The 57,671-nt window shown below is 42.7% G+C and carries 44 protein-coding genes (2 of these 44 running past the window's edge); 14 read left to right on the forward strand and 30 right to left on the reverse strand.

Annotated elements, in window-relative coordinates; translation table 11 throughout:
• From ACVBDY_RS02785 to ACVBDY_RS02800, 4 genes are all read right to left on the reverse strand, one after another.
• Positions 1–229, reverse strand: partial view of an HlyD family secretion protein gene (locus tag ACVBDY_RS02785; RefSeq protein WP_447173943.1) — the beginning only. It extends 1,130 nt beyond the left edge of the window; the window shows 229 of its 1,359 coding nt (coding positions 1–229); it begins with the start codon at positions 227–229; the stop codon falls past the left edge of the window.
• A gap of 5 nt (positions 230–234) precedes the next feature.
• Positions 235–1,890, reverse strand: coding sequence for a peptidase domain-containing ABC transporter (locus ACVBDY_RS02790; RefSeq protein ID WP_447173944.1), 1,656 nt, complete (start codon positions 1,888–1,890; stop codon positions 235–237).
• Entirely contained in the window at positions 1,887–2,561 is a 675-nt protein-coding gene (locus ACVBDY_RS02795; protein ID WP_447173945.1) for a TetR/AcrR family transcriptional regulator, read from the reverse strand. The genes ACVBDY_RS02790 and ACVBDY_RS02795 overlap by 4 nt, the downstream gene beginning before the upstream one ends.
• A 490-nt stretch (positions 2,562–3,051) precedes the next feature.
• Complete coding sequence (locus ACVBDY_RS02800) at positions 3,052–4,032, reverse strand: 2-hydroxyacid dehydrogenase (protein WP_447173946.1); 981 nt, start codon at positions 4,030–4,032, stop codon at positions 3,052–3,054.
• Between the two features lie 488 nt (positions 4,033–4,520).
• Between ACVBDY_RS02800 and ACVBDY_RS02805 the strand changes: the two genes are divergently transcribed.
• A complete protein-coding gene (locus ACVBDY_RS02805; RefSeq protein WP_447173947.1) occupies positions 4,521–5,117 on the forward strand; it encodes a 5'-methylthioadenosine/S-adenosylhomocysteine nucleosidase family protein in 597 nt (198 codons plus the stop codon).
• A 103-nt stretch (positions 5,118–5,220) separates the two neighbouring features.
• Here the strand turns inward: ACVBDY_RS02805 and ACVBDY_RS02810 are convergent, their stop codons facing one another.
• On the reverse strand, positions 5,221–6,492 hold the full coding sequence (locus ACVBDY_RS02810; RefSeq protein ID WP_447173948.1) for an alginate export family protein: 1,272 nt from the start codon (positions 6,490–6,492) through the stop codon (positions 5,221–5,223).
• A gap of 125 nt (positions 6,493–6,617) precedes the next feature.
• On the opposite strand from ACVBDY_RS02810, the gene ACVBDY_RS02815 reads away from it, so the two are divergent.
• Both ACVBDY_RS02815 and cobA read left to right on the forward strand, forming a co-directional pair.
• Positions 6,618–6,959, forward strand: a complete 342-nt coding sequence (locus ACVBDY_RS02815) for a hypothetical protein (RefSeq protein WP_447173949.1) — start codon at positions 6,618–6,620, stop codon at positions 6,957–6,959.
• A gap of 40 nt (positions 6,960–6,999) precedes the next feature.
• Positions 7,000–7,827 carry a uroporphyrinogen-III C-methyltransferase gene (gene cobA, locus ACVBDY_RS02820; protein ID WP_447173950.1) on the forward strand — a complete coding sequence of 276 codons (828 nt, stop codon included), beginning with the start codon at positions 7,000–7,002 and terminating at the stop codon, positions 7,825–7,827.
• A 16-nt stretch (positions 7,828–7,843) separates the two neighbouring features.
• On the opposite strand, the gene ACVBDY_RS02825 is transcribed toward cobA, so the two are convergent.
• The 8 genes from ACVBDY_RS02825 to ACVBDY_RS02860 all read right to left on the reverse strand — a co-directional run bounded on the left by ACVBDY_RS02825 (position 7,844) and on the right by ACVBDY_RS02860 (position 21,211).
• Positions 7,844–9,295 (reverse strand): rubredoxin, encoded by a 1,452-nt coding sequence (locus tag ACVBDY_RS02825; RefSeq protein ID WP_447173951.1) that lies wholly within the window; start codon positions 9,293–9,295, stop codon positions 7,844–7,846.
• Positions 9,292–12,813, reverse strand: coding sequence for a molybdopterin-dependent oxidoreductase (locus ACVBDY_RS02830; protein ID WP_447173952.1), 3,522 nt, complete (start codon positions 12,811–12,813; stop codon positions 9,292–9,294). Before ACVBDY_RS02830 ends, ACVBDY_RS02825 begins: the two co-directional genes overlap by 4 nt.
• Positions 12,814–12,939: 126 nt before the next feature.
• On the reverse strand, positions 12,940–14,358 hold the full coding sequence (locus tag ACVBDY_RS02835) for an MFS transporter (protein WP_447173953.1): 1,419 nt from the start codon (positions 14,356–14,358) through the stop codon (positions 12,940–12,942).
• A gap of 170 nt (positions 14,359–14,528) precedes the next feature.
• Positions 14,529–15,197 (reverse strand): response regulator transcription factor, encoded by a 669-nt coding sequence (locus ACVBDY_RS02840; RefSeq protein ID WP_447173954.1) that lies wholly within the window; start codon positions 15,195–15,197, stop codon positions 14,529–14,531.
• 43 nt (positions 15,198–15,240) lie between these two features.
• Entirely contained in the window at positions 15,241–17,061 is a 1,821-nt protein-coding gene (locus tag ACVBDY_RS02845) for an ATP-binding protein (RefSeq protein WP_447173955.1), read from the reverse strand.
• Between the two features lie 69 nt (positions 17,062–17,130).
• Positions 17,131–17,508, reverse strand: a complete 378-nt coding sequence (gene nirD / locus ACVBDY_RS02850) for a nitrite reductase small subunit NirD (RefSeq protein ID WP_447173956.1) — start codon at positions 17,506–17,508, stop codon at positions 17,131–17,133.
• A gap of 9 nt (positions 17,509–17,517) precedes the next feature.
• Complete coding sequence (nirB, locus tag ACVBDY_RS02855; protein WP_447173957.1) at positions 17,518–20,025, reverse strand: nitrite reductase large subunit NirB; 2,508 nt, start codon at positions 20,023–20,025, stop codon at positions 17,518–17,520.
• A 574-nt stretch (positions 20,026–20,599) separates the two neighbouring features.
• Positions 20,600–21,211: a class I SAM-dependent methyltransferase gene (locus ACVBDY_RS02860; RefSeq protein WP_447173958.1), complete on the reverse strand. Its 612-nt coding sequence runs from the start codon at positions 21,209–21,211 to the stop codon at positions 20,600–20,602.
• 1,143 nt (positions 21,212–22,354) lie between these two features.
• Here ACVBDY_RS02860 and ACVBDY_RS02865 point away from each other — a divergent pair.
• From ACVBDY_RS02865 to ACVBDY_RS02875, 3 genes are all read left to right on the forward strand, one after another.
• Positions 22,355–23,521, forward strand: a complete 1,167-nt coding sequence (locus ACVBDY_RS02865; RefSeq protein WP_447173959.1) for a DEAD/DEAH box helicase — start codon at positions 22,355–22,357, stop codon at positions 23,519–23,521.
• A gap of 18 nt (positions 23,522–23,539) precedes the next feature.
• The gene (locus ACVBDY_RS02870) at positions 23,540–23,734 is read left to right on the forward strand and encodes a cold-shock protein (protein WP_447173960.1); all 195 of its coding nucleotides are present in this window, start codon (positions 23,540–23,542) and stop codon (positions 23,732–23,734) included.
• 280 nt (positions 23,735–24,014) lie between these two features.
• Positions 24,015–25,532: an acyl-CoA dehydrogenase family protein gene (locus ACVBDY_RS02875; RefSeq protein WP_447173961.1), complete on the forward strand. Its 1,518-nt coding sequence runs from the start codon at positions 24,015–24,017 to the stop codon at positions 25,530–25,532.
• A 331-nt stretch (positions 25,533–25,863) separates the two neighbouring features.
• Here the strand turns inward: ACVBDY_RS02875 and arsB are convergent, their stop codons facing one another.
• From arsB to ACVBDY_RS02915, 8 genes are all read right to left on the reverse strand, one after another.
• Positions 25,864–26,916, reverse strand: coding sequence for an ACR3 family arsenite efflux transporter (gene arsB, locus ACVBDY_RS02880; RefSeq protein WP_447173962.1), 1,053 nt, complete (start codon positions 26,914–26,916; stop codon positions 25,864–25,866).
• Between the two features lie 3 nt (positions 26,917–26,919).
• Positions 26,920–27,549: an arsenate-mycothiol transferase ArsC gene (locus tag ACVBDY_RS02885; RefSeq protein WP_447173963.1), complete on the reverse strand. Its 630-nt coding sequence runs from the start codon at positions 27,547–27,549 to the stop codon at positions 26,920–26,922.
• Positions 27,550–27,565: 16 nt separating this feature from the next.
• Complete coding sequence (locus tag ACVBDY_RS02890; protein WP_447173964.1) at positions 27,566–28,030, reverse strand: DUF6428 family protein; 465 nt, start codon at positions 28,028–28,030, stop codon at positions 27,566–27,568.
• A 50-nt stretch (positions 28,031–28,080) separates the two neighbouring features.
• Positions 28,081–28,413, reverse strand: a complete 333-nt coding sequence (locus tag ACVBDY_RS02895) for an ArsR/SmtB family transcription factor (RefSeq protein ID WP_447173965.1) — start codon at positions 28,411–28,413, stop codon at positions 28,081–28,083.
• Positions 28,414–28,560: 147 nt separating this feature from the next.
• Complete coding sequence (locus ACVBDY_RS02900) at positions 28,561–29,226, reverse strand: basic secretory protein-like protein (RefSeq protein ID WP_447173966.1); 666 nt, start codon at positions 29,224–29,226, stop codon at positions 28,561–28,563.
• 89 nt (positions 29,227–29,315) lie between these two features.
• On the reverse strand, positions 29,316–31,658 hold the full coding sequence (locus ACVBDY_RS02905) for a GH92 family glycosyl hydrolase (protein WP_447173967.1): 2,343 nt from the start codon (positions 31,656–31,658) through the stop codon (positions 29,316–29,318).
• A 32-nt stretch (positions 31,659–31,690) separates the two neighbouring features.
• Positions 31,691–33,145 carry a RagB/SusD family nutrient uptake outer membrane protein gene (locus ACVBDY_RS02910; RefSeq protein ID WP_447173968.1) on the reverse strand — a complete coding sequence of 485 codons (1,455 nt, stop codon included), beginning with the start codon at positions 33,143–33,145 and terminating at the stop codon, positions 31,691–31,693.
• Positions 33,146–33,315: 170 nt separating this feature from the next.
• Positions 33,316–36,459: a SusC/RagA family TonB-linked outer membrane protein gene (locus ACVBDY_RS02915; RefSeq protein WP_447173969.1), complete on the reverse strand. Its 3,144-nt coding sequence runs from the start codon at positions 36,457–36,459 to the stop codon at positions 33,316–33,318.
• Between the two features lie 259 nt (positions 36,460–36,718).
• Between ACVBDY_RS02915 and ACVBDY_RS02920 the strand changes: the two genes are divergently transcribed.
• The gene (locus tag ACVBDY_RS02920) at positions 36,719–37,765 is read left to right on the forward strand and encodes a LacI family DNA-binding transcriptional regulator (RefSeq protein WP_447173970.1); all 1,047 of its coding nucleotides are present in this window, start codon (positions 36,719–36,721) and stop codon (positions 37,763–37,765) included.
• Positions 37,766–37,865: 100 nt separating this feature from the next.
• Here ACVBDY_RS02920 and ggt read toward each other — a convergent pair whose 3' ends face one another.
• The 7 genes from ggt to ACVBDY_RS02955 all read right to left on the reverse strand — a co-directional run bounded on the left by ggt (position 37,866) and on the right by ACVBDY_RS02955 (position 48,816).
• On the reverse strand, positions 37,866–39,560 hold the full coding sequence (gene ggt, locus ACVBDY_RS02925) for a gamma-glutamyltransferase (protein WP_447173971.1): 1,695 nt from the start codon (positions 39,558–39,560) through the stop codon (positions 37,866–37,868).
• Positions 39,561–39,818: 258 nt separating this feature from the next.
• Positions 39,819–41,234 carry a hypothetical protein gene (locus tag ACVBDY_RS02930; protein WP_447173972.1) on the reverse strand — a complete coding sequence of 472 codons (1,416 nt, stop codon included), beginning with the start codon at positions 41,232–41,234 and terminating at the stop codon, positions 39,819–39,821.
• 400 nt (positions 41,235–41,634) lie between these two features.
• Entirely contained in the window at positions 41,635–42,504 is an 870-nt protein-coding gene (locus ACVBDY_RS02935; protein ID WP_447173973.1) for an AraC family transcriptional regulator, read from the reverse strand.
• Positions 42,505–42,666: 162 nt separating this feature from the next.
• Complete coding sequence (locus tag ACVBDY_RS02940; RefSeq protein WP_447173974.1) at positions 42,667–43,914, reverse strand: alginate lyase family protein; 1,248 nt, start codon at positions 43,912–43,914, stop codon at positions 42,667–42,669.
• The gene (locus ACVBDY_RS02945; protein ID WP_447173975.1) at positions 43,911–46,415 is read right to left on the reverse strand and encodes a glycoside hydrolase family 2 TIM barrel-domain containing protein; all 2,505 of its coding nucleotides are present in this window, start codon (positions 46,413–46,415) and stop codon (positions 43,911–43,913) included. Before ACVBDY_RS02945 ends, ACVBDY_RS02940 begins: the two co-directional genes overlap by 4 nt.
• An 880-nt stretch (positions 46,416–47,295) precedes the next feature.
• Entirely contained in the window at positions 47,296–47,499 is a 204-nt protein-coding gene (locus ACVBDY_RS02950; RefSeq protein WP_447173976.1) for a hypothetical protein, read from the reverse strand.
• Between the two features lie 882 nt (positions 47,500–48,381).
• Positions 48,382–48,816, reverse strand: coding sequence for a DoxX family protein (locus ACVBDY_RS02955; protein ID WP_447173977.1), 435 nt, complete (start codon positions 48,814–48,816; stop codon positions 48,382–48,384).
• A 393-nt stretch (positions 48,817–49,209) separates the two neighbouring features.
• On the opposite strand from ACVBDY_RS02955, the gene ACVBDY_RS02960 reads away from it, so the two are divergent.
• The 7 genes from ACVBDY_RS02960 to ACVBDY_RS02990 all read left to right on the forward strand — a co-directional run bounded on the left by ACVBDY_RS02960 (position 49,210) and on the right by ACVBDY_RS02990 (position 54,237).
• Positions 49,210–49,617, forward strand: a complete 408-nt coding sequence (locus tag ACVBDY_RS02960; protein WP_447173978.1) for a DoxX family protein — start codon at positions 49,210–49,212, stop codon at positions 49,615–49,617.
• A 29-nt stretch (positions 49,618–49,646) separates the two neighbouring features.
• Entirely contained in the window at positions 49,647–50,636 is a 990-nt protein-coding gene (locus tag ACVBDY_RS02965; protein WP_447173979.1) for a heme-binding domain-containing protein, read from the forward strand.
• Positions 50,633–51,100, forward strand: coding sequence for a hypothetical protein (locus ACVBDY_RS02970; RefSeq protein ID WP_447173980.1), 468 nt, complete (start codon positions 50,633–50,635; stop codon positions 51,098–51,100). The genes ACVBDY_RS02965 and ACVBDY_RS02970 overlap by 4 nt, the downstream gene beginning before the upstream one ends.
• A 44-nt stretch (positions 51,101–51,144) precedes the next feature.
• Entirely contained in the window at positions 51,145–51,573 is a 429-nt protein-coding gene (locus ACVBDY_RS02975; protein WP_447173981.1) for an organic hydroperoxide resistance protein, read from the forward strand.
• A gap of 28 nt (positions 51,574–51,601) precedes the next feature.
• Entirely contained in the window at positions 51,602–52,372 is a 771-nt protein-coding gene (locus tag ACVBDY_RS02980) for an alpha/beta hydrolase (protein ID WP_447173982.1), read from the forward strand.
• Between the two features lie 97 nt (positions 52,373–52,469).
• Complete coding sequence (locus ACVBDY_RS02985; protein ID WP_447173983.1) at positions 52,470–53,492, forward strand: sensor histidine kinase; 1,023 nt, start codon at positions 52,470–52,472, stop codon at positions 53,490–53,492.
• Complete coding sequence (locus tag ACVBDY_RS02990) at positions 53,473–54,237, forward strand: LytR/AlgR family response regulator transcription factor (protein ID WP_447173984.1); 765 nt, start codon at positions 53,473–53,475, stop codon at positions 54,235–54,237. Before ACVBDY_RS02985 ends, ACVBDY_RS02990 begins: the two co-directional genes overlap by 20 nt.
• Positions 54,238–54,906: 669 nt before the next feature.
• On the opposite strand, the gene ACVBDY_RS02995 is transcribed toward ACVBDY_RS02990, so the two are convergent.
• Together ACVBDY_RS02995 and ACVBDY_RS03000 are read right to left on the reverse strand one after the other, a co-directional pair.
• A complete protein-coding gene (locus ACVBDY_RS02995) occupies positions 54,907–56,043 on the reverse strand; it encodes a glycoside hydrolase family 5 protein (RefSeq protein ID WP_447173985.1) in 1,137 nt (378 codons plus the stop codon).
• A 29-nt stretch (positions 56,044–56,072) separates the two neighbouring features.
• On the reverse strand, positions 56,073–57,671 hold the 3' portion of the coding sequence (locus ACVBDY_RS03000; protein ID WP_447173986.1) for a glycoside hydrolase family 2 protein. The gene runs 225 nt beyond the window's last position; only the last 1,599 of its 1,824 coding nucleotides appear in the window; the start codon falls outside the window, past its right edge; the stop codon is at positions 56,073–56,075.

Here is a 57,671-nt window from a genome sequence, read left to right on the forward strand (position 1 = left end):
TCGCATGTACCGTTTGTGGACGCTGCTCCGGTCTAAGCGTAGTAACATACCCCGATCCCTTGATGTTCTGTGTCCAGGGCAGAAACAATACGAGCAGAATAACTATAGCCACACCCCAAACCACTTTTCTTATGACCCTGTAGTGTCTATTGTCCGCAAATATCTTCGCAGAAGTATATTTGGACATATCCACGAACTTGTCGATACGATTATCAGAGATATTCAACATGCCTATTATGTTTTTAACGTTCCTTCGGTCAGAAAGAATCTTTTGTTACACTTCTGTTTCCAATACTCGTTCTTAGAGATAATTACCACCGTCCAGGTCTTATCTTCTGTGGTCAGGTAATCTATGATTTCTTTTGCGGATGGTTCATCTACCTTCTCTAGAGGTTCCTCCAAAAAGAGTATTTTAGGGTCAGAAATAATACACCTGGCCAGCAATATTTTTTGAATTATGGAAGAGCTCAGCTGCTTCCCTTCGGAGTGAACTACGGTGTCCAGTCCGTTCGGAAGGGATTTTATATATGTGGTGAGTTGCATACTTTCAATAACCTTGTGTATCTCCTGAATGGATATTCCCGGGTTTTTACAGGTAATATTCTCCAGTATAGTCCCTTCAAAAACATTGTCATTAATGGTTATGGTACCTATACTGGAACGATAATCGTCTATAGCATACTTACTGTAATTGGTGTTATTTATAAAAATGGTTCCGCCGGTGGGTTCTATAACCCGGCTCAACAGGCGTATCAGTGTAGTTTTACCCGCCCCGTTGGCCCCGTCAATAAGGATACGGTCTCCCTGGTTTATGGTCAGGGAAACATTTTTCAGTATAAAATTATCGGAATTCGGAAATTTATAGGAGAGCTTATCGGTTTCGATACACATGGTATCGGAATCCAGAAGATAACTGCCATTCTCAGAACCGGAGCCAGTCTCCAAATCCATGTCTACCACCGTACCTATTTTCTCCAGGGAGGTAAGCACATCGTAAAACAGTTCAATACCGGAAAAAAGTTTTTCTACTGCTGTAATAATCGTTAAAATAATGATCTCTGCCGCAACGAACTGCCCGATGTTCATTTGCTGATTGAGGACCAGTATCCCCCCGATAATCAGTAGTCCGGCTGTTATAAGCACTTTGAACCCGGTTAGCTGGATAAATTGTTTTCTAAGCACCCCAAAATGGTTCTCCCTTTGATTTAAATAACTGTTAACCAGCCTGTCATTTTTATGCAGGGCAAAATCAAACAGCTTATTGCTTTTAAAACTCAGATGGTTCCGTGCAATTTCCTGTAACCAATGCGCTACCTTATATTTATAATTGGATTCTTCCAGGCTTGTGGAAAGTCCGGGATAGAAATTAAGTCTGAAGATCAGGTATAAAAGGATTACCAGTAAAATCCCAAAGAAAATAAAAAAAGGATGGTAAAGCGATAACAGCACAATCCCAAAAAGTATCTGCAGCGCCGCCCCGGAAATATCCAGCAACAATTTGGAGAATCCCTTTTGTACTGTAAGCGTATCGAAAAAACGGTTTGCCAACTCAGGAGGGGAATAAGGGTATAGCTTGTTAAATTTGATTTTAGGAAAACGGTATGCGAACTCAAAAGAAGATCGCACAAATATCTTCTGCTGAAGGTTTTCCGTAATCCTGTACTGCATGATCCGGAAAACACCTACCATAGCTACTCCTACAACTACTATAATCACCAATACTACCCATGAAGTACTCACTTTACCTGCCTGGAGAAAATTTACGATAGACTGGATACCCAGCGGAAGGGATAAACTTATAATCCCCGCCAGGATAGAATACAGGATAATCTGGTAAATGTCCTTTTTATCGATACGCAACATATTGCGAAATCGCTGAATTGGTGTCATAACAATATTTTGTTTATGTTTTCTATATAAAACGTGGTTATATCATTTTCTCTCTTGCAAAAATCCGTGATCGTCGTAAAGTGATCTTTCAGATAATGCTGGTGCAGCGCCCCTTCTACAATAGAAGAAGCAAGGCTTTTTATGTATAGGTATTCCGGATTCACATCTGCAATCAATACTGCGAGCCTGTTGATAACACTTTTGTAAACCAGGAAAAAGCCCTGCCGGTTTTCTTCATCCACTTCCTTGGTCAGGAATGTCTTGGTAAACTCGGCTATAATTATCCTGTTCAATACCGATTCCCGGATAAAAGTCGTCTTGTCATCATCTTCCACTTCTCCCGTTACTTCCCTTATAGCTATATGTAACCGCTTCAGGGGATCTTCGATATTCAGGGTTGCCAAAGCCATACGATACTCCACCCACGACCAATACCAGGAAGACAGGTAAAGCAATAATTTATGCTTACTTTCAAAATAGCGATATACCGAACTCTCATTGGAGCCGATGGATTCTCCTAATTTTTTAAAAGTAAAAGACTCAAAGCCCATTTTATCTATCAACAAAATGCTATGTTCTAAAATCTTCTTGCCCAGTACCGATGTTTCCGGATCTTTGAGATACAATTTCTCATTGATCCGCAACCGGATATTCCCTAAAATACTCTCCATAATTATAATCCGCTAAATTACAACGGAGGCAAAAATAATAGTAATACTATTACATTACGAAAGTTTAACAATTATTTCTGAAAGCATTATAAATACTGTACTTAATCTTGTATTTAAACAATTATTCATCCTTATTTTCCGATGTTGACAATTGGAATTATCTGATTTAGCGGGAATCCGGGAAAAGGTTAATTATCCCGTAATATCTCTATAGAAGGACAAAGCGTTAAAATCTCAGTGATGTGTAAGGCTGACGTTTTTTGAAAAATAAGCGGAAAAAAAGATATTGGCAGGCAGAACTGCTATGCGTCCGGGACCAAACCGTTCTGCTCTGAAAATTGTGAAGGTTTTACAGGCAATACAATTGCTTTTCAGTTATTGTGTAATCGCCGTAACACCGGGAGAACTCAATAACACAGAAGATGAAAAATACCATTACCCGAACCGGTTACAGGAACAAAAAAAAACAGGTCCTCATATTATTTTCGGGTTAAATTTTATCGTAAACTTCTTTATTGACTACCTGGGGCATTTTATCTCCTTTAAACACGGCAATCAGATTCTTTGCCGCCACATTGGTCATGGCCGTTCGCGTTTCTATGGTTGCAGACCCGATATGGGGCAATACACAAACATTCGACATCTGCAATAACGGGTTGTCCGGGAGCATGGGTTCCGGATCGGTTACATCCAGGCCCGCTCCCCATATTTCTTCTTGCTTCAGGGCTTCGATCAGGTCTGTCTCGCGGTGGATCTTTCCCCTTGCAGTGTTGATGAATATGGATGTTTTCTTCATTTTCCGAAAACAATACCCGTCGAAACGGTATTGTGTTTCGGGAGTAAGGTTGGTGTGTACGGAAAGTACATCGCTTTCTCCCAGCAATTCATCAAAATCTACATAGCGGGCGTCCAAAAGCCGTTCGGCTTCCATGTTACGACTTCTGTTATGGTAAATAATACGCATTCCAAAAGCTGCACCGGCCATTCTTGCAAACTCCGTTCCTATCCTGCCGAGTCCGAAAATCCCCAGGGTCTTACCGTTAATCTCTATTCCTAGTTCATTCAGAAAACCGTTGTCTTTCCACTCTCCCCCCTCTACCTGTCGTGCCGCATAAAACGCTTTTCTTGACGTGGCCAGCATCAGGAGAAAAGCAGTGTCAGCAGTTGTTTTGCTCAGTACATCGGGGGTGTTGGACACCGGAATACCATAGTGTGTAGCAGCTTTCAGATCGGCATGGTCATACCCTACACTGGTAAGCGCTATGCCCTTCAGGTGTCGGCAGGATTCCATAAAACGGGCATTCAGATCAGCACTTCCCACGTTAAAGAGCAGGTCTGCTTTCTTACAGGCTTCTGTAAGATCATTTTGTGACATTTTCTTATCCGAATTATTATATATGACCTCCAGCCCCTGTTCTTCCAGGAGCGCGATCACTTTTTTGGGAATTCTGCGGGATACGAACACTTTCATTTTTAACTGTTTCCGGTTTAATAGATTATTCTACCACTTCAAAGTAACAAAAATAACTAAACATTAATAGACTGTTACCGGAAGCGGGCGTGAGCATTTACTTTCCCAGATCATTCCAACATCTCCTGGTTGATCTGCTGCAAGAGGTTTAAACAGTATCAACACAAGTAAAACAGAGATCGTATCAGGGTAAACGCATTATAAGGGAGGAGCAGTAATTAGTAATCCGTAAGCGGTAACAGTGTTACAGTTCGGGGTTGAGGAGTCCCGATATATCGGGATGGAGTTAGGGGTACTATTTTTTTTTATAAGTTGCCAGTTTGCCGGTATTTATAATTCTCACAAACCTAACCTGGAACCTGGAATTTTAAACCTGGAACCATTAAACGTTGCAATTATAGTTTTTTTAATGCGTTTGCCCTGAAGATCGTATAGATATACCGGTCATTTCAGAAAACTGTTTCTTAAATTTGTCCTTTTTCATAAAAATGATGATAACAATAAGCGAAGACAATACATACTCCCTGGAAGATACCCTATTTGTTTTTGCCCTGGAATCTGAGGCGGGGACAGCCTTTAACGGCACCAATAAACTGATTACCGGTATAGGAAAGGTAAATGCCGCCTTTGAGCTTGCCAAAGCCATACATAGGCGAAAACCCAAATTAATTGTCAACCTGGGTTCGGCCGGGAGCAGGCATTTCCGGAAGGGAGAAGTGGTTTGCTGCACTACGTTCGTTCAACGGGACATGGACGTAAGAGGTCTTGGTTACACTTTATACGAAACTCCGCTTTCGGGTATCCCTCCCCTGCTGGTGCACGGATTCGGGCTAAACGGACTCCCGCAAGGTATTTGCGGAACGGGAGACAGTTTTGAAATGAACCACGCCACCGCAGAATACAATGTAGTAGACATGGAAGCTTACCCGTTGGCCCTCATAGCCATGAAAGAGAATATTCCTTTTCTATGCCTGAAGTACATCTCGGACGGTGCCGACGGTTCAGCCGCAGAAGACTGGACGGTACAGGTACATAAAACATCTGAAGTATTCCGTGAAATTTTGCTTCCGGCAGAAAAGCAATAATATAACACACTATTATATTAATAGTTATCTTAGAATTATTCGCGGTTAAACATACTATACTTTCCGTCTCCCGGAAAACTATGGATTCCTGATTCACTGTTGTTTAGTCAGCCATAGAGAACCGTAATAATTTCGGAGTTATTTTCAATTGCACCCATGCCCAGTTATTAGTATTATCGGGGGAAATTCCTCCCTTAACCGTTTGCATACTGTCCGATGGAAACATATGGGAATATCCCACATTCAGGAAGACATTTTTTACAATTTCCTTCCCGAAAACCAGGTCGAATTCGGTTCCCAGGTAATGGCTTTCTCCCAGAGACAAGTCCGCATTGGAAGTGAAATAATGTCCTTTCAAAAGCAATGTGGACCCCGGAAACTTAAAAAGATATTTGGCATAAATATCGTTCAATCCCACATTATCTGCATGGTTGCCTACATAAAAATAATCCATAAACCCGTTGAATTTATGGTTGGTACCGTAAAGCGGAAAAAATGAATGATTATCCGAATTTCCCTGCATATCGGTCCCGCTCAGAATTTCGATCCCGGCGCCCAGGATCCCCGCTGTCATGGCGTATTCCCCGTTGAAGGCAAACTGGTATGCACTTAAATCAATTTCTGGTGAGGCTTTTCCGAACTGGTAATAAAAACTACCGGAAAACTTCCATTTACTCAAAGGATACTGAAAATAGAATCCGGTTGTCTGACGATCGTAAACACCGTCGGCAATGGATCTTTCTTCATCTTCATACTTCTGAAACCCGTTGTTCAAAAACAAAAAGCTCAATTGCAGCTTTTGAAATGTTTTGTGGGCATAGAGGTACTGCATGGTTTTATAGGTATAAAACCCGGTTATATCATAGCGGCTTCCTATAAGCGTTTCTTCTTCCTGGCTGAAGGCCAAACCGACATCCATGCTAAAACCGTCATTTTTATATTTCAATAACAACGCATCGTGGAAACGTCCCTGCATCGCCCAGTCTACTCCCCCGAAGATCCTCTGGTCATCATAAGAAATAACCTGCCTGCCCAGTTTTACCGAAAGTTTGTCCAGGACACCCACTTCCGCCCAGGCCTGGAATAAAGAAAGGGAATTATTGGCATCCGAAGGGTCTAGTTGGCGCGTATCTCCCCAGGTACTGACATCCTGAATACTCAACATCACTTTCAGGTTTTCCGAAAAATATCCCGTGTTCAAGCGGGACCTCTGGATAACAAATGACGCGGGTTTGGCATCGTCCACGAACAGGTTACCGTATCCGTGCCGGTACTCAAACCTGGATCTCATATCCGCATCCAAATGTAAAGTCTGAGCAGTACAAAGCATACTTAACGAAATCATTAAAAAAAAGGTTGATAAAATTCTTTTCATAGCTAAAATTTTATGTCACATCCAAACATACGTAATATTTCTTTAAAATAAGTATTAATACTTATTTTTATTTCAAAAACTACGTGCAATGTATTATATTTGTCCCGTCTCTAACAAATCAAGTGATGATCTCAGTTAACCAGGCCATAAAATTCATTCAAGACCACAGTCCCGCCCCCGTAATCAGGGAATATGCAACGGATGCTGCTCTTGAAAAAATATTGGCAGCTCCCGTACACGCCTCTTTTGACCTGCCACATTTCCGGCAATCTGCTATTGATGGTTATGCAATACGGTGGGGCAGGAAAAACTACGTAGTGAAAGCAGGGAAAAGTCTTGTGCTTTTTAAAACTCCCCTGGTAAGGTCCGGATTTTATCTGTTTTGTGCATCTTTGTGCAATAACCTGTTTTCACTATGTTGTTGCACAGAGACTCACCGAGGTTTCACAGAGGTCCACAAAGAGTAAAATGGAAATAAAAAATACCGGTTGCTGTAAACAAACGATTATGATAAAAAACACCAATAACAACTCCCCTTTTGTAAGTCTTGTGGGCGCAGGCCCAGGAGATCCGGAACTGTTAACTTTAAAAGCAGTTAAAGCATTGGAAACCGCAGATGTGATACTATATGACGCCCTGATAAACAAGGAGATCCTTAAACACGCAAGTACAACCGTTAAGACAATCTTTGTGGGGAAAAGAAGGTCACTGCACGCTTACTCCCAGGACGAAATAAATCAACTGTTGGTTGATGAAGCCCGGAACAACGGTCATGTGGTAAGGCTGAAAGGCGGGGACCCGTTTATTTTCGGGAGAGGTGGTGAAGAAGCGGCTTATTTATCCGAACACGATATCCCTTTCCAGGTCATTCCCGGAATATCGTCTTCAGTTGCCGTTCCCGCTAACATCGGTATCCCGGTAACACATCGTGGAGTTTCGGAAAGTTTTTGGGTAGTTACGGCAACAACCTCCTCCGGAAAACTTTGCGATGATATAAAAATGGCCGCCAAATCGAATGCCACGGTTGTCATACTGATGGGAATGAATAAGCTGGCCGAAATAACCGAATTGTTTAAAGCGGAGAAAAAAGAATATATGCCCGTAGCGGTTATCCGGAACGGAACAAACAATAACCAGGAACATTGTATAGGTACTGTAGAAAATATTCTGAACAAAACGGGAAAGAAAGCATCAACGGCGCCCGGAATCATAGTCATCGGGGAAGTGGTAAAAATGCATCGCCTGCTTTCACAGAACGGTTCTTCACCAGGTGCATGGAACACGGACGATGAGTTCATCTATCAGAACTTAGGATTAGATGCCGTTCCGGCTTAAATGATAAAATAAGGGATTATTGTTTAAACCCGGTAAAGACCTTTTTTCGGAACGCGCCTTTAGGGGCTTCACAGACCGGGCATGTATAGTCTTCCCGGACATCTTCAAAAGGGGTCCCGGGAATTATATCCTGTGTTATATCCCCGTATACCGCATCATAAACGGTCAAACATTCCGGACATTGAAATACTTCTTTACGATGCTCCGTCACTTCCCCGGCTGTCTTTTTATCGTCTTCCTTTTTATTTCCCAATTGCTCGAAATACATCTGGCTCAGTTCCATTAAAAGCCCCGGAAGCGCATCCTGATCGATGTCCTGCACATAAGTGATATACGCTTTGGTGTTGGGATCAAAGTCTTTGGCAAAAAGCAGGTTGAAAGTATCACGAATATCAAACTCGTTAAGCTCCGAAGGCTGTACATTTTTCTCCACTACAATGGAAGTAAAGTAATAATAATGCCTGGTGTGCTCACTGATGGTAAAAGTAAGTCCGTATGTAGAAATGTCATTCTGATCAAAACTGGCTACCAGATAGCGCTTCAGTTTTAATAACTCTTCATTCGCTACGGGTAAATGCCAGTTCAGTTCGAGCATAGAGTGCCTTACGTTTATACCAAACCTTCCCAGTAGTTTTTCCCAACGTAGTTTGGAGCGTTCCGGAATACCTTTAATGATAAAGGATTTCCAGGGTGTAATACAGATTCTCCCTATTTTTAATTCCGAGCTTAGATCGCACATGGCCTTCAGGAACTGCAGATCATAACGGTTGTTTCGCCAGTACAATCCCAGCCAGTATTCCCCGGTGCCGGTACGGTTCATCCCTTCGTAATACGGAAAAGGATAAAAAGGTACCTTCAGAGGTTTGTCTACGGTTTTATTATCCGTTTCAATAGCATCGTTCAAAAGGTCGAAGAGGGTTTCTACATTTTCGGGCTCTTCCAGCAGGAGGTCCTCAATGGCCTCTCCTATTTTGGCAATATCCCAACTGTAGATAAGCGCCGGGTACATCTCCATGATCTCCCAGTCGGGCAGCCTGATGTATAAGTACCAGTAATCTTCCCTTTCGGAAGCTATAAAATTAAGGTGCCCCGTAAACAGGGGAACAAGCCGCTGCTTTGGTTCGGTAATATTAATTTTAAGTTTCGGAAAGTACCGGATCTGTTCCAGGATATACAAATACCGGTCGCCGGTAATCCAGGAAGTAGTCGGAAAAATATCCGTGGTCATATAGGAGCAAACTACATTTTCTGTCCGGAACCCTGAAACGGAATCCATGAGGTTAAAATCTTCAAAAGCGAGCCTTTTATTCCATTCGTTTTCGCTGTATTCCGGAAAAAGGATATCCTGCCTGGACCCGAAGGAAATACTTTTCAGGCCGGACAACTCTGCATATTCCACTATTTTTTTTAATTCGGCAGGCGATAACACCCCTCCTTTAATCAATAATCTGGGTATCTGCTTTCTCATACCAGTGCTTTTGAATTATGCAAAAGTTCTCTTACTTCCGATTTACAGCTTCCACACCCCAGGCCGGCCCCGGTTTGGTTGCACAGCTCCGTAAAATCCCTGCACCCCCCGGAAATAGCTTCCTCCAGGTTTCCCGCCCCGACCTGGCTACAGGAACAAACCAGTTTTCCTTTCACGGGTTTACTTCCGCCGGATCCACGCAATAGCACTTCCCTTTTATCGGCCAGTTCCATTTTGCCTTCGATCAGTCCTTTGAATTCGGCAAATTCATTTTTATCTCCCATTAAAATGGCGCCGACAAGCAAATCGTTCTGTACGATACATTTTTTGTAATATCTTTTCTTCAGGTCGAGGAAAACGATCTCTTCGTAAGTATCATCATTTTGCGGAACATTGATTTCCCCAACGCTGCAAACATCGAGATTACTGAATTTAAGAATGTTCATCAAAATCGATCCGTTATACGAACTGCTGATATCCCCGGCTAGGAAATTGGCTAAAACCGTAGCCTGTTCTTCTGCTGCCGAAGTTATACCAAACATTTTATCTTTGTATTCCGCAATTTCCCCGAGTGCAAAAATATCGGCATCCGAGGTCTGCAGATGTTGATTTACTCTTACTCCCCTTCCACAGACTATTCCTGTTTCTTTTGCTATTTCAATATTGGGACGCGTTCCTATGGCATAAACAATAGCATTGGCGTTGAGTATCCTTCCGCTTTTCAGGGTAATGTTCAGTTCCCCGGAATCTTCTGCATTAAAGACCGTACTTACTTCATTATCAAAATAGACCTGGATTCCCCGTTCGTGAACGTCTTTTTCCAGGAGTTTGCTCGACGTAATATCCAGTTGTCTTTCCATAAGCCGGCTGGACCTCTGAACCACAGTAACATTCACCAGGTCTTCCCGGAGTGCCGCAGCCAGCTCCAGTCCCAGTAATCCTCCTCCCACGATAACCACATGCCTTTGTTGAGGATCGGGATTTGTGGTTTCCATGAATGCTTTAAAATCGTCCGCGTCCTTTTTATTCCGCATCGTAAACCTGCCGGGAAGGTGCAACTGGGCATCTTTGGGAGCAAAGGCACGGCTTCCGGTAGCTAAGATCAGTTTGTCATACGGATACCTGTCCGCATTCTGATCAATCACTTCTTTAGTATTTCTGTCGATCTTCTCTACGGCGATTCCGGCTTGAAGATTGATGTTGAGTTTTTCCAGGGCTTTCTCTTTTACTTTCTGAAGCTGTTCCCAACTCAGATTTTCCGTAATGTATTCCGGGAGTAAAACACGATTGTAGAACGAATCGGGTTCCGAAGAAAATACGGTGATTTCATCCTCTGAATTGTGTTCCCTATAATTTTGTATAAAGCGGAATGCGGCTGCCCCAGCGCCTATAACTATGATCTTTTCTTTTTTCTTTTCATACTTATTAATGCGTACGGCAGTATACTTAAAGTCGGGCTCTTTGGAGATGGGGTCTACAATACCGCTTGTTAAATTATTGGCCCTGTTCAGATCGCTTTTTAATTTCTTTCCCCAATGCATGGGCATGAAAACCACGCCTTCACGAATATTTTCGGTGATTTTCGCACGAAGCCTTACCTGTCCGTATTTACTGGTTACTTCGATCACATCCCCGTTCCTGATGCCTTTTAAATAAGCGTCCACCATATTAATTTCCAGTACCGGATCGGGGTAATGCGTTTTTAAACGTGCAACCTTGCCTGTTTTGGTCATGGTATGCCATTGATCGCGTATCCTTCCCGTGGTCAATACCAGGGGATACTCCGATTCCTTCTGTAAAAATCCGGGATTGGTGACCTTGGGAATGTTGAAAACAGCCTTTTGCGACGGGGTATAAAACACCTTGTCCTGGAAAAGCCTGGGGGTACCGGGGTGCCTGTATTCGGAAACCGGCCATTGAAACGTGCCTTCGTTCTTAAGACGGTCGTAATTCAAATATGACACATCTATATTGGTCCCTTTGGTCATCTGGGCATATTCCTCGTATATTTCGGACGTATTCCCGTAATTAAACCCTCCGAATCCCATACGTTGCGCAAAATCACAAAGGATATCTACATCCGGTCTTGCCTCACCTGGCGGATGAACGTACTTGGGAAGATAGGATATCCGCCTTTCCGAATTTGTCATGGTCCCTTCCTTTTCCAGCCATCCTGCTGCCGGAAGTACGAGGTCCGCATATTCGACCGTATCGGATTTCTCAGAGATATCCTGGACTACCACAAACCGTGCTTTCTTTAGTGCAGCTTCTGCTTTTTTGGAATTGGGAAGACTGACCATAGGGTTAGTACAGATAATCCAGATGGCTTTAAGTTTTCCGTCCTCCAGGGCATCTATCATTTCGGTGGCCGTATAGCCGGGATCAGGGCTGATTTTTTCCACGCCCCAGAAATTGGCGACCTCCTTCCTGTGTTCCGGATTGGCCAGGTCTTTATGTACGGCAAGTAAATTGGCCATTCCCCCTACTTCCCTTCCTCCCATTGCGTTGGGCTGGCCTGTTAACGAAAAAGGACCGCACCCGGGCTTGCCTACCTGCCCTGTAACGAGTGACAAATTGAGTAAGGCATAATTCTTTTCACTACCTATTATACTCTGGTTCAACCCCATCGCCCAGAAACTCATAAAGCCTCCGGACCTCCCGATCATCGAAGCCGCTTCTTTAATATCCGCTATGGTTATGCCACAAATTTCGGCCGCTTTACTGAAGGAAACAGCCTGTACGGCTTCCCTGAACTCTTTGAATCCCTCCGTGTGATTTTTGATAAAATTCTTATCTATGTACCCCTTTTTCAGAAGATATCTTCCTATAGCATTATAGAGAAACACATCCGTTCCCGGTAAAATCTGTAAGTGGAGGTCCGCAAGGGCCGCGGAATCCGTTTTCCGGGGATCTACAACAATAACCTTGACATCCGGGTTCTTCTGTTTGTGGTTTTCAAGCCGCCGGAAAAGGATAGGATGACACCACGCGGGATTGGCCCCGGCAATCAAAAAAGTATCCGCAAGCTCTATATCTTCATAATTACCCGGTACGATATCCTCGCCAAAGGTCTTTTTATACCCTACAACGGCAGAACTCATACAAAGCCTGGAATTGGTATCTATATTATTGGTACCGATAAACCCTTTTACCAGTTTGTTGGCTATATAATATTCTTCCGTCAAACACTGCCCCGACACGTAGAAACCCACGCTATCCGGGCCGTGTTTTTGAATGATAGACCTGAATACGCCTGCTGCCCTGTCCAGTGCCTCATCCCACGATACCCTTTCCCTGGGGTGCGATCTGCTCCAGCGCATTTCCGGATACAGTAACCTGTCCGAAGTATCGTTTACCACATAGTGCAGGTTCATCCCCTTGGAGCAAAGCATACCCTTGTTTACGGGATGGTCTTTATCTCCTTCCACTTCAACACGGTTCCTTGCATTTTTACGTACAACGATCCCGCATCCCACACCACAGTACGAACATGTACTTTTCACTTCCTTTTCCAACATACATTTGCCGGTTTTATACAAATTTGAACTATTTACACAACAGATAAAAGAGAAATCGAAATAATTGAAAAATGAGGAATTGTCCTTTGTTTTTTTTGAATAATCCGGATAAAAACGGTTCCCGTATTAAACATTTACAGGTTCCGCTCTCAGGGTATGTTTTATCTCTTCGCTCGCCAGTTTTTCGTCCTTTGCGGAAAATCTGATAGCAAACGAAACCACTCCTGAAATTATAACAATTATTCCTATCAGCAAATATCCGTGAGACACTGCTGCGGAAGATGCCGCGGCCTGCATTGCTTTAACAGCTTCTTCTCCCAATCCTTCGGTTGCGGCAATGGCTGCTTTTTCCGCGCTCCCCGATTCAAATTTCAAAAGAAGTGCAGCGAGGAAGGCCCCCACATTACCACCGGCGCCTACTATCCCCGAAATGGTACCTATGGCTTTTTTATTGATGAACGGTACTACCGAAAAGGTCGCGCCTTCCGCCATTTGCACCGCAAGACTGAAAACGATCAAAACCCCGATTGCCGCATATAAATTACCGGAGATCCCTGCAAACATGACAAGCACAACTCCCTGGACCATCAGTATAACTGATAAAAACCAGACCCGGCCCCTCAATCCTCTCGAATTGCCGAACCTGTCCCCGAAAACCCCTCCCAGGGTACGGGCAAAAATATTCATCAGGGCAAAAGACAAGACGATATTCCCGGCAGTTATTCTTTCCAGACCGAACGTATTTTGAAGATAATCATCCATCGTTCCGTAAACAGTCAGTTCAATTCCGAAACAACACGCATAAACTATAAAGAGTATCCACACCCTGTAATCCTTCAATATTTGGAGGAATCCTATTTCATCTTTACGGATCTCCGGTCTGTCTCCTTTCTTCAGTTCCGAAAAATTCCCTTCCGGGGTATCTTTGGTACATAAAAAGTATACCACCCCCATACCGAAACACAGGATTCCCGCAGCAATAACGGCATAACGCCAGGCGGAAGCTTCCGAAACTCCCATAGCAATAACCAGCGCGGCAAGCAGTGGCATCCCCAACCTGTTGGCCCCTCCTCCCAGGTTTCCCCATCCGGCGGAAGTGGCATTTGCAGTACCTACAATGTTGGAAGAAAACATCAGGGAGGTATGGACCTGGGTAATTACAAAGGAAGCCCCTATAAACCCCGTAAGGAACCTGCAGAGGAGAAACTGTAAGGGAGTCTGAACAAAACCGGTCAGAATAACAGGTATGGCCCCCAACATCAACAAGCCGGTGTAACACAACCTGGGGCCGTATTTATCGCATAGTTTTCCTATTAACAAACGGGCAAAAACAGTACCTGCTACCGCCAGTACCGTAGCGTTCCACTTCTCTGCCGGCGTAAGCCCCAGGTCGGCTACTACACTCGGCATAAAAGGCACGATGCCGAACCAGGCAAAAAAGCACAGAAAAAACGCAATGGAAGAAATCCAGAATGTCCGGATAGGAAGGCTTTTGAAATTCAGCAATTCTAATTTGACAGCTTTCTTGGAATCAAAATTTTTCATAACGCATATTGTTTGCAACTAAATTAAGTAATTTTACTTAATTAAATACTTAATAATATACGTATTTTAAAAATTTATCAACTCATAAAAGTCACTACTCAATAAGAGGCTGATATTGTATATTGTAAAATTTTAACCGGATAAATTTCAGATATTGTCAATCGAAGTTTCTATAGGTTATGCTCTTTAACCTTCTTGGTCAGCTCTGCGAGGTTCTTTACTTCTAGTTTTTTCATCAGATTAAACCTGTGTACTTCCGTAGTGCGCTTACTTATATTCAGCTCTTCCCCGATTTCTTTATTACTCTTGCCTTCCAATACCAGGTCTAATATTTGTTTTTCCCTTCTGGTAAGGCGAAAAGGATCGTTCCGCTCCGAAGGCTTTCCGGGCTTTTTTGAGGTATCTCCGTCTTTACCGGAAAAATGATTGATCAATATGGTGGAAATATCACCGGAAAAGTACTTTTCTCCATTCATTATTTTGTGCAGGGCCTTTAAAAACTCCTCTTTGCTGGAACCTTTCAAAAGATACCCATCCGCACCTGCCTGTATAGACTGAACCACGTATTCTTCGGAATCGTGCATGGACAACATCAGTGTTTTTATATGGGGACTCTTCCGTTTTAGCTCCTTTATCATGTCTATGCCGTTCATATTAGGCATCCTGATATCTGCGATGACCAGGTCCGGTGTTTCGTTTTCAAGGATACGGAGCGCTTCATCCCCGTCGGAAGCTTCGTTTATAACTTCAATTTCCTCCTGCTCTTCCAGCAGAGCTTTTATTCCGTCCCTGACCAGTACGTGGTCGTCAACAAGGAATATACGTAATTTATCACTCATCCCAATTAAGATATTTTATCAAAACTAATGATTTTTTACGTATTTAAGGTGTAGATAAGGGAATGTTGATCGTTACACGGGTCCCTTTCCCCTCCTGTGAGTTGATAAATAACCGTCCGTCAATGTACCGGATGCGCTCTTTCATATACGATATCCCCATTCCTCCTTCGCCATTCGCCGGTTTTAATTTCTGAGGATCAAAGCCTTTGCCGTTATCATCGATATTAATACTCAGAAGGCTGTCACTATGTGAGACACTTACGATGATCTGTGAAGAATCGGCATATTTTATGGCATTGTTTACGGCTTCCTGCGTGATCCTGTAAATATTGATCTCGGCCAAAGAGTCCAGCCGGTGATCAAATCCCGTTTTATCGTAAAGAAATATGGTTTTACCCGTAAGTTTGGACAATTCTTCCGTAAGTTTATTCAGGGCCGGTACTATACCGTGATCACTCAGTTCCGGGGGCATCAGGTTAAAGGTGGCTGTCCTTACCCCTTTTATGATCTTCAGGGTAAGATCTTTCAGGTCCTCGATTTTTTGGGCTGCTTTCTCCGGCTTAAGTATATCAATGCTTTGAAGGTTAAGGCTCAACCCCGTAAGCATTTGCCCTATACCGTCATGGATATCTTTGGCTATCCTGTTTTGTTCCTGCTCCTGGTTTTCGATTATCTTACTGGAAACCAGTTTCTGACGGTTCATCTTCTCTTCAAATTGTTCTTTGGTCAATCGCTCTATTTCGAGTTGTGCTTCTTTCCTGGTGGTGATATCGGTAGCAATGATCAGGATTTCCCATTGGTTATTTCCCGGGTTATAGGGGATCAGGGACATCTCCATCCATATATTTTTTCCTGCGGAAGAGGTTACTTTCACTTCTCCCTGCCAGTTCAACCTCGAATTCTGATGCAATAAGGTCTCCATTTGCTTTCGCTCCGCTTCATTAACAGAAAAAAGATCCTGGAACTTATTGAAATTATTCAATTCCCTGATCTTGAATATCCGGGAAAATTTCTCTCCCAGTTGTATTATTTCACCATCGGGATAAATCCTGGCAAAAAGCAATGTCTGGTTTATGGCCTGGTTGAGCACTTTCAATTCCTTGACCGATTTGTCTTTCTCCAGGCTCAGCTTATCCGCATGGTATGCCATTTTCCTGGCTTTTTTTTCGGAAGCAATAAGTTGTGAAATGGTATTTCTGACCGCTTTGGCCGTTGGAAAGAAAATAAAAATAAATTCACATAAAAGTACGAGAAGTGTAAAAAAGGTCAGGGTAATTTCCAGGCGTTCCAGGCGCTTTACTTTTTCCCCGGCTTCTTTTTCGTACTGGTTGACAATACGGTCCATTCTTTCCAGGAAGGGGGATTCATTCTCCAGAATTTTTAATATTGCCGGTCTTATTGCATCTATGCCGGCAGCTTCACCGGATTCGATATACCCGATAACATAGTTTGCCGAACTTTCCATGGTCTTGAAATAAGGGGTTATTTCATGGAACATGTCACGGATCGTTTCCGAATCGTTTTCCGGCAACCCGTATTCGCTATTCCCCTTTATCAGCGTCTGCTGGGAATCGGCCCACAACGCAACCGTCTTTCGCATTTCGGACGCTGTTTCCCCGTTGGAGGCATTATCCTCCGCATGTAAAAGCTGCATGGCTTCTTTGGACAGTTTCTGGCTTAACATTCGCTGCCTTCCTGCGATATTGACCAGGGTGGAATCATTTTCCTGGTCGTCCAGAAAACGATGGATAAATACCTGGCTTACCAAAACCGAAATGGCAATGGCGCTTAACGCTAAAATATAAAGACGTTTTAATTTACTAAACGTATGCCACTCTATTGAAGACTGGTTGGCTTCCGACATTTTTGACACAATTACAAAAGTACCTTTCGAGATCCGTTCCGTATAGCCTTCGGAAAAGAATCCGAAAGATCATTCAGAAAATCCAATATACACATTTTTATTCTCTATTTTCACAGGATAAACGGCTATTTTATATTCTTCCCCGTTTAAATTTGAACCGTCTTCCAGGGAAAAGGTCTTTTTATGCATAGGGCAGGCCACTTTGGGAATACTCGAGGATTCCCCGATCATACCTCTTGAAATTACCATTTCCAGTTTATGCGGACACAGGTTCTGGCAGGCGTACCATTTGCCGTACCTTCCGAAATTAAAAACGGCGATCTGTTTTGTTTTGTATTTTACGCATACCCCTCCGTCACTGGGAAAATCGCTTATTTTCCCCGCCAGGAACCACTCCCTGATCTCCTGTTCGTTAACTGTCTTGTACTGATCTAAAATTTCCTTCATAACCGTATCTTATTTCCAGGGTTTTGGCATTTTTTGTTCCCGCATGGGGACAAACTCTATTGAACTATCGGTTTCTTCCGAGTTTACGAAATGTCTGAACCTTTTCATCATTTCCGGATCTTCAATGGCTTGTTTCCATTCACAGACATACGAATCCACCAGGTTTTGCATTTCATTTTCCAGGTCTTCCGCAATACCGAGACTATCTTCGATTACAACCTGCTTGAGATATGCTATACCCCCTTCCAGTTTTTCCAGCCAGGGTGCGGTCCTGGTGAGCGGGGGCGCAGTTCTTATATAGTACATTAAAAACCGATCGAGATATTTTATACAGGTTTCGTCATCCAGTTGTTCTGCCAGGAGTATGGCATGTTTTGGCGTGGCTCCCCCGTTACCGCATACATAAAGGTTCCATCCTTTTTCGACAGCTATAATACCGAAGTCTTTTCCCCGGGCTTCCGCGCATTCACGTATGCACCCGGAGACCCCGCCTTTCAGTTTATGCGGTGATCGCAGCCCTTTATAACGTTCTTCTATCCGGATGGCATAACTCACGCTTTCGTGCATGCCATAGCGGCACCAGGTAGACCCCACGCAACTTTTCACGGTCCGGAGCGACTTACCGTAGGCATGTCCGCTTTCAAATCCCGCCTCAATGAGTTCCCTCCATATATGCGGTAATTGATGAAGTTCCGCCCCGAAAAGGTCTATTCGCTGTCCGCCTGTAATTTTGCTATACAGGTCATATTTTTTGGCCACCTGTCCCAGTACCATCAGCCTTTCCGGAGTAATCTCTCCTCCCGGGACCCTGGGAACTACGGAATAGGTGCCGTTTCGCTGAATATTGGCCAGGAATTTATCGTTTGAATCCTGTATAGTCACCTGCCTGTTGGCTGTTTCCATGTAGATACTCGCAAATACGGATGCCAGCACCGGCTTACATATTTCACAGCCATGCCCGTTACCGAAAAGGTCCAGGGAATCATTATAATCCTTTACTTTATTGATCTTTACAAGATCGTAAAGCTCCTGTCTGCTATAGTTAAAATGTTCGCAAATAGTTTCTTTTACCTCTTTTCCCAGGGCCTTGAGGCTTTCGCTTACCAAATCCGAAACCATGGGTTTACATCCGCCGCACCCGGTAGTAGCCTTGGTTTGATTTACCACATCTTTCAGGTTCTGGCAACAGCCGCTGTTGACCGCTTCACAAATATCCCCTTTGGAAATACTTTCACAGGAACATATCTGTGCCGTATCGGGTAAATCCATTACACTGCCGGCGGAAGTCCCACCGCTTTTATCGGGAATGATCAGATCTTCCGGGTTTTCCGGGAGTTTCATTGCATTTATATACAGCTGGAAAAGATTGTTGTAATCGGAAGAATCCCCTATTAAAATACCTCCCAGCAGGGTCCTGGATTCTTTATCTATATTTATCCTTTTGTAAACACCGGAAAATTTATTTTCAAATACAATGGCCGAAGCATTATTACCGTCGATAAAGGGGTCCCCGAAACTCGCTACTTCTGTTCCTATAAGCTTTAACTGTGTGGACATATCTATATACTCTACCATCAGCTTGTCACCTCCACTGATCTGGTTTACCGCAATTTCGGCCATGGCATAACCAGGGGCCACAAGTCCGTATATCCCCCCATTGTAAAAAGCTACTTCCCCTATGGCGTATATAGATGCGTCGGATGTCTGCATTTTATTATTCACCCAGATACCTCCGCGTTCCCCGGTCTTAAGGCCGGCATTCCTTCCCAGTTCGTCCCTCGGACGTATTCCTGCGGAAATGACAAGCATATCGGTTTTTAATTGAGACCCGTCCGCAAAATGCAGGGCCTCTACCCTGTTATCTCCGTAAATCTTACTGGTAGATCTGTTCAGATAAATCCCTATTCCCATTGATTCTATCTTGGCCTGCAGCATTTTACTGGCCGAATCGTCCAGTTGCCTGGGCATCAGGCGCGGGGCAAATTCCACCACATCGGTTGTGAGTCCGAGTTCCCTGGTGGCATTCGCCGCTTCCAGGCCTAAAAGTCCACCTCCCAGAACAGCAGCTTTTCCGCCATACTCCCTCCGGGCCTTTATGGCATACTGCCTGATCGCATCCAGGTCTTCAATAGTCCTGTACACAAACACACCGGGGGTATCAATACCTTCTATGTTCGGGACAAAGGGGGCGGATCCCGTAGCTAAAACCAGATAATCGTAAGCGTAGCTATTATTTTTATGGTCTATAACCACCTTTTTCTCCCTGTTGATCTCACAAATCAGGTAGGAAGTATACAATTTTATATCATTGGTTTTATACCATTCCAAAGGCGCCATACTAAGTTCGTCGGCACTTTCCACGGAAAAATATTCGCTCAGATGAACGCGATCGTAAGCGGACCGGGGTTCTTCTCCAAAAACCGTGATCTCAAATTTTTCCCTTGACCCAGAGGCGACAAGTTTCTCACAAAACTTGTACCCCACCATACCGTTACCTACAACTATAATTTTTTGCATAACTAAGTATTTTAAACAAAAATAAGTATTATTACTTAACAAAAATAACTAGATTAAATTATTAAGAAAATAATAATAAAGAAGTGGTGATAGTAAATAAAGTTTATAAATATGCAGACATAAAAGATAAATTGCTAAAAATCATTCTTTAAGATCGCTGCATATAAAAAGTTGAACAAACAACAAAACTACGTACAAATATGTACATTTTGGTTTTGTTACACTATCCGTGACCGGATAATTAAAAGGGAAAGGATGCAAAGTGAATAAACCTGATGTAATTCGAAGGGAATCTTATATGTTCCGATTTCCTTCCACCATAACACCCTGCTAGTTAACGATAAGTCATAGGGCGGGTTACCATGTCTTCACGTAGCTTACATGACAATGTTTTGTGTCGCGTATGTGAAGGTACATCATGTAGGTTAATAATACTTATTAAGGGTTTAATACAAGGCAAAAATTGAATTTCAGCAATTCCTGGATTTGCTACCCCAGTCTAAGGGAGCAAATCCAGGAAAATGATATCAAAAATGATTTTTGTCATCTACTAATCATTACAGGTTAACTTGAATTAAACCTTCCTAAAACTACAAAACACAAAATTCTGTATGCTACCCGAGGGGGTCGTATGATCTGTATATATACATTTTATTCTTTCAAAACCCGGTTTAAACAGATCAGTCATAGTATTATCGGAATACTGTTGTATTTCTATTCCACTACATTTTTTCGGACCTTTTTCGGAAAAAGTACCAATTACTAAAAAACCGCCCTGTACAATATGGTTCCCGACGGTTCTTACATAATCCGAAATTTCCTTTTCGTCCGTCAGAAAATGAAAAGCAGCCCTGTCGTGCCAGAGATCATACATCCCGTCCGGGTGAAAATTTGCAATGTCTTCTACAATCCACTTTACTTTTTTTGCCTGTTCTCCGAGTCTTTCTTTTGCTTTTTCAATAGCTGTTTCCGAAATATCCAGAACACTGATGTCCAGGTATCCCAAATGAAGCAGGTGGTCCACAAGAAAACTGTCTCCTCCTCCGACATCCAGAATTTTTGCAGTCTTCGGAACTCCGGAATTTTCTATAAAATCAAGAGAGACTTCGGGAACTGGCAGATACCAGCTAACCTCTTCAAGAAACTTTGTTTCATAGATCTGTTCCCAATGTTTTTTTCTGTTCATATTAAAAGTTATTTTTACTTAATTGGTTATTAATGCGAATTAAGTGTCAGATTTTTATTTTGGCTAAAGATCAATTAATTGCGGTTTTTCAGTCCGGTTATTAGGTTATTGAGTTACTAAATCTATAGGTATTGTCTAAATAACCCAATAACTCAGTAACTAAATCGTAACAACGTATACCTCCTGAAGGCTATAAAGGTTTAATTTCGACCCTTAATTCGCATTATTAGATTATTCAGTTAGTCAGGCAACACACATAAACTCATTTATTTAATAACAAGACTATAATTTTTCGCACTACTAAAGTCCATCGATAATTCCGGTTATCCCGATAATAATCAGGATCAGGCGCAGAGTTTTAGCCCTCAATTGGGACTAATAAAAATGCTGACAATAAAGCATTTATGGCAAAATCGCATCTATTATTTGAAAACACTAGATTATTCACTGAAAATATCTTACCTTTGCCACCAGTTTATTGAATTTTACTGACAACTATTTTATAAAGTTCGTTGCACGTTGCATTTGACAGGTATCAGTTTAAGTTGGCTCTTCGAGAATTCCTATTTAACATTACTTTCTCATTTTTGTAATCCATAAAGCTTACTCTTATAGAATAAGGTGGAAATGTTTTCCGATAAGAACATTGGAACATTTATTTATTGGAATTAAATCAAAATTTATCAAAGAGTTAATTTTTTCAGGATCACAAATTACTGATCCTTCGGTTACAAGACAAGATCTCATTTCAAATTATTTAAAAAATACTGGGAAAGGCAGATTAAAGGATAGAACAACAGTGTACGGTTCCGTCTTTATATATTTCTTATTTTTTATTTCTTTCCCTCTTATCTTTTCTATATTTTCTCTCTTAAAAGAACAAGGTACCTTCTTTTTTCAGGATATGAACCTATCGTGGCAATTGTGGGCATTGCTGTGCAATAAGATTTTATTTATAACCTTTATTACCTTTATAATATGCCCTTCAGTACAGGACGGGCATACCTTTAATATCAAAAAATTAACAACGGGAAAGAATTTAAAGCGACGACCGTTTCACGAAGTGGAGATTATTTTAAATAATGCAGTTGATAAGAACAATGTCCGCTGCAAATCCTTTTCCTTAAAACAAAACGAATACTAATGAATTACAGAAAAAAAATAAATACGAAAAAACCGCAGTCCAATAAGCGTGGTGCCTCTACATTAAGTCCGCATGTACTATTAAAACATGCCGAGATGATCACTGATACGCCAACGGCATACGTATCCGGACAAACTTATGCCGATATGGACCTCCATCCCGCGCTAAAACGTAACCTACTGAAAAAAGGCTATCAAAAACCCACAGAGATCCAGGAAAAAACAATAGAAAACCTGGTTGACGGGCATAATATGATAGGTATTGCTTCAACAGGTACCGGAAAAACCGGTGCGTTTTTGATCCCCATTGTTCAGCAGTTGCTCACCACAGACAGCACTACCTACCTCGTAGTTGTGCCAACCAGGGAACTTGCAATGCAGGTCCGGGAGGAATTCGATGACCTTACCAGGGGATTGAGATTTTCCGCAACCTGTTTTATCGGGGGAACAAGTGTGGGAAAAGATCTTATTAAAGCAAGAAAGAAAAGTCATTTGATCGTAGGTACTCCCGGAAGATTGATTGACCTGATCAATCAAAGGGCCCTGAGCCTTAAAGGTATCACGGGACTGGTCCTCGATGAATTTGACCGTATGCTGGATATGGGCTTTATCAATGACGTCAAGACCATCGTCTCTCTTATGCATTCCAGGAAACAGACCATGCTGTTCTCTGCTACGGTAAAACCTTCGCAGGAAACATTGATCCAGAAACTCGTGGAGAATCCTATAAAAATTACGGCCAGCAGCGGAGCGGAATCCAGCAATAATGTAAAGCAGAACATGATTAAAGTCGGCGACGGTGAAAATAAGTTTGATGTTCTGTATAACCTTTTGCGTGAAGATTCGTTTAAAAAGGTGATATTGTTCGCCGAAACAAAGAGAACCGTAGACAAAATAAACAAACAACTCATAAAAACAGGGATCAATTCCGATGTAATACACGGTAATAAATCCCAAAATTACAGGTCCAAAGCGATCCAATCGTTCAAATCCGGAAAGATCCGGGTCTTAGTAGCCACCGATGTGGCCTCGAGAGGTATCGATGTAGACAATGTTACCCATGTAATCAATTACCAGATACCACAAACGCTGGATAGTTATATCCACCGTATAGGAAGGACTGGCAGAGCGGGTAAAACAGGTATGGCATATACATTTATTAATTAATTATTAAACTATAAAATCATGAAAGAAGGAATTGTAAAATTTTTTAATACCGAAAAAGGATTCGGTTTTATTACTCCCGATGATGCTTCCCAGGACATATTTGTTCATCACAGCGGATTAATTGATGAGATCAGGGAAAACGACCGTGTAAAATTTGAAACTACACAAGGGTCAAGAGGAATCAATGCCGTTAATGTAGAGGTCCTGGATTAACTCCGGGAGATAGCCCTGGCAAGGACCTATCAGATGGAATATTCCATAAATAGTATAAAAATCAGGCGGACGTAACAATCCGCCTGGACTATTATTAGTTCTGTACTCCCCGGATATCCGCCATTATTATGGTACTATCCGGGTTGTTTTACGGTTAAACGGTATTTTTCCTCACATTTAAGAAGGTATTAACGGGCCGGGGTTTGTATTTCAACGTCATCTTTATTAACTTATATGTCACGTTTGTATGGATGACGAACAACGCTAAATTTATCAGGTTATGTATTCAACATCACAATTATCCGGATCCCAGACGCCTTACCAGAATTTCATCAAAAATTTTGAGGATTCTCTGGATATCATATTCAATCAAACGGCAGACATTAACCAATTAAGCCTTTCCAGGGGATTACCCGCCAAAATATGGAAAGACATTATGAAGTTGAAGCCCTTGTCCGTAGCCATTCCCCAAAATTATGGCGGAAGAGGCGTTACGGTAAAAGAATGTCTGGGAGTGCTGTCTGCAGCATCTTATCAATCCCTTCCCTTATCATTGACTTTCGGGATCAACATTGCCCTTTTCCTGGAACCGCTGGCCAAGTACGGCAATGATAGCATTAAACCCGATATCTATAAGAATTTTATGGACAACGGGGCTATGGGTGGATTAATGATTACGGAGCCGAAATACGGTAGTGATGCGCTCAACATGAAAACCTGCAACCAATTACTCGGAGAAGAATATCACATACAAGGTCTTAAGCACTGGCAGGGACTCACAGGAATGGCCAATTACTGGCTCATCGCCTCCAGGAGCATAAACCATAAAAATGAACTGGCCAGAGATATCGATTTCTTTGTTTCGGACGAATCAAAAAAGGACCAAAAAATCGAAGTCCTCGAATACTATGACAATGCGGGACTTTACATGATCCCCTACGGGCGGAATAAAATTGACATTAAGGTACCCGCCAGCCAAAAATTACAACCGCACTCTACCGGGTTAAAAATGATGCTGGACATATTGCACCGAAGCAGAATGCAATTCCCCGGAATGGCTATGGGCTTCCTTCAAAGGTTACTGGACGATGCCATAGAACATTGCCAGGACCGTATGGTAGGGAATTCGAACCTGTTTTCTATGGACCAGGTACAGTACCAATTGTCCAGGATGCAATCTTCATTTACCATATGCTCCGCAATGTGTGCCAAGAGCACCAGGATTAGCGGAATTGAAAACGATGTAGCTTCTTCCGGCCTGCAAGCCAACAGTATGAAAGCTTTGATAACCGACCTGATGCAGGATTCGGCCCAGACTCATGTACAGCTTTCCGGGGCAAAAGGATACAGGATCAGTCACATTGGAGGGAGAGGTATTATGGACAGCCGTCCTTTCCGGATATTTGAGGGATCAAACGAAATGCTTTACACCCAGATCTCGGATATTATCATTAAAGAAATGAAAAAATCCGGGATAAGCCATTTAGCCACTTTCGCAACACAGAAAAACGAAACCCGGATGGCCGCAGAAGTTTTTAAAAAAGAACTGGATTTTTCCATAGAGGGGCCCTTATCTCAGAGAAAATCAATAGATTTTGGAAAAATACTGGCTCGTGTTGTTTCTGTCAACGATGTCCTGGAATTAAACAATGCAGGATTCAGCCAGCAGTTAACGGACAACTGCATAGAAGTTGTACGCGAAGAAATTTCTACCTTAACCCATACCATGCATAATCACACGGGTACGACAGCACTGGATAATTACGGAGAAAAGAGTAACTGGATGGACTTTGTTTAACTCAATTAGTTTATTAGTTTTTAGTTGAGGAGTTCTTAGTTTGGTTATGGTGTTAACCAGTTAGGTAGTATGCTATAAAAGGCATATAAAAAACTCCTTCCTTCAGATGAAGGCTATGAAAAATAAATAATTCATCAACTAAATAACATTGGCCTGCAAGAGTGAACCAATAAAAATCAGGTTCACTCTAACCATTTCAACCGGGCTTAATGCAGCGCCTGAGGGGAACCTGATTTTCCGACTTATTATTAGTACTCTACCCCGTGCCTATCCGTGGTAAAATGAGTTGAGACCAAAAAGATCTTTTCAATCCGGAACAGCGATTTTTTGCTTATGTAATCTTAACCCGATAGTATTTTTCTCGCAGCCAGAAAGAAACCCTTACCAGGAGGATCAGTGCCGGGACTTCTACCAACGGACCGATGACACCCGTGAAAGCCTGCCCGGAATTCAACCCGAATACGGCAATGGCCACAGCGATGGCCAGTTCAAAATTATTGCCCGCTGCGGTAAAAGCTACTGCGGCATTCTTATCATACGTCGCTCCCATTGCTTTGGTAACAAAAAATCCGACAAGGAACATCAATGCAAAATAGATAAGCATGGGTATGGCAATAATGACTACATCCATCGGTATCTCCACAATCAATTCCCCTTTAAGGGAAAACATCACGATAATGGTAAATAGCAGGGCTACCAATGTTACCGGAGAAATGGCGGGAATAAATTTTCCGGTATACCACTCCTCCCCTTTTATTTTAACCAGGATAAGGCGGCTCAATATACCTGCCAGAAAAGGAATTCCCAGGTAAATGGCCACACTTTCTGCTATGGTGCCAATGGAAATATCTACAATGGCGCCTTCAAAACCAAATAAGGGCGGAAGTTTTGTAATAAACAACCAGGCGTAAAAACTATAACCGAACACCTGGAATATACTGTTTAAAGCCACCAGTCCGGCGCCGTATTCACTGCTCCCTTCCGCAAGGTCGTTCCACACCAACACCATAGCTATACACCTGGCAAGACCTATGAGTATTAATCCCACCATATATTCGGGATAATCTCTCAAAAAGGTAATGGCCAGAACGAACATCAGCACGGGCCCTATGATCCAGTTGAGCAACAAAGAGACCGACAAGATCTTAACATCCCTGAAAACCTTGGGCAACAGCCTGTAATTTACTTTTGCCAAAGGAGGGTACATCATTAAGATCAACCCTATGGCTATGGGAATATTCGTAGAGCCGCTGCTGTATGAATCTATTGTTCCGGCAATGGAAGGAAATACATATCCGAGTCCGACACCGACAGCCATGGCCAGAAATATCCATAGGGTAAGATAGCTATCTAAAAAACTCAGTTTCTTTTTGGTCTTATTCATTTTCTACTTATTTATCTCAGAGAATACGTAAAAGAGTTCTGTAGCAATCTGCAAACTCCTTTCGTGGTATTTTTCCTTTTGTTGTGGAGTACCGTCATAAATTTTGGGATCTTCAAAAGTTACGGGCACCCTTTTTTCGGCACCGGCGATAAAAGGGCAGCCGCCATCGGCCTGGGAACAGGTCATAACCGCTGCAAATCCCGATGCCGGATTAAAACCATCATCCAGTTTTTTGGAAAACCCGATAACAGGATGTTCATTGTCCGAATATTTGATTGCATAGACCGGGTTACTGTCTTGCGACAGCTTATCAACTTTAAACCCCGTATCCTCCAATACTTCGGTAACCATAGGATATAATGCCGTGGCCTCCGTGCCACCGGAATAGCAGTATACATTCCGGATATTGAAATAATGTGCCAGTGTTTGTGCCCAGACCTGCGACAGGTGGCTCCTGCGGGAATTGTGCGTACAGATGAAATTGATACGTATCTCTTCTTCTGTATGGATTTTATGCCGGATAAAATCAATTAAAGGTTGCAGGGTTTCTTTTCTATCGGGCGGAATACTATCGACAGTCAATGTAGCGACAATATCTTCTATCGGCTTAAAAACAGTGGTTTTTGTATTCATATTTTTATTTTGAAGATTAACAACAACCTGAACCGGGAGTACAGCATGATGCCTGTAAATCTTTATCCGCTACCTGGTTTACAGGTTCCGGCACACTACATTGATCCCTGGCCAGGCAATCGGTCTGTTTAGTGGTCAGTATAAAGTATTTACCATTAAAATCAAGGCCGAATTTCCCGATAGTATCTCCCTGGTACTCCACTTCGATTTCCAGGTCTTCGATTCCCAGCACCCGTTCCGAAAGCTCTATGATGTGTACCAGTTTTTCGGGGTGAAGGCGATGGTCGTAATCATCGGCCTCCCACAATTGAAAGTTCACTACTTCTTCATTACGGACGGTACCGCCGCAATCGATAAAATCCTTTTTTACTTTACCCACCTCGGTAACGTGAAAATGGTTGGGTACCAGCGAACCGTCAGGTAGCTGAAAAGCAATGGTTTCCAATGTCCTCAAATGTTGTTTAATTTCCGAAAGTTTCATAATTCGTATATTTATTTATCGCAATAATACGATGATTAAACTCAAATTTTTTAGCAACACTCTTCCCCCTCCTGTAAGCCCAGGTCAAAGAAATCCCGCATCAGCCTGCTCATACTGTTCCAGTTTTTTTTGTCAATGCAATAGCATACGCGGGTACCTTCAATCGTCCCTTTAATAAGCCCCATGTTCTTCAATTCCTTCAAATGTTGTGAAATCGTAGGTTGTGCGAGACCTATTTCATCCACCAGGTCTCCGCAGATACAGGTGTTGATCTTAAATAAATACTGAAGAATGGCAACCCGTGCGGGATGGCCGATAACTTTTGCAAATGCGGCAATCCGGTTTTCTTTATCCGAATAAATATCTGTCCTGGTAACTCCCATCGATATAACATTAATTATATTGCAATATTACGATTAATTTTGTTTAAAAAAAAGGTTCCATAAAATATTATCTCCAGATTTAGTAACAGGGAGGAATCTTCGAACAGGACTCCACCCTGTTACTTATATTTATCCGTTGCCGCCTATTTACAGTGCCGGAGCTTTCTGATATCCGGACCAAAGTTCATCCAGGGATTTGGTCGTACAGGTTTTCCATAATCCGGGAGTATAAGTTTTATTTCGCATGTTCTCATCCAGCACAGCTACGACATTTTTATTGTAATTTTTGGTCAACCACAGTAAAAAACGGGCTGTTATCCTGTAACTGTCCGTATAATGGTTTCCTTCCCGGTATTCCGGTAAAGACCAGTCTGCCTGTTTATTATTGACTCCGTAAGCATATCGCACATAATCCGCAATGCCTTCGGTAAGCCATCCCGGACCGCTGTCCGGAGGATAGTTCTGAACGAGATGCATTACTTCGTGGGTTATCACATCCGTATCCCCGGGTTTTTTCTTCAACCATGCGGAACTTATGGTAACCTTACCGTTGTGCGCATAGGCCACACCGTTGTATGCCGTGTCTATCTTAACAAATACGGTATCTGTGGCCTCCGGGTTGAAATTTTTGATCAATTTAGGGTATACCTTAAAAAAAGTCTTGATAAGACTGGACCTGACTTCATTATGGAGCCCCCGATCCTCACTGATAAAGACCAGGGTCTTTCCTTTTTTACTGATAATTTCTTCTGTCTGCGCCATGACCGGAGCCATGACAAGAATCAGCATTACGCTACTTATGATTTTCTTCATTGTTATTATTTTTCAGTGTTCAAACCCGAAATTTTACTCTTTTGCGGTTTTCGTTGAGACCGTTGTTTTATTATCCTATGTTATTTAAATCATTTGTCATCTGACAGGGAATACGGAAAGTCCTTCTCCTCTGTTCCCCTTTTTTTATCCGGTTCCGCTCCCATATCAAAATCGATCACGCTTCCCCGCATGAGCGTTTTATGGCTCAGATAGTTTTTGTCGTACACTTTGTTATTAAGACGTACATCCTGAATATACCGGTTATCCTCAGAATTACCCGGGGCATTGATAATGATCTCGTTTCCGTTCTCCAGCTTTAACGTCGCTTTTTTAAACAGAGGGGCACCCAGGACATATTGGTCCGTAGCAGGTGCAACAGGGTAAAAGCCCAAAGCAGAGAATACATACCAGGCAGATGTCTGTCCGTTGTCCTCGTCCCCGCAATAACCGTCCGGTGTCGGCCAGTACATCCTGTTCATGGTCTCCCGCACCCAATACTGGGTTTTCCAGGGTTGTCCCGCATAATTATACAGGTAGATCATATGTTGTATGGGTTGATTACCATGTGCGTATTGCCCCATACCGGCTACCTGCATTTCTCTCATTTCGTGTATAATACCTCCGCCCTTTCGCGGTGTAATGGTGGAAGGTGTACTGAACACGGTATCAAGCTGGCGGATAAAGGCATCTTTACCTCCCATCAGGTCGATCAGCCCCTGTATATCGTGAAATACGGACCAGGTATAGTGTATACTGTTACCTTCGGTAAAATCCCGTCCCCATTGTATGGGATCGAATTCTTCCACAAAATCACCATTGCGAAGTTTTCCCCGCATAAATTTGGTTTCCGGGTCGTAGACGTTCCTATAGTTCAGGCTCCGTTCCCGGTACAGTTTTATTTCTTTTTTTGGTCTTTTTAAGGCCTTGGCCAGTTGATAAATGGCAAAATCATCATAGGCATATTCCAGGGTCCGGGAAACATTCTGGCGTATGTCCACATCGGCAGGGACATATCCCAGGGTATTATAATACTCCACTCCTGCACGGCCTACGGCAGTCATTGGCCCTTCATTATTTGCCCCGTGGACCAGTGCTTCATATAAGGTTTCGATATCGTATTTATAATTGTCCTTATTTTTCAGATAAGCTTCGGAAACAATGGAGGCCGAGTTATTACCGATCATAATATTCCTTAGCCCGGGACTGGCCCATTCCGGAAGCCATCCGCTTTCTTTATAGGCATTGAGAAGGCCTTCCTGCATTTTTTCATTCAGGTCGGGATACATTAAATTGAGGAAAGGGAACAACGCTCTGAAGGTATCCCAGAACCCCGTATCGGTAAACATATAACCGGGACGTACTTCCCCGTTATAAGGACTGTAATGCACCACATTCCCGTCTTTGTCATATTCATAAAACTTTCTGGGGAAAAGCAAGCTGCGGTAAAGGCAGGAATAAAAGGTCCTGTACTGATCGGTAGTACCGCCTTCTACAGTAATTCTTCTCAGTTCCTTATTCCAGGCTTTTTTTCCTTTTTCTTTCACCCCGTCAAAATCCAGGGTCCCGATCTCTTTCAGATTTCTCTCTGCCTGTTCGAAACTGATAAATGACGATGCCACACGGGCATTTACCTGTTCTCCTTTTGCAGTCTTAAATCCGATTACAGCTCCTGCATGGTTGGATTCGGATTCCAGATCATCGGTCAGGACGGAATCACGGAAAGTCTTATTCATTTCAAAAACTTTGTCAAATTCTATGACAAAGTAATTTTTAAAGTTCTCCGGCACTCCCCCGCTGTTCCTGGTGGTATACCCTATGATCTTTTGCTCTTCGGGAATGATTTTCACATAGGAGCCTTTATCGAAAGCGTCCACTACAATATACGAGTCGTTTTCCGGAAAGGTAAAGCGGAACCGGGCAGCGCGTTCAGTAGGGGCAATTTCGGTAGTAACATCATGGTCTGCAAGGTAAACACTATAATAGTAAGGTGTTGCTTTTTCCGCTTTATGGGAAAACCAGCTTTGCCGTCCTTCTTCCGTAAAGCGGAGCTCCCCGGTAACCGGCATTATGGAGAATTGTCCGTAATCGTTCATCCAGGGTGAAGGCTGATGGGTTTGTTTAAAGCCTCTTATTTTCCTGGCATTGTACATATATGTCCACCCGTTCCCGTTTTCCCCGGTTTGCGGGGTCCAGAAATTCATACCCCAGGGCATGGCAATGGCGGGGTAAACATTTCCGCTGGAAAGTGAATAATCGGAATCTGTTCCCATTAACGGGTTTACATAGTCTACCGGATCTCTAGTTTCCGTTGCGGTTTGAGCTTTTATAGTGCAGCACATCAATAGTATAAGTGCCAGGTAATTTAGTTTTTTTAAATTTTTCACGATAAAGTATAAGATTATTAAAATTAATAAACTGCCCGAAAAACTCATTTCTTTCGGGCAGTCTTCAGTTAAAACTCTACTCAGTATCCCGGATTCTGTTCTAAACTAGGATTTACAATCAACTGCTCATTCGGAATAGGATAAAGTTCGGTATGATTGTCTCCATCGGGAGTTTTGTCCCACCAAGTTCCTGTGGTAAATGCTCCAAAACGGATAAGATCTGTTCTTCTTTTTCCCTCAAAGATGAATTCTCTTCCTCTTTCTGCCAACAATTCATCCATAGTAAGAGTTGCTACAGTATAACTTTCGTCCGACCAGTCTTCTGCTGTGAAATATCTCTTTTTACTTTCGTTGATAAGTTCTACTGCTTCCGAAGTAGCTGTTCCACCATTTTGACGCATTAGAGCCTCTGCTTTGTTAAAATAAATCTCTGTAAGGCGGTACATTACGTAATCGTTATTGAGATAATCTGTATCTCCTTGTCTTCCGGATCTGTACTTATGAAATCGAGCCCCACTGTTTTCTTCTCCATCGGTCATACTTCCTTCTCCGGTTTGTCCTTCACTATTTCTTCGGATATTGTTCACATAAATAAAGGGCTGCCCGTTGTATTCTTCACTTCCTAAAATAGGTTCAGTCGTTCCGTAACGGTATTGTGAGCCGAATAAAAACCACTCCTGTTTACGAATGTCGTTTTCCTTATAAGCATCAAAAGCAGACGGAATAACGACAAAAGCGTTATTACCGGAATAGTTTACATCCAAAGCCGGAGCCATATTGGAAAAGCCAGCGTAGAAAGCAGACCAGTTGTACGCAAATCCCTGAGTTCTATCAAAAGGAAACTGGAAGATGTTTTCCGGAGAATTTTCATTGGTATTGCTAAATGGTCCTAGCGGATCTTCATCTAACTGAAGTGTACCTCCCAATCCACCTGCTTCACCGTTAATCAATCTATCACAATATTCTATACAGTCGTCCCAACGAGCTTCCCCACTCCACACTTCTGCATTGAGATAGAGCTCTGCAAGCATAGCATAGCCGGATGCTTTTGTCATTCGCCCCAGTAGTTCCGGCGACAAATCCTGTAATAATTCTACATTTTCGAGTAGTTCACTTTCTACAAATGCAAAGACCTCTTCTCTCGATCTAGTTTCCGGTTGTACGGGATCTCCAACCGTCGTTACTATCGGTACATTTCCCCACAAATCCATGATTTTCATGTAGTGAAAAGCTCTCAATACTTTGGACTCCGCTACAATGGATTCCAATTGTTCTTCAGTCATACCCAATTCTTCATAATCCAATTCTTCTATATCCTCTAGTACAGCGTTTACATAACCTAAGCCTGTCCACATCAAACTCCAAGTGTTCGCCAATCTAGATTCTTGGGAAGTCCAAGTGTGATAATGCTGGCGGATATGGTCTCCATTATCGTAACCATGTCTTCCTTTTTGTGGCCAAGCCACGAGGTCTGCAGACAATTCGTTGTGATAGTAATAACCGCTTTGTCCGGTAAAAGCTAACCATGCCTGCATGTGGGTAAAAGGTCGGAGGGTCGCTTGTAGAACTTCCAGTTCTGAATTGTAGAAATTGGTCTTTGACAGTTCTGAATAAGGGGTTTCATCCAAATCCGTACATCCAAAACAGAAAAGAACCAAGGCTAAAATCGATATATTTATATTTTTTGCTCGCATTTTTCTAAGATTTAAAATTGAAGACTAATTCCAGTAGTTACCGTAGTGGTACGCGGATAGAAGTTTCTATCATCTACACCAGGAAATACTCCGGTGTCCGATACTTCCGGATCTTGACCGCTGTATCCGGTAATGGTAAACACGTTTCTGGCACTGGCGTGTATTCTCAAGCGGGTAAACGGACTGTTTTCACCGAGATTAAAATTATAACCTAGGGTGATATTGTCCAGTTTTACAAAATCTCCTTTTTCCAAATAGTAATCGGAATATTGAGGTGCCTCGGTAATTTTGCCGATATTATCTACTCCCGATGTCAATATATTACCCGGAAGTAAAGTCGGATTGCCATAAAAAAGCTCGACGGTATTGAGAATATCGTAATCGAATTTCCCCCGAAAAAACATAGTCAGATCAAAATTCTTATATCGGAAAGTGTTGGTCCAAGAGACATTATAAGTAGGATAGCCGTTACCGAGAACTGTATAATCTTCCTCTGTCATTTCATCTGCTCGTCCGGTAGAACCATCCGCTTTATAGAACAGCCACTGTCCTTCGTCTGTAAATCCGGCAAATCTCTTTCCGTAGAAATTACCTATGGATTCACCCGGTATATTTCGTATAGCATCTCCTAAGTTTCCCGGATTTCCTATACTTCCCCCTCTTATTTCCTCTAGGTTAAACTGATCATTAGACAAGGACACCAGTTTATTTCTCTGATAATTTCCGGCAAAATCCATACTCCAGGAAAATTCTTCTTTATTCATCACTCCAAAGCTCAATGCCAGTTCCACCCCACTATTTCCCAGAGTTCCTACATTGGTATACATAGTACGATGTATATAAGACGGTGACGGTACTGTGTAGTCGTTCAGCAGATCTACGGTTTTTCGGTCGTACACATCTATAGAACCGGAAAGTCTGTTTTGGAACAAACCAAAATCTAATCCGAAATTCCACTCCTTCTTTTTCTCCCACTTCAAATCCGGATTAGGGTTTCTGTTTGGACCATAGGTTTGATAATAAACTGCATCCCCATTTTCATCAAAAATAGGATACTGTCCACCAGTTCCCAATATTATCATAGACCTGTAATTTGGAATACCCTGGTTCCCGGTAATTCCATAGCCTACACGAAGTTTCAAATTGGAAACAAAATCTACATGCTCCATAAATTCTTCATCAGAAATCATCCAACCTGCGGAAACTGCTGGAAAACTTCCCCATTTGTTGTTGGCTCCAAACCGAGAAGAACCTTCGTAACGAATCGACCCCTGAATGAAGTAGCGATCTAAATAAGAGTAATTCACCCTAGAGAAAAACGCCACAAGCGTATTATCATCTTTAGAACTACTCAATCCCACGTTGGGTAAATTGTCGTCTGTAATAGCGTTTCCTGCTCCAAAATTCCAGTCTAAAAAAGCATCAGTAGTAAAGCCACTGTTATTCATCCCATATTGCTCGGTAGTTGTGTATTGATAACTATACCCGCCTAGTATTCCAAAACTGTGGTTTCCTATAGTTTTATCGTAATTTATAGTCGGCTCAAAAGTCTTGGTATAGGACATATAATTTCCTTTACTGGCATAAGCTGTTCCGTTATAAGAACTTCCTGCGTTGTACTGATCCCAATCTCGGGTTGAGCGGTAATAACGATCGTTATACGTATCCCTCTGATAAGATCCAAAAGCGGAGACTATAAGACCGTCAAGAATTTCATAACTCACTTTGGCATCTCCGGAAAAAGTAACTTGATCACGTTCCTCTATACGATTTGCATATTGAGACAAAGGATTATACCCGTTGAGTGGTTGATAAAAACCATATTCCCCCTCATTGTATAATTCCGTTCCGGTTTCCACAGAATAAGGAGCGTATATAGGTGCTGTAGGATTCCATTCACTGACAACTCCAAAATCCCCACTTCCTCGCATGGTATCATCATTTAAACGATCTCTTCCCCCAAGTAAATTAGCATCATTCAGGTTAAGAGCAAAACTTGCCTGAAGGTTAAACCTTTTGTCTTCCGTAGACTGATTAAAACTCGCACGAACACCGTATTCCGTTCTTGAGTTTTCTTTAGCTATACCTTCCAAATCACTCATATATAAGGAAACTCGGTAATTCCCATTTTCTCCACCACCTGAGGCAACAAAATTGTGGTACTGACTCAAATTCGATTTGTTCACCAAAGCATCATATATATCGGTGGAATGACCTAAATCATTGCTCTCCCCTATAACTCCTCTATCAATTAAATCTCTATACTGAGATGCCGAAAGGAAGTCCGGTTTATTACGAACAAAATCAGTAGAAAGCCAAGTGCTGTAATCGAAAGTAGTTCTTCCGACCTTTCCTTTTTTCGTAGTAATTAGAATAACCCCATTATTTCCTCTGGTACCATAAATAGCGGCGGCGGCTCCATCCTTTAACACGTCAAAAGACTCGATATCATTTGGCTGTAACAAATCTAGATTCCCGCCGGGAATACCATCAATAACAATCAAGGGCGACATATCTCCGGTTATCGAAGTAACTCCCCTGATCTGAAAACCGGCACTGGAATTCGGGTTATTCCCTCCCGCTTGTGTAATAGACAAACCGGGAATTTTCCCTTGAATAAGATTTAAAGGTGATGTTACCACTCCTTGATTAAAGTCATCCGAAGACACTTTGGACACCGAGGTAGTCACGGATTTTCTACTCTGTGTACCGTAACCTACAACCACTACTTCGTCCAAAGATTGATTATCCTCTGCCATTTGCACATTAACAGTAGCCTTACTACCAACCGTTCTGTTCACGGTTTTCATTCCCAGGTATGAAAATTCGAGAACGGCATCGGAAGAACTAATCTGAAGGCTGTAATTCCCTTCAAAATCAGTGGTAGTTCCGTTTTGTGTTCCCTTTTCCACTACGCTAACACCGATTAATGGTACTCCTGTTTCATCTGTTACTGTACCGGAAACCGTGAACTGGTCGTTATTCACTCCTTCTTTGTGATAATCTGCGGCAATGACCGTATTTGTTTGCAAAACTGCATAGATCACAAAAAGATAAAACAGGCCAAAAACTCCCTTTTTACCTTTCCTTACCATTAAACAATGGTGACTTTTGCCGGAAATATTTTCCCGACAAATACTAGTGTTTTTTTCCATCAATACATCAAGTTTATGGTTAAATATTTTGAGGCTTCTAAATTAGTAAATCGATTTAGTAAAGAAAATGTTATTTCCGAAAAATATTAAAATCAAGTTAATATCTTAACAAATACAGGGAAATAACCATTCCGGTGTGCAAAAGGACCGAAAAACACTTTCTAAAAAAGAATATCTTTAGTACTTTGATGCATTTAAAAGTACATTTACCAATAATCATCATTACTATATACCCAGGACTGCAAAGCTAATTCCGCAAATGACCTCTAAAAATCGCCCTAAACTCAAAGACATTGCCAGAGAACTCAATGTCTCGTCTACTACTGTATCTTTTGTTCTTAACGGAAAGGGAAAGGAAAAAAACATATCGGACGCTGTTATAAAAAAAATAAAAGATTACATAAAGGAGATCGGTTACCAGCCCCATACCATTGCCCAAAGCCTGCGCACAGGCCGCTCCAGGATACTGGTACTCATGGTAGAGGACATCAGCAATCCTTTTTTCTCCAGGATCGCCAGGATTATAGAGGATATTGCTCATAGAAAAGGATATAAGATTGTGTTTTGCAGTAATGAAAATGATGATCTGCGTTCCCGGGAGTTGATCCGGTTCTTTCTCGAACGGTCGATAGACGGCTTCTTTATTGTCCCTTCCACCGGTATCCGCAATGAAATCGAGTCCCTGATAAACCAGGATGTTCCTGTTGTTCTATTTGACCGTTATTTCGAAGGGCTCCCGGTGAGCCATGTAGTCATTGATAACGAAAAGGCTGCTTATGATGCCACTACCCACCTGATCAAAAACAGCTTTAGAAAGATCGTCTTCCTGACAACGGATATCGAACAAACCCAGATGCTCGACCGGCTACAAGGCTATGAAAAAGCAGTAAAACAGGCGGAATATGAACCTCATATTTTAAAGCTGCCTTATACCGCAATTAACGCTGCGAATATCAAAGCGGCTTTCCGCAAAAAATTCAAAACCATTTCAGAAATCGACAGCATCTTTTTTTCTACCAATTACCTCACACAAAGCGGTATTGAATTCTTAAAAAAAACAGATCCGGAATTGATCCATAAATTGGGAATCGTCACTTTTGACGACAATGATTTCTTTAATATATACAGTCCCACCATTACAGCAGTTTCCCAGCCCCTGGAGAAGATTGGGGAAGCCATGATGAAAATCATGCTGGATATTCTTAAAAGAGAAAAAGGTCTGGGAGAGATACAACACAAAACACTCCCCGCCAAACTGATCGTCCGGGAGTCTTCCGGGCCTAAATCCCATAAAAAGAGAACTTAGACAAAATGTAAACATGGAACATATCTGCCAATCGGTAATCTCTGTCCGTCAAAAAATTCCTTTTACCTGTTGAAAGTTCCGTTTACTCTGGCTTTTACCGTCAATATCCCGCTGCCTGGCCGTCTTTTCTCGATTCCGAGGCTCCGAAATAAACACCTTTATCGGAATCGAACATAATAGCCTGGTAACCTCCGTAATAGCCTCCGAACCCTACTTTATGTCTTTTCCCCATCAGTTTCCGGACCTCATTAAAGTCAAAGCCGCTTTCTATTAATATTTCACCTTTTCCTTTGGCGGTCTCGCCGGTGAAAGAGGAAGAGCCTACATGTTCAAATCTCGGGGCATCTCCGGCTTCCTGTATATTCATTCCGAAGTCAATAATGTTCATCAATATCTGGACATGCCCCTGGGGCTGAAAATCCCCTCCCATAACCCCGAAACTTAAAAAGGGTTTCCCGTTCCTGGTCACAAATCCGGGAATAATGGTATGAAACGGCCGTTTTCCGGGTTCGTACGAATTGGGTTTTCCTGGGGTCAGCGTAAAAGACTCTCCCCTGTCCTGGAGCATAAAACCCAGCCCGGGAGGTACCATTCCCGATCCCATCCCCCTGTAGTTGCTCTGGATCAGGGAAACCATATTTCCGTCCTTATCGGCCACAGTCATATACACCGTCCCGGTGTGGTCTGTTTTTCCACTCTCATAGGTTCCGGCTTGATCCGGGTTTATAAGTGCCCTGCGTTTTCCCGCATATGTTTTGGATAGTAATTCTTCGATGGGAATATCTGCAAAATCAGGGTCCGCATAATACCTTGCCCTATCTTCGAAAACGAGTTTTTTCGCCTCGTTGACAATGTGCAGATGTTCAGCACTGCCAAAACGTATCTTACTGAAGTCAAAACCTTCGATGATATTCAGCATCTGCAGTGCTGCCAGTCCCTGGCCGTTGGGAGGCAGCTCCCAGACATCATACCCCCGGTAATTAGTTGAAATCGGTTCCACCCATTCGGAATGGTGGCTGCTCAGATCTTCATAGGACAGAAAACCTCCCTGTTCTTTTATAAATTCCGCAACAGTCCTTGCAATCTCTCCTTTGTAAAAAACATCCCGTCCTTTTTCTGCAATCTTTCTGTAGGTACCGGCCAGATAAGGGTTTTTGAAAATAGTCCCTTTTTCTGGGATAATCCCGTTATTGGTATAGGTTTCCCTGACATTAGGAAATCTTGTCATAAAATTGGAAACCGTTCTTTCCAGGTAATAAGCGATAAGTTCACTTTCCGGAAACCCGTTCTCGGCATATTCGATAGCGGGTTGCAATAGGGTTCCCATAGGTAGTTTCCCGAACTTTTTATGCAGTTCGAACCAACCGTCAACACATCCCGGGACGGATATCGGTAACGGGCCCGTAGAAGGTATTTTATTTAGATCGTGTTCTTCAAAATAATCGAGTGTCAAACTCTTCGGGGACCTGCCGCTGGCATTTAACCCGTACAATTTCCGGGTTTTTGCATCCCACACAATCGCAAACAGGTCACCTCCTATACCGCTTCCCGTTGGTTCCATCAGGCCAAGTGCCGCGTCAACCGCAATGGCGGCATCAGTAGCCGTACCGCCTTTCTTCAGGATATCTACTCCTATTTGTGTTGCCAGGGGATGACTGGAAGCCACCATACCATGCTCCGCTATAACTTCTGATCTGCTTGCAAAATTCTTACCCGTAAGCCGGTCCTGCGCCCCTGTAAAATTTACTCCCAACAGCACAAAGCATACGGCATACATTAATCTGGATGTTGTCATTTTTAAATCAGGTATTGGTCGGGTTATCCGATGTTTTTGAAATGATCTTAAAGATACAACAATCCGAAAAATAAACATTTAGCCATCTGTTCATAAAAATGAAGTGTTTTTTATACAGATCATAAAAAAAGCACTGAAATTTGTCAGATTAACAGTGCTTTTTTGTTGTTGTATACTAAGAGCTTGCTTAAATTTAATTGGCCAAAAGTTTCCTTTTCGGAAGAAAGCAAGACCTGATCAAACGCCGAGGGGCACGAGCTAAAAAGTAAATTTCCGAAAGGTCAGGGTCCTGGTTTTTTTCTTTACACTAATAACATTGGTCCCGTAGGCCGTAGGATAACTTTTCAGCAATGTCCTTGTATGAATAGCGTCAATAAACGCGGAAAAGTCCTGGTTGTAAAGGGATGAAAATACGGTAAACCTGTCAAATATCACATTTTCGTACCCCTCATCTCCCGAACTGAACTTAGAGTACAGGCCGGCGTACTTGTTACCGTCTGTCTGAAGCTTGTAATTTTTAAAAAATTTGCTGTTTGTTACCCAGCCATCCTCTTTTTGAAGAATATAAAAATTACAGTAGCTCTTCCCTTTTGTGGCATATGCGGAAATTCCCAGAAAATGCGGAGTAACATCAAGGGTAAGATACCTGTTAAAACTGTTTGTATGCTTAAAATCCGCCCCCGCTACGATCTGGTATTTTTTCCAGATAAGCTTTCCTTCCCAATCGTATTTGCACACCAGAAAACCCGAGTCGCCTTTTTTACACTTTACGCCCGCATAGGTATAGAACACCTTTTCGGTGTTGTCATAAATTACGGCTCCTTTGGCGTCCTCGGTAGAGAGCTGATAGGCAAATATGGTCCTTTTATTACTGTTTATATCGGTCGGTTGATAAGAAGAAAACGAATTCCTGCTTAAATGCAATGCGGCAAATTCCTCCTCCTTTTTATCATTCACTTCAAATTCCAGTTTTGCTTTGTTGCGTATATTACCCTGATAGTCATAGGCTATGCACAGGTATCCCCTGGATGTATTTTCTGCTTTGGGCGTCAATGCCATTACAAAGACATCATTATCGAAGTATAGCAGTTTCGGTCTTTTAAATGCTACTCCGCCGGGAATATCGAGCTTTGTCCGGTTTTTATAGTCTCCGGACAGGCTTTTGACATACAAACAGACCTCTTTGTCCTTTTTCCCGACCCCTTTCTCCTCTCCTATGGAGACAAAATCGTTGTCGTTTAAAAACTGTACCCCGTCGCCCGATACATAAAACCGGGGCCTGAAGTAAGGGTCTCCTCCCGGCTTGCCATCCGGATCTTTTTCCGGGAAACCGGACAATTCGCTTTCATTCAGATGATAAAAGCCTTTGTCCCGGAGTATTCCGCTGTTTCTGAAGATCGTATTCTTTCCGGTCTGTGACATTACAGTGAGGTCGCCTCCGGTAATCTTGTCCTTTCCCCGGAAGCTGTATACTTCGTTGAGATCATTGTCCAGGAGTGTAAGCCGGGTCTTGTCCGCCGCACGGCCGTTTTCCAGTATAAAAAAATTACCGGTGTCCGTGACGTCGTAGTCCCGTATTTTATAATCATCATCAATGGTAAATTCCACAGTTTTCTCCTGGGCTTGCACAGCCATAATAAGGAGACAGAAAAAGACAGTGTAAAATTGTTTCATAACAGTCAGGGATTTTGTTCATGGATAAGGAGTTCCGGGGTGAGTTCTCCTTGGCTCGTACTTGTCGAATTTTGGAAAAACCGAAAGTACTATGCAATCCCTTAATGCAAATAAAAACAGTTATAGAATAAATTCTAACACCGTATAGAACTTGTTCTATAGCAGTATCGGATGCCGATATCAGGTTATTTTCCGGAATTTTGTCCTTTCCGCCACATAACTTAAGCCCCATAGCCTTGCCACAAACCGAAAGCCTGTTTGGCCTAAGGATACACGGATAGTTGTAAAGAACAAGGAGTAGATCTGTCCATTCATGCCTGAATTTACAGCACTAAAAGTCCGGGACCCGAAGGAACATTTTAGCGCCGGGCTGGAAAGATTAAAAAAGTCTTCCCCGGTACTATATGACAAACTGTTGCCCGCCTATAAAAAACTGTTGTTGGTAATGTAACGGACTTTTGCCGGTGACACCTTTAAAATACTTATGAAAACTGGTAACATTATTAAAGCCGCTTTCGTAATAAATCTGCTTAATGCTCATTTTGTTTTCCATCAGAAGTTTGCAGGCATGTCCTATCCTGATCTCATTTAAAAATTGTACAAATGTCTTCCGGGTTTTCGATTTGAAATAACGGCAAAAGGAATTTTCGCTCATATTGGCCACTTCTGCTATTTCCTTAAGGCTGATTTTATTCTTGAAATTGGCATGGGTATATTCGAAGATCTTGTTGATACGGTCCTCGTAAAGTTCATCACAATGAGTCCCGAAACCGGGTGAGGCCAGTAGTTTGTGCTTGCATTTGGAAATAACCGTAAGTATCTCCATAAGCAGGATAATCCTCCGGGAACCTTCGGAATGCAACACATCCTCCAGTAATTCCGTTACTTCTCCCCTATACTTTCCGGTCACCTGAATACCCCTTCGGGCCTTTTCCAGGGTAAGTTTTATAAGCCTGTTCTCCGGAAGGTTCAAAAAGTCGTCCCCCCAGAAATTTTCACAAAAATGGGCTACCCTTACATCTACCATATTACCTACATTACTGTCAAACTCCCAGCAATGCGGCAGGTTGGCTCCTACCAATACCACATCACCGGCATTAAAACGCGTAACACGATCACCTATATACTGTATACCACTGCCACTTTTGAAGTGTACCAGTTCAATTTCAGGATGATAATGCAATCCCTCGTTTACCCGGGGAATTCTCTCCTGCCTGACGCTAAAAGAACAATCCGGATCGGAGGAAACTTTTAAAAACCGAGAATTCATTTTAATGCTTGTTTTGGTTTTTGTTTAAGCTATACCAGTTGCCATCATGGTCAGCTCAAAATGATATTTTATTTTGCGGTGTATCAACGCTCCCGAAAATGTTTTGTATCATGTATGCAGAAGCTTGGCACATGACAAAATTTACAAATACAATTTGCTGTTCTATCGGTCCATCCAGATCAGTGGGTGCCGGACCGGAAGATTCCGGATAACTTCCTCAACTTCCGGTTCATGGTCCAGTTCCTTCCAGGTATCCATCCACTCTCTGTTATTGAATTCCATTGCTCCGAACACCAGGAAAGGATGGGCTACGGGCCATTCGTCCCAGTACATGGCGTCCGGCTTAAAATACCAGCGCGACTTATCGGCCACATAAGGGTACAAATATGCTATTCCCTTCCTGATAGACCTGCCGTCCGGCATTTTGTATTGCCAGAGATCATTTCCGGGTTCTGACAATATGTGGCAGACCATGACCATCGCATCCAGGTTAAAGAGGGAATACCCGTAGGCCTTTGTCCTGCCTATTTCACAGGGAAAGCTCCCATCCTCCGCCATCTGTTCGGGCAACAATACCTTTTTATACCGTTCCCTGCAGAAATCCAATATTTCCTTATTGCCGGTAAGCCTGGCAAAAGATGCCGCCTGCATCACCCAGCAGGTCCCGTGGTTGTTCTCCTTATTCATTTCCTCTTTGCCATAAGGGTGGGTTGTGAGCCATTCCAGGTAATCCGAAAACCATTTTTTTACCCCGGTCAGTGTTTCTTTATCCAATGTTTTGGCCCTTTCCATGCTCCTGACCCCCTGGGCCACTTCCATCAACTGGATAGCATCTATAATACCTATGCCTCGCCCGGTTACCCTTCCGCGGATCGCCTGGGAGTATTTCAGGTGCGGATTCATTCTGGTAGCAGGATCTGTAAACCATGCTTTAAGGTGTATAACAGCCTGCGCTACATATTTTTCGTTCCCTGTGATCCTGTAGGCCGAAGCCAGTACCCCGACAATCTTGCTAAAGCGTATCATCGCCTGCCTGTGAGCCACAAAATTGTCCGGATTGGTGATACCGTCCTTTTGTATATAAGGGCCGTCCGGGTTTTCCGGATCGGGCCACCAGTAATCTCCTTCCGAATAAAAATCGTGTTTGCCGCCAGCACTCCCGGAAGAGGCTTCGGCAGTCACTGTTACCGGTTTTTTACTCATTGCCCGTTGGGCTTCCTCCAATACCTGTTCATGCAAAACCTCTTCCACCTCCTCATACCAGGAAGATTGTTTTTCTGCCCAGGATTCCGCAGGGCGATCGTGCTCCAGGTTTGGAGAAGGTGTTTCCATGCCCTTCTCTTTTCGCTGGCAGGACAGGCAGAGACACAGGATAATTCCCGCTACGTATATTTCAATTGGTTTCATCATTCTGTCTGTATACCGGGTAATGTGTCTTTTTTATCTCCGAGGTAAAGAAAGGCCGAAGGTATTTCCACGGACCGGACGCTGATAACGTTCTCCCCCTCATTGGTGCGGACCTTTATCATCGCTCTTCCATTATATAACTGCACTTTACGCGAACCGGAAGATGTCCCCTGGTTATCCATCAACTCCCCGTCTCCCGTAAGGGAAAAACGTATAAACTCATCTGCATCGGGGCAGAACACCCCGTTTTTATCATATGCCCTGGCGCAAACGGTGATCATACCATTTTCTTCGTTCTCCTTTTGTAATTCAAAATGGTCTGGGGCTCCCCATTTTTCGGTCTGATATTCAAAGGATATATGGTCTGTCACCACTTCTTTTCCCTTTTTGGCAATTACTTTTGCTTCGTTCTTCCCTGCCGCGGGTTCAACCATCCATCTCAGTCCTGCTGCGGGGAAATCCCGGCTGTTCCTTTTTTTTACACCGTAGCTCTTTCCGTTAAAAAACAGTTCGGCTTCATCGCAGTTGGAATAGACTTTAATCATTTTCCGCTCTCCTTCATCCCCCCATCTTACGGGCCAGGTATGCCCGTAAATATGCGCCATAGGCTTATCGGTCCAATAGGACTGGAAAACAAAATAGGATTCTTTTTTCTCAAAATCACGTTCCACCACACCTTTCTGGTTTACATAAGGGACGGGGTTATCCGGCCGGACCGGGGTGGAAAAATCCTTGAAAGGCCAGTATGCGGTTCCTGTCAGCCAGGGCATATTTTCCTGTTCTTTTAAATGCCAGTCTATGAGGTTGCAGATATAGCTTTCGCTCCAGTCGCCATCTTTAGACACCCGGGCAGCTCCGCCATACAGGGAAGCATCGCCCTCCCTTTCATCTGCTCCTTTGCCGGTGGGAATCTCACTCAATACCTTATCGGGAGCTTCGGAATGTCTCCGGGCGTGGCTATCGCCTCCCCATTCCACATGGAGAAAATGGTCCACTTTTTCAAACTCTTCACGGGATACTTTTTTGTATTCCGTATAAATTCCCCGGTACCAGCCGGCCCAGATGGACGGTGAGTAAACATCTACTATATCTTTACAAAAATCACAACGGCGTATGGCAGTTTTACGGGACGGGTCCAGCGTATGGGAAAGATCATTGAGTTCCGACATAAATTCCCTGATCTTTGCCTGGTCGAATTCCGGGAAATCCCCGGGCCAGTCGTTTTCATTACCCAACCCCCAGATAATTACGGAAGGGTGATTGTAATGCTGTTCTATCATATTGGTAAGCATTCGCCTGGCCTGTTGTTTATAAATTTCTCCTCCCAGGCCGCCCCGGCACCAGGGGATCTCTTCCCAGACCAGGATCCCGAGGCTGTCGCACAGGTTGAGAATGGTACGGGATTGCTGATAATGCCCGAGACGGATAAAATTAACGCCCATTTCTTTCATCAACAGCATTTCTTCCCGCATTTGTTCGTCGGTCATGGCGTTAGCTACCCCGACATGGTCTTCATGGCGGTGTGTTCCCCGAAGCAGCAGTCTTTCCCCGTTTAATTTAAACGGCCCGTTTTTTACAAATTCAAAGTGGCGAAAACCTATTTTTTCGATGTGACGGGAAGTTCCTCCGGGAGACCTTACTTCTATTTTTACAGTATACAAGGCAGGGCTACCGGGAGACCACAATTCGGGCTTTTTTATCGTGGTTTCCCACAGCGCCGCTTTTTCATCCGAAGATCGCAGGTCCCCTTCATGGCTGCCTATCAATTTTCCTTGCGGGTCCAGCAGTTGTATATGAAATTTTGCGTCTCCAATGGCCGACGGGTCATGGAACCTGGTCCGAATGCTGAGTTTTCCTTCCCTTCCCTTTTCATCCACCCGGGCAGATGCAAAAACCTTGTCAACGGATATTCCGGGGACATATTCCAGGTTCAGGTACCTGTATATTCCGCCGTAAAGGTTAAAGTCCGACAGGTCCGAAGGGATCAGTTCCAGGTCCCTGGAATTGTCGCACCGGATAATCAGGGGGATTTTTCGATCAAACCGCGTTCGGAATTCTTCTGTTTGCTTAAATGCTTCTACGGCTTCAGTGATATCTACCGTCCACTCATCATACCCTCCGACATGTTCCCCTACTTTGGTCATGTTTATATATACTTCGGTTTTCTGACCTGCTCCTTCAAAATGAAGCAATGTGCGCCCTTTCTCAAAGGGGTTGGCTATATCCAACGCTGTCCTGTACCAACCTGGACCCTGGTAATAGTTTACGTCCGGGTCTACGGCATCTTCCGCATTAAAACTATGTGGTAACGAGACCGGTTCCCAAAAGGGAACTGTTTCGGGCCTTCCTTTTTCAGCAGGCCTCACAGCTTCCCATATACCGCCGAGGTCGGATTTCAGGAATTCCCATCCCTCATTTAACCTGACCTTATTATCCTGCTGGGCCATAACAGGAATACGAAAAAAAACAGTCAGGATTATAAAAATGTACACTAAGCGGGTCATGAATCTGAATTTAAAAGACTAAGGAATTTTTCAACACATAACTTAGCTATGGGGTTTAAAATACCTTCGTCTGATGAAAAAATACACTATAATATTATTGCGTGAACAAAATTTAAACAGTTTCCAAATATCTCAGGTCTTGCTTTTTTCTGCGGACGGTCTAGATAAAACTTTTAAATCATGTCTGTTATACTGTGATCGGGTTAACCATTTTTGCTTATTACGCTACCCTTTTTACTTTTTATTCTTTGTCCGGGAGACGGCTGCTATTCCCCATCCGGGAAAATACCCCCTTCTTCTGTCCGTTTGTGTCTTTGGTCGTACACATTCAATAACTAAAGTATATGATCAACAACCCCACAACGATGATCAATGCAACGAGGAATATTTCCACCGATCGGGTTTTTATTTTATTGTTTTTCATGTTTCAAATGTAGAGACAAGGGAAGTTGTAAAAGTTCGAAAATAGGTGTACAAACATCCGATTTTGCTGCAGCAGGATACTGTTTTTGAGGGAGGAAAGATTATTTCGACATCGTTTGCTAAAAATTTGTCGCCGTCCTTGATAGGGCTGGCCTTGACTTTACGGAAACATCCGGATAAAGGTTATCCGGCAAGGACAACTCTTTAGTGTGCGGGTGTGCTTTAATGAAAAATACAGTGCAGCACCGGGATCGGTACAATACGGGCGGAAGCCATCTCTCTCCCTTTTCGTTTTTGGTTGTTATGGCCAAAATCAATATTGAGATAATCTTCTTTTTTGATCCGGGACCGTATTTTTTCAAATCTCTTCCTTGCTTTGAACAAACCTCTTCTCCGTTCCCGATCTGAATACTTCTGAGGTTCGCTATAAAACTCTCTTTTTTAACCTATTATGCTTCTAGTATGTCTTCAACCGGCACGGCATATTCCGTTTGAATTCGGCCTTGGCCGTATTGTTTGACAGAGAATCGTCACTTCCCAGTTCTACGGTCACTTTATAATTCCCTTCGGGTAGGCTTACGGAAAAGTAGACGGACTCTTCGACAACAAAGAACCCCTGTCTCATGGATACTTCCTCCCCCGTGTTAAAATCAAAGCCCAAACTGTGCTGTGATGATTTTTTATAAAATAGTTTATCCTGCGTTTTGCAGTTCCGGATGATTCAAAATGAAAAGGCGGAATTGGCAGCATTTTAATTTATATTCTCAGTTCCTTCTAATGTATTTATTTCACTTTTATTAATTTCAGAAACTGTTTATGATGTATATACTGTACTTTTATATACATAAAACCTTGTTTTTAAGATAGTTATCTAATAAAACAGAAGAAGAAGAAAGTTTAAAAACGGCAAAAAATGTTTAAAAATGAGAAAACTGATATAAAAACAGGAAAATTTAAACAAAAAACACTCCTGTTTTAATTAAAAAGGATCAAAAACTGTAAATAAAAGAGGTTTTTAAACAAAAACACAGATATATAAACAAAATGAGGTGTAAAGTAAACAAAAACCGGGGGATTTAAACAAAAGCAGTGGGGTTTCTGTTTAAAAATCAGGCAAATGAATTCGTTTTTCCGCGGATTGATATCAAGTGTCGCATTTTTAAACAGAAACGGGCAGATATAAACAAAAACGAGCGGGGATAAACAGAAATCCAGACTATTCTGTTTAAAAATGACTGGGATAAACAAAAATGCCAGTGTATTAAACAAAAATAGTGAAAAATAAACTAAAACCTTGGTGTTTTAAACAAGAAAGGAGGGTACTTTAACACAATAGACGGATTTTTAAACAGTAAATCCTGCGATCATATATGAGATTTGGATGCCTTAATTTTCAGTCTCAGATTCATTTTCAGGTTTTTTGTTCATATCATTATTCTATGTCCATACGGTTAAGCAGATGCTAATAAAAAGTACTAAAAAAGGAATAGGGCAAAAACAGGTTTTCATAGTTTCTAAGAATCCGTATTCTATAATTGTTACATTACAATTTATTTTGATCCTTGACTAATAAACTATCGAGTTCCAAATATTTTTCTTTTATTGTTCCCAGTGCAAAGGAAGCTGCCGAAGCTGTTAAAACCGAAAAGTCGAATACGCCTTTGATACCTGTAGAGAATGTCATTGATAATGCAAACAATAGCAATAAAATACCACTGAGCTTTGCGAACAATTCGGTTTTAAAGCCAATCAGGAGAAACAAAGCAAAAACTACCTCTGCCGCTGTGGCTATAAATCCCAGGGTTGATATTAATCCTTCCGGTGCCCATGGATTTAATAATTGAGTGTAATCCAGAAACTCGTCCCAATTTCCCCAAACCGATACTTCTTTGCTCCAAAACCCGAGCCTGTCTGCTACAGCCGATAAAAATCCGATGGCGATCGCCAATCGTAAATACAGTTTGATTGTTTTTTTCATATTAAATGTCTTCATGTTGTTATAATGGTTTAATGTCTATTACCGGGGTTTGATCGATGACTTCCAGCCCGATACTTTTATACTATCAATTTGAGATATGCAGAACAAGGCCAATGGGATTAGGGCGATTTGGCCAACCTAACGACTATCGGTTATCTACTTCCCATACGGAAAAATGGCACCTGCCAAGGCTATTGTTTCCGCCACTAACAATACTGTAATGTTTTTTCTGATCCCTTTTGAATTTGCTCCCAGGATAGTTGACCTGTATTGTTTTCCCTGGTACCATATTGTCCATTTCAGATCCCATTATGTCCAACTCATAACTTTCCGGTTTGTTTTGCTCCCTGATGCTGCCACTTTTGTCCTGTCAAATCACAAAAAATAAATATAATGAAAACTAATAAAACGAAATGGGTATATCGGATAGCAGTAATTTGCACTGCACTTTGGTTTGGTGCCAGTGGATTTTTTGAACTGACCCGAAACCCGGTGGTGTGGGACAAGAGCATAGCTCTGGGATATCCTGCTTATTTTATTACCACGCTCGGTATCGCCAAACTATCGGGTGTATTGGCACTACTGCTTCCCGACTATAAGAGTCTGTTGTGGATCAAGGAATGGGTTTTTGCAGGCCTTTTCTTTGATATTGTTTTTGCCCTGATCTCCGGTTGGGTGGTCTTTGGCACCGCCGAAATCATTGCCCCGGTTATCGCTTTTCTCATCGTTTTGACCGCATACGTAACGTTCCGTAAACAGGCTGAGGAGCAGACCTTTCGGATTATTCGCTCTTTCCCTTAGTCCTTAACAAATAATAAAAATACGATATTATGAAACTTCAAAAGAAAAGAAACCGGAAACGGGTATTTCAACTGGCCGGGGCAGGCGTTGTTCTCCTTTTCATCGGGATACAGTTTACCGGAAAACCAATAGACAACCTGCCGGGAAAGACCACTACCGCATTGCCCAAGGAAGTACACAAAATTCTGGAACGCTCCTGTTTTAATTGTCATTCCAACACCGCAAATTTAAGCTGGTACGACAAGGTGGCCCCGGTTTCGTGGCTGGTTAAAGAAGATGTTCTGAGGGCTAGGGCTGCCATGAATATTTCGCAATGGAACGACCTTCCTCCCGGGGCTTTAAAAGGCAAACTCTGGGCTGTACTCAATATGGTAAAGGCCGGAAAAATGCCTTTACCGCATTACCTGGCAGTACATCCGGAGGCTAAAATTACCGAAGCGGATATTCAGACCATAGAGCTCTATGTGCGTGGTCTGAACACCGGTGTCATTGTAAAGGATACCCTCCGCAAAGAAAGTGCTGATAAGGAATTCGACATCTGGAGGGATTTACAGCAAAAAACAGATACATCGGCTATATCTCCAAATGGTGTAGTGTACAGGGATGATTTTAAACATTGGGAAGTAATGAGTATGACCACCTTATATGATAATACTATTCGGGTAAATTATGGAAATGCCATAACAATTAAAGCCTTAAAAGAAAAGCAGATCAATCCGTTTCCGGACGGTGCTATTGTCGCCAAGGCTGTTTGGGAACAAGTAGAAGGCAAACACGGGGAAATACTTCCCGGCAAATTTGTCAACGTTCAGATTATGGAAAAAAATGCCCGGAAGTATACCAATACCGAAGGCTGGGGATTTGCCAAGTTCTCTACCCTGGAACTTACACCTTACGGAGAAACGGCAGATTTTGCCAAGACCTCCTGCATTGGTTGTCACAGGCTACGGGCCAAAGAAACCGGATACCTTTTTAATATTCCTTTAGAAACAAAACCCGAAACGAAAACAGCACCATGAAATCACAAATTAAATACAGTCTTTTACTCACAGGTTTACTGCTATGGTCAGGTTGCCGGCAAAGTTCAACTTCTTCAACAGCGGGTGGCTACGAAGTTTTTAATGCTGGAAAAATGAGGGTCATTACCACTGCATTGAACCCGCAACTTCACAGTATGGCAATCTTGTACGGAAACACTTTGGCTTATGATACCGCTCTGAAAGGGAACGGGCACCATACGGTAGGAGAAAAATATACGTATGTCACCTGGAAATACAGGGAAAGCCCACGCTGGTTTGGGAGTGACATTAATGAAGACCTCATAGCGGTGGAAACACTTCAGGTTACTAAAGATAAGGAAGGCTATCTCCGGTTCGATTATACTGTAGAAAAAGGAACTCCGTTACCGGTAGACGGACGTCAGTTGCAAACCAAAGACCGGATCGCCTACCTGCTGGAATATCGCCCGGCTGTAATTCCCTGACCCTTAAAGAAAACTATAAAAAAGGTTAATCTATAAAAACAGAAATGATGAATACAAACATTCAGGAGGTATTGTATACCGCAAAAACACACACTATTGGCGGAAGAGAGGGGACATCACGTAGCTCCGATGGCCGCCTCAACATTACATTATCCACTCCCGGGGCTAAAGGCAACGGCACCAACCCGGAACAGTTGTTTGCCGCCGGTTGGTCGGCCTGCTTTTTAGGGGCTTTAGGACATGCCGCGCGTCAGCAAAAATTAAAACTGCCCGAAGGAACAGCCATAGATACCGAGGTAGATTTAGGTACGAATGATGAAGGCTTTCAACTACGGGCCCGCTTATCTGTTCATTTGCCCGGTATGAACACAAAACAGGCTGAAGAGTTAATTGCCATAGCACATCAAACCTGCCCGTATTCCAAAGCTACACGAAACAATATAGAGGTTACCGTACAACTGGCCTCTTCGTAAAGTTCGCTAATTTTAAATCATATAAAAAATGAAAACAAGAATTAAAACCTGTATTGTCGCCTTGTTTGCCGCAGTACTGTCTTTCAGCAATAATTCGTTACAGGCCCAGGACGCTAAAGCTGAAAATGTCGTATTGGTGCACGGGGCATTTGCGGATCGTTCCGGCTGGCAACCTGTCTATCAGATACTGAAGAAAAAAGGATACCACATAACCATTGTTCAGATTCCACTGACCTCGCTTGCTGATGACGTAACGGCAGTAAACCGTGCTCTTGACCGCATTGACGGTAAAGTGGTCCTGGCAGGACATTCCTGGAGCGGAACGGTAATTACCGAGGCCGGAACGCGTGCTAACGTAGCCGCTTTGGTCTATGTAGATGCTTTTCAACCGGATAAGGGAGAAACCACCCTGCAATGGGTAGAATCGGCCCCGGCGGCTCCGGAAAGCGGATTGTTGCCCCCGGATGAAAACGGCTTTGTATATTTTGATAAAGCCAAATTCCATGCAGGTTTTGCGGCCGACCTCTCCAAAAAACAAGCACAGTTTATGGCTGATGCTCAACAGCCTATTGCAGCCAAAAGCTTTACGGAAAAAGTTTCTGAGGCAGCCTGGCATAGCAAACCTTCCTTCGGTATTGTGGGTACGGAAGATAAAAGCATCAACCCTGAAAATCCTAAGAAATATGTACAAAAGAGCGGGCACGGAAATAACAGAGATCAGGGGAGCCAGTCACGCTGTATTTCTTTCTCGGCCCAAAGAGGTCGCGGAAGTTATCATCCAGGCTTCCGAATAAGTTAAAATATCCTGCGCCCTCGGAAAACAAATTCAAAAAGGGCGCAGGTTTTTCCAAACATAAGGAAACCGTTTAATACATTTATACATTCTTTCGTTTTGTATGCGTACGACACCAACATTCAGGATATCCGGAAAACTCATATGGCTGAGTTCCATATTTCTGGGAATACTGGCAGCAATCCCCAAAATTGCCGACCAGGATTTTGAATGGATCAGGGTTATTGTCGATGCTTGTGTCACCGCTTCTTTTTCGGTTATTATCTGGTATTACAACATAAGGACACTCCCGGCTTATGCGGGTAAGGAAGGTTTTAAGGGATTTTTGACCCCACGCTTATTCAAAGGTATCGGAGTGGGACTTGCGGTCATGCTTGTTCTTGCCGGAATACAACAGTACCTGGTCCCCTATCCGAATTACGGGGCCGTAATCCTAATGTTCGAAGTGCGTGGTATCCTTATCAATATGACCTTTTACCTGTTTACACAACTACTGTATCAAAACTATCTGAACCAACAGGTAAATATAGAACTGGAACGAAGTACTTCTGCCAATATCTGGGCCCAGTATGAACTGTTGAGGCAGCAGGTCAATCCTCATTTTTTATTCAATGGGTTGAACACACTAAAATATATGGTGGAAACGGGGGATGAACAAGCTGTAAATTTCATTCTGAAGTTATCTGATTTTTACCGCTTTACCCTTGAAAACCGAAAACACGACCTGATTCGGCTGTCCGAAGAAATGGAAATCGTTCATGCGTATATGTACCTGCTTAAAGCCAGGTTTGAAGAAGGGATATCCATTGCTGTTACTATTGATGAAAAAGTATATGACTCCCTGATCCCTCCCTTTACATTGCAGTTACTGATTGAGAATTGCATCAAACACAATGTGGTATCCATAGACAAACCCTTGCATATCACCATAAATTCGGAAGGAGATACCTTAGTAGTAAGCAACAGGATACAAGTCAAAAGAATACGGGAATCGTCTACCGGCTTAGGTCTGGAGAACATCCGGCAGCGTTATAATCATTTGCTGAACCGATCTGTAACCATTGTTGCGGATGAAGAGAATTTCACTATAAAATTACCTGTGGTTTATGAAAATCATTATCATTGAGGACGAATTAAAAGCCGCGCGATCTTTGGAACATATGATCGGAAAGTTGCGACCTGAAGCAGAAATTCTTACCAAATTGCAAAGTGTAGACGGGGCAATATCTTATTTTGCGGAACACAAGTTGCCCGACCTTATTTTTATGGATATTCAACTCTCGGATGGTAGCTGTTTCGAGATTTTTAAGAATGTGAAAATCACCTGTCCGGTAATCTTCTGTACTGCGTATGGAGAGTATGGTATTGAAGCTATAAAAGCCAATGGTATTGATTATGTGCTTAAACCGTTTTCTGAAAATGAACTGGAAAAAGCCTTTGAGCGCGTAGAGGCTCTGAAGAATTTTTTTCAGAAAGACACTTCCGGTATTGATCTGGACCAACTGATTCAAAAAATCGGGGTTGATGAAGGAAAAAAGAGTTTCCTGGTGTTTAAAAATGAAAAATATACGATCTTACCTACGGAGCATATAGCCTATATTTATATCAAGTACCATATGCCGACAATGGTTACCTTTGAAGGCGTAGAATATGACAGCAACCAATCCCTGGACCAGCTGCAGCAACAACTCTCCCCGAAACAATTTTACAGGTTGAACCGCCAGTATCTGATTCAGTTTTCAGCGGTTAAAGAAGTAGAGCACTATTTCTCTAGAAAATTACTGGTAAAGCTCAGAATTCCCACACCGGAAAATTTACTGATCGGAAAAGAAAAAACAACGACTTTTTTACAATGGCTCGACGGGAGGTAAGTTGCTTCTATTCCGGGAGAAATTTATCAAGCTCCAAAAAGTTGGGCCGAGCGTGCTTATCCCCGCCTGATTTACTTCAATGAAGTTACAAAAGGCGGACACTTTCCTTCATGGGAAGAATCTCTATTATTTACAGAAGAACTACGTGCAGCTTTTCAATCACTTCGCTTTTAACAATAAGCCGGATGCTCTGGTAGAAGATATTTAGGATGATATCACACTCTAATGGATTTATAAATAAAGTAGTTTTAAATTACTTCGCAGGTAGAAAGGAGGAGATCAATAAAATGATTTTCTCCTTTATTTAAATAGAATCTGCCCCATTTATTACAAACAATTGGTGGAGCGAATAAGGGAAGATATTTCGGGATATGAATTATTCCGCCATGTATACATATCGATCTATAAAAACAATATTTGTACTTAAAAAATACTATAATACATTTCAAGCAAGATTTAATAAAACTTACTATTCCGGGTAAGTTTAAAAAATAATAAACAGCGATACAGGTTAACCGAAAAAGGGAAATAACTCTACTACACCCCTTACAGAACACCTTTTCCATTTTTAATATTCCCGGAAAGCCTGAAAATTGTTCTGATAGACAGGAATCAGATACGCTCAACACGAATCCGGGAAATCCAGCGTGAAATTTATCCTTATCAAAATTATTGCAACATAAAAGGCACTATTCCATAAGTAAATTCAATCCCGGAACTGTTAACCAGTCCGAACCATCCGCGGTCGTCCCAGACACTGTAGGACATGGACTGTCCTAATATGCCATTGGCCATCGTTTTGTAATATCCCCGGACCAGGTCTGTATTGCGTTCGGCTGTGTTGCCACTTCTCCCCACTCCAAATTCGCCGTAATTCACAGGTACATCCAATATGGTAGAGTGCACGCTGACTTCCTGAATTCCATCCTCAAAGAAAGAATTTCCCGGAAAAGCGGCATTGCTACCTGTTTCCCCACAAAAGGACCAGGGCGAATAATTATGTACCTGAATCGCTAAATACGGGTCTGCCCCTTCCCCCGGAAGATTCATCTGGTTCGGATAGACTTCATCAATATACGATGCGTTTCCCTGTCCGTTTGTGCCGACCATTACAATTCGGGTAGTATTATGACCCCCGGTGGCCCTGATAGCATCATAGCCGACTTTATTTACTTTCCTGGTGTATTCCAGCGCAGTGGGGTCGGTAGGGTCGGGAAAGGGTCCGGAACCATCATTTTCTCCTAAATTCCCTTCGGGCTCATTGAGGACCTCAAAAATCAGGTTCACCGGGTAATCCTTAAAATAAGTTGCTATCCCTGTCCACAGGGTCCGGAATTTAGTGTCAAACCCGGCGGATCCGTCATAGTAATCCTTGAGCCAGTGTTCATGATGTGTATTTAAAACTACATACATGTCGTTATCAATCGCGTAGTCAATAACCTGAACGAGTTCCAGGAACCTGGGGTGATCAAAATTAATGTTCCCTTCATTGTCCGCCAGGTGATCTTCAAAACGGTCCATCCAGGTGGTGGGAATACGAATATGTTTCATGCCTGCATCTTTATATAAATCAACTATAGGCTTAATGCCTGGGAATGTGGTTTCATTAATCCCGTTGTCGAAGGTATTGCCTAAATTAAAACCGGCTTCCATGTCCAGGATAATTTCCCGTGCAGTCGGGAATTCCGAATCGACAGGTTGTCCCAAGGCTTCTTCTCCGTCTACAAAAACGATCTTTTCATCCTGAGAACAGGAGCAGGATGTCAGGAGGACCAATAATGCGAAAAGTCTGAATTTATATTTCATTTTTATATGTTTTTAATATTACAACGGGGTCAATTAGTTTTCCCCATTTTCTTTGTTTTATAGTATTGTTGCAGGACGTAAAACGCCTTTTTTTTCTTCCCGGTATTGGATATCAGGCCCTTTCTGTTCCAGAAATCCTGATAAACAGGATGTTGACGTCTCGGCGATTTAAAGTCCACCAGTATCCAGGGGGTCATGCCACGAAGCCCGTCTATTTTTTCGAGCATTTTAATCTGGTTGATATATACCAGTTCCTGGTGTTCTTCGCTCCAGATCGTATCTTCATTTCCGTGAAACCCGGCCAATGCTCCGGCCCCGAATTCGGAAATTATAACCGGCTTGTTAAACCTGATATCAAACGAATACTTCGGTAATTCTTTCGCGGCAGACCAGTACCAGCCTCCGTATTCATTAAAACTGGCCAGGTCCAGCTTATCGCCGAGGGGATCTTCTACCGTTATGGTATATCGTTCCCTCTCTACTTCTAGTGCGGCTGCCACTAATCTTGTATCGTCCAGGCTTTTTGCCTTGTCGACCAGGCGTCCCATAAAAATATTTCTCTCTTCATTTACCGGGGTCTCATTTCCCACCGACCAGATAATAATGCTGGCCCTGTTTTTATCTCTTTCTATACCCACGGTGAGTTGATTTTCAGCATTGGCATAGGTATGGGGATTCGCCCAGGATATCGTCCAGTACACCGGGATTTCCGCCCAGACCAACAAACCGATTTCATCTGCCAGGCGAAGCATGGTTTCATTGTGTGTATAATGTGCCAGCCGGATATAGTTGCATCCTAGTTCTTTGGCCCAGTTGAGCATCATCCTCATATCTCCTTCGGATCGTAATCTTCCGCCCAAAATCGGATTTTCGTCATGTACGGAGATCCCTTTAAGGAAAATGGATTCTCCATTGAGAAAGATATCCTTATCTATTGTCTTAATGGTCCGGAAGCCTATTTTATCATCAATTTTATCACTCCCGGATGTGATGGTGACGTTATATAATTTCGGATGCTCGGGCGACCAGTAGGCTACTTTCCGCACCCGGAGCCTGAAATCTGCCCGGCCATTTTCATCGGTCATATAGGCTGATTTTATATTGAGTTCCGGAATTTCCAGCACAACGTTTTCCGGTTTATCCGTTCCCTGTACCTGAACAAATCCTTCTATAAAATCCTGGTTGTCTTTGCCCAGTTGTACCTTGTAATCTTTAATATAGGTTCGCGGAGTTTCGACGAGCATCACATCCCTGGTGATTCCACCATAATTCCACCAATCGGTATTGACTGTGGGGATCTCGTCCTTTTTACGGGTATTGTCTACCATAAGCACCACGAAGTTATTACCGTCGTTGAGCTTTCCGGAAACATCAAACTGAAACGGGGTAAAACCGCCTTTGTGGACTCCCAGCTTTTTTCCGTTCAGGTACACATGGCATTCATAGTTTACCGCCCCGAAATAAAGGAGATAATGTTTACTGCTATCCGGGGAAATGATAAAATCCCTTTTATACCACAACGTGCCCTCATAAAACGAAAGTTTTTCTTCCTGTGAATTCCAGTCCCCCGGAACTTCCAGGGTCGGGGCATACGTAAAATCATATTCTGTTTTTGTGCTTTTGTCCAC

The organism is Sinomicrobium halophytocola, from assembly GCF_052983395.1.

Excerpts from the sequence above, each read along its gene's own strand:
- ACVBDY_RS02800 (WP_447173946.1), bottom strand. The coding sequence starts at position 4,032 with ATGAAAGTGTTCGTATCCCGCAGAATTCCCAAAAAAGTGATCGCGCTC.
- ACVBDY_RS02875 (WP_447173961.1), top strand. The coding sequence starts at position 24,015 with ATGTATTCAACATCACAATTATCCGGATCCCAGACGCCTTACCAGAAT.
- ACVBDY_RS02900 (WP_447173966.1), bottom strand. The coding sequence starts at position 29,226 with ATGAAGAAAATCATAAGTAGCGTAATGCTGATTCTTGTCATGGCTCCG.
- arsB (WP_447173962.1), bottom strand. The coding sequence starts at position 26,916 with ATGAATAAGACCAAAAAGAAACTGAGTTTTTTAGATAGCTATCTTACC.
- ACVBDY_RS02815 (WP_447173949.1), top strand. The coding sequence starts at position 6,618 with ATGATCTCAGTTAACCAGGCCATAAAATTCATTCAAGACCACAGTCCC.
- ACVBDY_RS02895 (WP_447173965.1), bottom strand. The coding sequence starts at position 28,413 with ATGGGAGTTACCAGGACAGATATTTATTCGGATAAAGAAAACCGGATT.
- ACVBDY_RS02830 (WP_447173952.1), bottom strand. The coding sequence starts at position 12,813 with ATGTTGGAAAAGGAAGTGAAAAGTACATGTTCGTACTGTGGTGTGGGA.
- ACVBDY_RS02910 (WP_447173968.1), bottom strand. The coding sequence starts at position 33,145 with ATGCAGGCATGGTTAGCTTTTACCGGACAAAGCGGTTATTACTATCAC.
- ACVBDY_RS02990 (WP_447173984.1), top strand. The coding sequence starts at position 53,473 with ATGAAAATCATTATCATTGAGGACGAATTAAAAGCCGCGCGATCTTTG.
- nirD (WP_447173956.1), bottom strand. The coding sequence starts at position 17,508 with ATGAAGGAAATTTTAGATCAGTACAAGACAGTTAACGAACAGGAGATC.
- ACVBDY_RS02915 (WP_447173969.1), bottom strand. The coding sequence starts at position 36,459 with ATGGAAAAAAACACTAGTATTTGTCGGGAAAATATTTCCGGCAAAAGT.
- ACVBDY_RS02985 (WP_447173983.1), top strand. The coding sequence starts at position 52,470 with ATGCGTACGACACCAACATTCAGGATATCCGGAAAACTCATATGGCTG.
- ACVBDY_RS02960 (WP_447173978.1), top strand. The coding sequence starts at position 49,210 with ATGAAAACTAATAAAACGAAATGGGTATATCGGATAGCAGTAATTTGC.
- ACVBDY_RS02975 (WP_447173981.1), top strand. The coding sequence starts at position 51,145 with ATGATGAATACAAACATTCAGGAGGTATTGTATACCGCAAAAACACAC.
- ACVBDY_RS02885 (WP_447173963.1), bottom strand. The coding sequence starts at position 27,549 with ATGAATACAAAAACCACTGTTTTTAAGCCGATAGAAGATATTGTCGCT.
- ACVBDY_RS02930 (WP_447173972.1), bottom strand. The coding sequence starts at position 41,234 with ATGAAACAATTTTACACTGTCTTTTTCTGTCTCCTTATTATGGCTGTG.
- ACVBDY_RS02845 (WP_447173955.1), bottom strand. The coding sequence starts at position 17,061 with ATGTCGGAAGCCAACCAGTCTTCAATAGAGTGGCATACGTTTAGTAAA.
- ACVBDY_RS02790 (WP_447173944.1), bottom strand. The coding sequence starts at position 1,890 with ATGACACCAATTCAGCGATTTCGCAATATGTTGCGTATCGATAAAAAG.
- ACVBDY_RS02940 (WP_447173974.1), bottom strand. The coding sequence starts at position 43,914 with ATGATGAAACCAATTGAAATATACGTAGCGGGAATTATCCTGTGTCTC.
- ACVBDY_RS02835 (WP_447173953.1), bottom strand. The coding sequence starts at position 14,358 with ATGAAAAATTTTGATTCCAAGAAAGCTGTCAAATTAGAATTGCTGAAT.
- ACVBDY_RS02955 (WP_447173977.1), bottom strand. The coding sequence starts at position 48,816 with ATGAAAAAAACAATCAAACTGTATTTACGATTGGCGATCGCCATCGGA.
- ACVBDY_RS02890 (WP_447173964.1), bottom strand. The coding sequence starts at position 28,030 with ATGAAACTTTCGGAAATTAAACAACATTTGAGGACATTGGAAACCATT.
- ACVBDY_RS02935 (WP_447173973.1), bottom strand. The coding sequence starts at position 42,504 with ATGAATTCTCGGTTTTTAAAAGTTTCCTCCGATCCGGATTGTTCTTTT.
- ACVBDY_RS02945 (WP_447173975.1), bottom strand. The coding sequence starts at position 46,415 with ATGACCCGCTTAGTGTACATTTTTATAATCCTGACTGTTTTTTTTCGT.
- cobA (WP_447173950.1), top strand. The coding sequence starts at position 7,000 with ATGATAAAAAACACCAATAACAACTCCCCTTTTGTAAGTCTTGTGGGC.
- ACVBDY_RS02840 (WP_447173954.1), bottom strand. The coding sequence starts at position 15,197 with ATGAGTGATAAATTACGTATATTCCTTGTTGACGACCACGTACTGGTC.
- ACVBDY_RS02865 (WP_447173959.1), top strand. The coding sequence starts at position 22,355 with ATGAATTACAGAAAAAAAATAAATACGAAAAAACCGCAGTCCAATAAG.
- ACVBDY_RS02980 (WP_447173982.1), top strand. The coding sequence starts at position 51,602 with ATGAAAACAAGAATTAAAACCTGTATTGTCGCCTTGTTTGCCGCAGTA.
- ACVBDY_RS02805 (WP_447173947.1), top strand. The coding sequence starts at position 4,521 with ATGATGATAACAATAAGCGAAGACAATACATACTCCCTGGAAGATACC.
- ACVBDY_RS02870 (WP_447173960.1), top strand. The coding sequence starts at position 23,540 with ATGAAAGAAGGAATTGTAAAATTTTTTAATACCGAAAAAGGATTCGGT.
- ACVBDY_RS02905 (WP_447173967.1), bottom strand. The coding sequence starts at position 31,658 with ATGAGTTTTTCGGGCAGTTTATTAATTTTAATAATCTTATACTTTATC.
- ACVBDY_RS02995 (WP_447173985.1), bottom strand. The coding sequence starts at position 56,043 with ATGAAATATAAATTCAGACTTTTCGCATTATTGGTCCTCCTGACATCC.
- ggt (WP_447173971.1), bottom strand. The coding sequence starts at position 39,560 with ATGACAACATCCAGATTAATGTATGCCGTATGCTTTGTGCTGTTGGGA.
- ACVBDY_RS02970 (WP_447173980.1), top strand. The coding sequence starts at position 50,633 with ATGAAATCACAAATTAAATACAGTCTTTTACTCACAGGTTTACTGCTA.
- ACVBDY_RS02825 (WP_447173951.1), bottom strand. The coding sequence starts at position 9,295 with ATGAGAAAGCAGATACCCAGATTATTGATTAAAGGAGGGGTGTTATCG.
- ACVBDY_RS02810 (WP_447173948.1), bottom strand. The coding sequence starts at position 6,492 with ATGAAAAGAATTTTATCAACCTTTTTTTTAATGATTTCGTTAAGTATG.
- ACVBDY_RS02965 (WP_447173979.1), top strand. The coding sequence starts at position 49,647 with ATGAAACTTCAAAAGAAAAGAAACCGGAAACGGGTATTTCAACTGGCC.
- ACVBDY_RS02860 (WP_447173958.1), bottom strand. The coding sequence starts at position 21,211 with ATGAACAGAAAAAAACATTGGGAACAGATCTATGAAACAAAGTTTCTT.
- nirB (WP_447173957.1), bottom strand. The coding sequence starts at position 20,025 with ATGCAAAAAATTATAGTTGTAGGTAACGGTATGGTGGGGTACAAGTTT.
- ACVBDY_RS02795 (WP_447173945.1), bottom strand. The coding sequence starts at position 2,561 with ATGGAGAGTATTTTAGGGAATATCCGGTTGCGGATCAATGAGAAATTG.
- ACVBDY_RS02920 (WP_447173970.1), top strand. The coding sequence starts at position 36,719 with ATGACCTCTAAAAATCGCCCTAAACTCAAAGACATTGCCAGAGAACTC.